At 73.8% G+C, this 56,877-nt stretch carries 54 protein-coding genes and 1 pseudogene (2 of these 55 running past the window's edge); 21 read left to right on the forward strand and 34 right to left on the reverse strand.

Translation table 11 applies throughout. The features are described from left to right. Nucleotides 1–291 carry the 3' end of an FAD-dependent oxidoreductase gene (locus tag AC156L_RS10685; protein WP_330874348.1) on the forward strand. The gene continues 1,236 nt to the left of window position 1, outside the view, so 291 of the gene's 1,527 nt are visible here — the last part of the coding sequence; the start codon falls outside the window, past its left edge; it ends in the stop codon at nt 289–291. A gap of 12 nt (nt 292–303) precedes the next feature. Here the strand turns inward: AC156L_RS10685 and AC156L_RS10690 are convergent, their stop codons facing one another. The 3 genes and pseudogenes from AC156L_RS10690 to AC156L_RS10700 form a co-directional block, all read right to left on the reverse strand. After that, nucleotides 304–678: a type 1 glutamine amidotransferase gene (locus tag AC156L_RS10690; protein ID WP_330874349.1), complete on the reverse strand. Its 375-nt coding sequence runs from the start codon at nt 676–678 to the stop codon at nt 304–306. A gap of 44 nt (nt 679–722) precedes the next feature. Continuing rightward, nucleotides 723–1,025: pseudogene (locus tag AC156L_RS10695) on the reverse strand (hypothetical protein); the annotation flags it as partial. A 79-nt stretch (nt 1,026–1,104) separates the two neighbouring features. Further along, the gene (locus AC156L_RS10700; protein ID WP_330874350.1) at nt 1,105–1,716 is read right to left on the reverse strand and encodes a MarR family winged helix-turn-helix transcriptional regulator; all 612 of its coding nucleotides are present in this window, start codon (nt 1,714–1,716) and stop codon (nt 1,105–1,107) included. 245 nt (nt 1,717–1,961) lie between these two features. On the opposite strand from AC156L_RS10700, the gene AC156L_RS10705 reads away from it, so the two are divergent. Next, nucleotides 1,962–2,504 (forward strand): carboxymuconolactone decarboxylase family protein, encoded by a 543-nt coding sequence (locus AC156L_RS10705; protein WP_330874351.1) that lies wholly within the window; start codon nt 1,962–1,964, stop codon nt 2,502–2,504. 73 nt (nt 2,505–2,577) lie between these two features. Beyond that, a complete protein-coding gene (locus AC156L_RS10710; protein ID WP_330874352.1) occupies nt 2,578–3,384 on the forward strand; it encodes a hypothetical protein in 807 nt (268 codons plus the stop codon). 6 nt (nt 3,385–3,390) lie between these two features. On the opposite strand, the gene AC156L_RS10715 is transcribed toward AC156L_RS10710, so the two are convergent. Further along, nucleotides 3,391–3,996, reverse strand: a complete 606-nt coding sequence (locus tag AC156L_RS10715) for a MarR family winged helix-turn-helix transcriptional regulator (RefSeq protein ID WP_330874353.1) — start codon at nt 3,994–3,996, stop codon at nt 3,391–3,393. Between the two features lie 465 nt (nt 3,997–4,461). Here AC156L_RS10715 and AC156L_RS10720 point away from each other — a divergent pair, with 465 nt between their 5' ends. Both AC156L_RS10720 and AC156L_RS10725 read left to right on the forward strand, forming a co-directional pair. Then, nucleotides 4,462–6,177 (forward strand): glycosyltransferase, encoded by a 1,716-nt coding sequence (locus AC156L_RS10720; protein ID WP_330874354.1) that lies wholly within the window; start codon nt 4,462–4,464, stop codon nt 6,175–6,177. A gap of 254 nt (nt 6,178–6,431) precedes the next feature. Then, complete coding sequence (locus AC156L_RS10725) at nt 6,432–7,187, forward strand: ZIP family metal transporter (RefSeq protein WP_330874355.1); 756 nt, start codon at nt 6,432–6,434, stop codon at nt 7,185–7,187. Between the two features lie 10 nt (nt 7,188–7,197). Here AC156L_RS10725 and AC156L_RS10730 read toward each other — a convergent pair whose 3' ends face one another. Next, nucleotides 7,198–8,610 (reverse strand): SpoIIE family protein phosphatase, encoded by a 1,413-nt coding sequence (locus tag AC156L_RS10730; RefSeq protein ID WP_484406781.1) that lies wholly within the window; start codon nt 8,608–8,610, stop codon nt 7,198–7,200. After that, nucleotides 8,597–9,346: a GAF and ANTAR domain-containing protein gene (locus AC156L_RS10735; RefSeq protein ID WP_330874357.1), complete on the reverse strand. Its 750-nt coding sequence runs from the start codon at nt 9,344–9,346 to the stop codon at nt 8,597–8,599. The genes AC156L_RS10730 and AC156L_RS10735 overlap by 14 nt, the downstream gene beginning before the upstream one ends. A gap of 393 nt (nt 9,347–9,739) precedes the next feature. On the opposite strand from AC156L_RS10735, the gene AC156L_RS10740 reads away from it, so the two are divergent. Next, nucleotides 9,740–10,552: a glycosyltransferase family 2 protein gene (locus AC156L_RS10740; RefSeq protein WP_330874358.1), complete on the forward strand. Its 813-nt coding sequence runs from the start codon at nt 9,740–9,742 to the stop codon at nt 10,550–10,552. Nucleotides 10,553–10,568: 16 nt separating this feature from the next. Then, entirely contained in the window at nt 10,569–11,693 is a 1,125-nt protein-coding gene (locus AC156L_RS10745) for a glycosyltransferase family 4 protein (RefSeq protein ID WP_330874359.1), read from the forward strand. A 12-nt stretch (nt 11,694–11,705) separates the two neighbouring features. Here AC156L_RS10745 and AC156L_RS10750 read toward each other — a convergent pair whose 3' ends face one another. Further along, the gene (locus AC156L_RS10750) at nt 11,706–12,293 is read right to left on the reverse strand and encodes a helix-turn-helix domain-containing protein (protein ID WP_414719806.1); all 588 of its coding nucleotides are present in this window, start codon (nt 12,291–12,293) and stop codon (nt 11,706–11,708) included. Between the two features lie 71 nt (nt 12,294–12,364). Here AC156L_RS10750 and AC156L_RS10755 point away from each other — a divergent pair, with 71 nt between their 5' ends. Beyond that, entirely contained in the window at nt 12,365–13,387 is a 1,023-nt protein-coding gene (locus AC156L_RS10755; RefSeq protein WP_330874361.1) for an alpha/beta fold hydrolase, read from the forward strand. Nucleotides 13,388–13,434: 47 nt separating this feature from the next. Then, nucleotides 13,435–14,337 carry a trypsin-like serine peptidase gene (locus AC156L_RS10760; protein WP_484406782.1) on the forward strand — a complete coding sequence of 301 codons (903 nt, stop codon included), beginning with the start codon at nt 13,435–13,437 and terminating at the stop codon, nt 14,335–14,337. Here AC156L_RS10760 and AC156L_RS10765 read toward each other — a convergent pair. Continuing rightward, nucleotides 14,291–15,547, reverse strand: a complete 1,257-nt coding sequence (locus tag AC156L_RS10765; RefSeq protein ID WP_330874363.1) for an MFS transporter — start codon at nt 15,545–15,547, stop codon at nt 14,291–14,293. The two genes, AC156L_RS10760 and AC156L_RS10765, sit on opposite strands and share 47 nt — an antisense overlap. Before the next feature lie 62 nt (nt 15,548–15,609). Here AC156L_RS10765 and AC156L_RS10770 point away from each other — a divergent pair, with 62 nt between their 5' ends. Beyond that, entirely contained in the window at nt 15,610–16,377 is a 768-nt protein-coding gene (locus AC156L_RS10770; RefSeq protein WP_330874364.1) for a DeoR/GlpR family DNA-binding transcription regulator, read from the forward strand. Between the two features lie 9 nt (nt 16,378–16,386). Here AC156L_RS10770 and AC156L_RS10775 read toward each other — a convergent pair whose 3' ends face one another. Next, entirely contained in the window at nt 16,387–17,370 is a 984-nt protein-coding gene (locus AC156L_RS10775; RefSeq protein WP_484406784.1) for a bacteriocin fulvocin C-related protein, read from the reverse strand. A 328-nt stretch (nt 17,371–17,698) separates the two neighbouring features. On the opposite strand from AC156L_RS10775, the gene AC156L_RS10780 reads away from it, so the two are divergent. Then, nucleotides 17,699–18,805, forward strand: a complete 1,107-nt coding sequence (locus AC156L_RS10780; protein ID WP_330874366.1) for an aldose epimerase family protein — start codon at nt 17,699–17,701, stop codon at nt 18,803–18,805. A 42-nt stretch (nt 18,806–18,847) separates the two neighbouring features. Here the strand turns inward: AC156L_RS10780 and AC156L_RS10785 are convergent, their stop codons facing one another. Continuing rightward, on the reverse strand, nt 18,848–19,795 hold the full coding sequence (locus AC156L_RS10785) for an EamA family transporter (RefSeq protein ID WP_330874367.1): 948 nt from the start codon (nt 19,793–19,795) through the stop codon (nt 18,848–18,850). Between the two features lie 82 nt (nt 19,796–19,877). Between AC156L_RS10785 and AC156L_RS10790 the strand changes: the two genes are divergently transcribed. Beyond that, nucleotides 19,878–20,432: a CGNR zinc finger domain-containing protein gene (locus AC156L_RS10790; protein ID WP_330874368.1), complete on the forward strand. Its 555-nt coding sequence runs from the start codon at nt 19,878–19,880 to the stop codon at nt 20,430–20,432. 60 nt (nt 20,433–20,492) lie between these two features. On the opposite strand, the gene AC156L_RS10795 is transcribed toward AC156L_RS10790, so the two are convergent. After that, entirely contained in the window at nt 20,493–22,502 is a 2,010-nt protein-coding gene (locus AC156L_RS10795; RefSeq protein WP_330874369.1) for an alpha/beta fold hydrolase, read from the reverse strand. 478 nt (nt 22,503–22,980) lie between these two features. On the opposite strand from AC156L_RS10795, the gene AC156L_RS10800 reads away from it, so the two are divergent. The 3 genes from AC156L_RS10800 to AC156L_RS10810 are packed head-to-tail and all read left to right on the forward strand — an operon-like array spanning nt 22,981 to nt 30,411. After that, nucleotides 22,981–29,010, forward strand: a complete 6,030-nt coding sequence (locus AC156L_RS10800) for a golvesin C-terminal-like domain-containing protein (protein WP_330874370.1) — start codon at nt 22,981–22,983, stop codon at nt 29,008–29,010. Beyond that, on the forward strand, nt 29,007–29,315 hold the full coding sequence (locus AC156L_RS10805) for a hypothetical protein (RefSeq protein ID WP_330874371.1): 309 nt from the start codon (nt 29,007–29,009) through the stop codon (nt 29,313–29,315). Before AC156L_RS10800 ends, AC156L_RS10805 begins: the two co-directional genes overlap by 4 nt. Nucleotides 29,316–29,367: 52 nt before the next feature. Further along, nucleotides 29,368–30,411, forward strand: a complete 1,044-nt coding sequence (locus AC156L_RS10810; RefSeq protein WP_330874372.1) for a hypothetical protein — start codon at nt 29,368–29,370, stop codon at nt 30,409–30,411. Between the two features lie 278 nt (nt 30,412–30,689). On the opposite strand, the gene AC156L_RS10815 is transcribed toward AC156L_RS10810, so the two are convergent. After that, nucleotides 30,690–31,670 carry an NAD(P)/FAD-dependent oxidoreductase gene (locus AC156L_RS10815; RefSeq protein ID WP_330874373.1) on the reverse strand — a complete coding sequence of 327 codons (981 nt, stop codon included), beginning with the start codon at nt 31,668–31,670 and terminating at the stop codon, nt 30,690–30,692. A gap of 88 nt (nt 31,671–31,758) precedes the next feature. Between AC156L_RS10815 and AC156L_RS10820 the strand changes: the two genes are divergently transcribed. Beyond that, nucleotides 31,759–32,328 (forward strand): helix-turn-helix domain-containing protein, encoded by a 570-nt coding sequence (locus AC156L_RS10820; protein WP_330874374.1) that lies wholly within the window; start codon nt 31,759–31,761, stop codon nt 32,326–32,328. Nucleotides 32,329–32,426: 98 nt separating this feature from the next. Further along, nucleotides 32,427–33,275, forward strand: coding sequence for a class I SAM-dependent methyltransferase (locus AC156L_RS10825; RefSeq protein ID WP_330874375.1), 849 nt, complete (start codon nt 32,427–32,429; stop codon nt 33,273–33,275). A gap of 15 nt (nt 33,276–33,290) precedes the next feature. Here the strand turns inward: AC156L_RS10825 and AC156L_RS10830 are convergent, their stop codons facing one another. Next, nucleotides 33,291–33,863 (reverse strand): TetR-like C-terminal domain-containing protein, encoded by a 573-nt coding sequence (locus tag AC156L_RS10830; protein WP_330874376.1) that lies wholly within the window; start codon nt 33,861–33,863, stop codon nt 33,291–33,293. Nucleotides 33,864–33,939: 76 nt separating this feature from the next. Here AC156L_RS10830 and AC156L_RS10835 point away from each other — a divergent pair, with 76 nt between their 5' ends. Next, nucleotides 33,940–35,328 (forward strand): amidohydrolase family protein, encoded by a 1,389-nt coding sequence (locus tag AC156L_RS10835; RefSeq protein WP_330874377.1) that lies wholly within the window; start codon nt 33,940–33,942, stop codon nt 35,326–35,328. 17 nt (nt 35,329–35,345) lie between these two features. Here AC156L_RS10835 and AC156L_RS10840 read toward each other — a convergent pair whose 3' ends face one another. Beyond that, entirely contained in the window at nt 35,346–36,539 is a 1,194-nt protein-coding gene (locus AC156L_RS10840; RefSeq protein ID WP_330874412.1) for an RNA polymerase sigma factor, read from the reverse strand. Nucleotides 36,540–36,544: 5 nt separating this feature from the next. After that, complete coding sequence (locus tag AC156L_RS10845; protein WP_330874378.1) at nt 36,545–36,952, reverse strand: YciI family protein; 408 nt, start codon at nt 36,950–36,952, stop codon at nt 36,545–36,547. Between the two features lie 169 nt (nt 36,953–37,121). Here AC156L_RS10845 and AC156L_RS10850 point away from each other — a divergent pair, with 169 nt between their 5' ends. From AC156L_RS10850 to AC156L_RS10860, 3 genes are all read left to right on the forward strand, one after another. Beyond that, a complete protein-coding gene (locus tag AC156L_RS10850) occupies nt 37,122–37,565 on the forward strand; it encodes a MarR family winged helix-turn-helix transcriptional regulator (RefSeq protein ID WP_330874379.1) in 444 nt (147 codons plus the stop codon). A gap of 509 nt (nt 37,566–38,074) precedes the next feature. Next, a complete protein-coding gene (locus AC156L_RS10855) occupies nt 38,075–38,548 on the forward strand; it encodes a DUF2269 family protein (protein ID WP_330874380.1) in 474 nt (157 codons plus the stop codon). Between the two features lie 2 nt (nt 38,549–38,550). Next, on the forward strand, nt 38,551–38,829 hold the full coding sequence (locus AC156L_RS10860) for a DUF3817 domain-containing protein (RefSeq protein WP_330874381.1): 279 nt from the start codon (nt 38,551–38,553) through the stop codon (nt 38,827–38,829). Nucleotides 38,830–38,859: 30 nt separating this feature from the next. On the opposite strand, the gene AC156L_RS10865 is transcribed toward AC156L_RS10860, so the two are convergent. The 19 genes from AC156L_RS10865 to AC156L_RS10955 form a co-directional block, all read right to left on the reverse strand. After that, nucleotides 38,860–40,452 carry an FAD-dependent monooxygenase gene (locus AC156L_RS10865; RefSeq protein ID WP_330874382.1) on the reverse strand — a complete coding sequence of 531 codons (1,593 nt, stop codon included), beginning with the start codon at nt 40,450–40,452 and terminating at the stop codon, nt 38,860–38,862. Further along, entirely contained in the window at nt 40,445–40,774 is a 330-nt protein-coding gene (locus AC156L_RS10870; RefSeq protein ID WP_330874383.1) for a TcmI family type II polyketide cyclase, read from the reverse strand. Before AC156L_RS10870 ends, AC156L_RS10865 begins: the two co-directional genes overlap by 8 nt. Beyond that, nucleotides 40,759–41,217, reverse strand: coding sequence for an SRPBCC family protein (locus AC156L_RS10875; RefSeq protein ID WP_330874384.1), 459 nt, complete (start codon nt 41,215–41,217; stop codon nt 40,759–40,761). Before AC156L_RS10875 ends, AC156L_RS10870 begins: the two co-directional genes overlap by 16 nt. A 1-nt stretch (nt 41,218) precedes the next feature. Beyond that, nucleotides 41,219–41,461 carry an acyl carrier protein gene (locus AC156L_RS10880; protein ID WP_330874385.1) on the reverse strand — a complete coding sequence of 81 codons (243 nt, stop codon included), beginning with the start codon at nt 41,459–41,461 and terminating at the stop codon, nt 41,219–41,221. A gap of 2 nt (nt 41,462–41,463) precedes the next feature. Beyond that, nucleotides 41,464–42,702 (reverse strand): beta-ketoacyl synthase N-terminal-like domain-containing protein, encoded by a 1,239-nt coding sequence (locus AC156L_RS10885; RefSeq protein WP_330874386.1) that lies wholly within the window; start codon nt 42,700–42,702, stop codon nt 41,464–41,466. Further along, a complete protein-coding gene (locus tag AC156L_RS10890; RefSeq protein WP_330874387.1) occupies nt 42,699–43,955 on the reverse strand; it encodes a beta-ketoacyl-[acyl-carrier-protein] synthase family protein in 1,257 nt (418 codons plus the stop codon). Before AC156L_RS10890 ends, AC156L_RS10885 begins: the two co-directional genes overlap by 4 nt. Beyond that, on the reverse strand, nt 43,952–44,341 hold the full coding sequence (locus AC156L_RS10895) for a cupin domain-containing protein (protein ID WP_330874388.1): 390 nt from the start codon (nt 44,339–44,341) through the stop codon (nt 43,952–43,954). The genes AC156L_RS10890 and AC156L_RS10895 overlap by 4 nt, the downstream gene beginning before the upstream one ends. Next, nucleotides 44,338–44,931, reverse strand: a complete 594-nt coding sequence (locus tag AC156L_RS10900; protein WP_330874389.1) for a SchA/CurD-like domain-containing protein — start codon at nt 44,929–44,931, stop codon at nt 44,338–44,340. Before AC156L_RS10900 ends, AC156L_RS10895 begins: the two co-directional genes overlap by 4 nt. Further along, nucleotides 44,928–45,320, reverse strand: coding sequence for an antibiotic biosynthesis monooxygenase family protein (locus tag AC156L_RS10905; RefSeq protein ID WP_330874390.1), 393 nt, complete (start codon nt 45,318–45,320; stop codon nt 44,928–44,930). The genes AC156L_RS10900 and AC156L_RS10905 overlap by 4 nt, the downstream gene beginning before the upstream one ends. A gap of 149 nt (nt 45,321–45,469) precedes the next feature. Then, entirely contained in the window at nt 45,470–45,766 is a 297-nt protein-coding gene (locus AC156L_RS10910) for a hypothetical protein (RefSeq protein ID WP_330874391.1), read from the reverse strand. Between the two features lie 280 nt (nt 45,767–46,046). After that, on the reverse strand, nt 46,047–46,898 hold the full coding sequence (locus AC156L_RS10915; protein WP_330874392.1) for a sugar phosphate isomerase/epimerase family protein: 852 nt from the start codon (nt 46,896–46,898) through the stop codon (nt 46,047–46,049). 14 nt (nt 46,899–46,912) lie between these two features. Beyond that, the gene (locus tag AC156L_RS10920) at nt 46,913–47,923 is read right to left on the reverse strand and encodes a sugar phosphate isomerase/epimerase family protein (protein ID WP_330874393.1); all 1,011 of its coding nucleotides are present in this window, start codon (nt 47,921–47,923) and stop codon (nt 46,913–46,915) included. Further along, nucleotides 47,923–49,317 (reverse strand): alkaline phosphatase family protein, encoded by a 1,395-nt coding sequence (locus tag AC156L_RS10925; RefSeq protein WP_330874394.1) that lies wholly within the window; start codon nt 49,315–49,317, stop codon nt 47,923–47,925. Before AC156L_RS10925 ends, AC156L_RS10920 begins: the two co-directional genes overlap by 1 nt. After that, nucleotides 49,314–50,486 carry a metabolite traffic protein EboE gene (eboE, locus tag AC156L_RS10930; RefSeq protein WP_330874395.1) on the reverse strand — a complete coding sequence of 391 codons (1,173 nt, stop codon included), beginning with the start codon at nt 50,484–50,486 and terminating at the stop codon, nt 49,314–49,316. Before eboE ends, AC156L_RS10925 begins: the two co-directional genes overlap by 4 nt. Further along, nucleotides 50,486–51,352: a TatD family hydrolase gene (locus tag AC156L_RS10935; RefSeq protein WP_330874396.1), complete on the reverse strand. Its 867-nt coding sequence runs from the start codon at nt 51,350–51,352 to the stop codon at nt 50,486–50,488. Before AC156L_RS10935 ends, eboE begins: the two co-directional genes overlap by 1 nt. A 2-nt stretch (nt 51,353–51,354) precedes the next feature. Further along, the gene (locus tag AC156L_RS10940) at nt 51,355–52,788 is read right to left on the reverse strand and encodes an EboA domain-containing protein (RefSeq protein ID WP_330874397.1); all 1,434 of its coding nucleotides are present in this window, start codon (nt 52,786–52,788) and stop codon (nt 51,355–51,357) included. Beyond that, complete coding sequence (locus tag AC156L_RS10945; RefSeq protein WP_330874398.1) at nt 52,785–53,639, reverse strand: SCO3242 family prenyltransferase; 855 nt, start codon at nt 53,637–53,639, stop codon at nt 52,785–52,787. The genes AC156L_RS10940 and AC156L_RS10945 overlap by 4 nt, the downstream gene beginning before the upstream one ends. Further along, the gene (locus tag AC156L_RS10950; RefSeq protein WP_330874399.1) at nt 53,636–54,805 is read right to left on the reverse strand and encodes an inositol-3-phosphate synthase; all 1,170 of its coding nucleotides are present in this window, start codon (nt 54,803–54,805) and stop codon (nt 53,636–53,638) included. The genes AC156L_RS10945 and AC156L_RS10950 overlap by 4 nt, the downstream gene beginning before the upstream one ends. Before the next feature lie 86 nt (nt 54,806–54,891). Further along, a protein-coding gene (locus tag AC156L_RS10955; RefSeq protein WP_414719807.1) for a ThuA domain-containing protein crosses the window boundary here: on the reverse strand, nt 54,892–56,877 show its 3' end. The gene runs 2,766 nt beyond the window's last position; the window shows 1,986 of its 4,752 coding nt (coding positions 2,767–4,752); the start codon falls outside the window, past its right edge; it ends in the stop codon at nt 54,892–54,894.

The raw sequence follows: 56,877 nt of genomic DNA on the forward strand, positions 1-56,877 counted from the left end.
CTCGCCACCCGGCTGTTCACCCTGTTCCGCGGACCGCACTGGACCCTCGTCGGCCACGACGTGGACGCCGCGTCGGCACCGGCTCCGCGCGCGGGCCTGCACGTCCACACGACGGGCCACCGCGGTGACGTCGTGGACACCGGAGGGCACCTGCGCACGGCGTACGGCCTCGTGGCCGGGCAGTGGGTCCTGGTCCGCCCGGACGGCTACGTGGCCGCGGTGGTCGACACCGCCGGGCTGGGTGCCGTCGAGACCTTCCTGGACGGCGTGGGGGTCCGCGCGCCGCGGTGACCGCGTCCGGGCTCAGCCGCGGGACACGGCCGCGACGTGCGCCGCCCAGCGCGCGAGCACCCGCGCCCCCTCGGCCGCCACCGAGTCGATCTCGTCGGGGGTGATGGTGGTGCCCGGTGGCAGGTGGGGCGCGGCCCCGCTGAGCACGTCGGCGTCGAACTCGACGTGGAACTGGAGGCCGTAGGAGTCGCCGAACCGGAACGCCTGGTGCTGGTACCGCTCGGACGCCGCCAGCCGCACACCGCGCTCCGGCAGGTCGAAGGTGTCGTGGTGCCAGTGCACGACGGGCAGCCGCGGCCCGGAGGGACCGAGGACCGGGTCAGCGAGCCCGGCGGGCGTGAGCGTGACGCCGCCAGCCCCGACCTCGAACTCCGGGCCGCGCCGCACCCGTGCCCCAGCGCCGCGGCGAGGAGCTGCGAGCCGAGGCAGACGCCGAGGACCGGTCGGCCGAGGCGGACGCACTCCGCGATGAGGTCCCGTTCGGCCGCCAGGTGCGGGTGGGCCTCGTCGTCCAGCGCCCCCATCGCCCCGCCCAGGACGACGAGCACGTCCACCGGTTCCGCGTCCGGCAGCGCCTCCTCCCGGTCGACGCGCACCACCCGCACGTCCGCCCCGACGGCGGACAGCGCGGGGGCGATCAGCCCTGGTCCTTCGAACGGGACGTGCTGCACCACCACCGCGCGCACACGGCCTCCTCTGCGGGCTCGGTCCGGGTTCCTCGTGCCCGGTCTCACCAGCGTGCCACAATTCAGGTAGGAGTCCTACCTACTTTTCGACGAGGAGGTTCACCGGGTGCGCACCGGGGCGCGAGGGCTAGCCCGCGGCCGGTTCGTGCTCGGGGCAGTCGGTCCGCAGGTCCGTGAGCGGCAGCGGCATCGCGAGCAGGTCGCAGTGGTGCGGCGCCACCGGGTCGACGTGGGCGTCCGGGTTGAAGAAGCGGCACGTGGTGCACATCCGCGCCACGCTCACCACGCCCCGGCGGTGCAGGTCCGCGATGACGTGGAGCAGCGAGTCCAACGTGGTCGCCCGGTCCACCACGGACAGCCGCGCGAACGCCGCCAGCAGCGGTTCGTCCCACGTGGACAGTTCCGCGGCGACCTCCTCGCCGCGGCCGGTCAGGGCGAGCAGGCGCCGACGGCCGTCGGCGCCCGGCGACCGCGTCAGCAACCCCTTGCGCTCCAACGCCCCGATCGCGTCGGACATGGTCGGCGTCGTCACGTCGAACTCGGCGGCCAGGGCGTTGACCTCCCGACGGCCCACCGGCCGGTGCACCAGCGCGAGCACGGCCCGCTGCTGCAACGGCGACAGGCCCTGCGCGCGGGCGGTCCGCTGGGCCAGCGAGCGCAGGCCTTGGCCGAGCCGTTCGACAGCGCTCGCCAGCCGCGCGTCCAGGTCGCCCGCGCCGCCGGCCCCGTTCCCCGTCATCCGAACCGCCTCGAAGGTAGGACTCCTCACCAGTAGCTGATGGTACGCACCGCCGACGCGGTCGCGGATCGTTCCCGCACACCGCGGCGCACGGCACGGGACACCCCGTTCGTGGTCGCGGGATTCGTTGTGCGCCAGGGAAGAACGCCCGGCGGGTGAACTCTGTGACCTACCGCACGAGGCCTTGCTTCCTCCCCGTCGCGCAATACAGTTGGCACTGCCAAACAAACGAGAGGACAGGTTCCATGCCCCGTTTCAGCACCGTCGACCCCGCCACCGCCGACCCCAGGGCCCGCGCGCTGCTCGGCAAGGTCGAACGCGCCCTCGGCGTGACGCCGAACATGATGCGCGCGATGGCCAACTCCCCCGCGGTCCTCGACGCGTACCTCTCGTTCAGCGGCGCGCTGTCGAAGGGACGGCTCCCCGCCGCCGTGCAGGAGCAGATCGCCCTCGTCGCCGCCACCGAGAACGAGTGCGGCTACTGCCTGGCGGCCCACACCGTCCTGGGCGCCAGGGCCGGGCTCAGCGAGACCGACCTCGTGTCGGGGCGGCACGCCCGCGCCTCCGACCCGAAGGTCGAGGCCGCGCTGCGGTTCGCCCGCGCCGTCATCACCACCAAGGGCTTCGTCAGCGACGACGACCTCGCCGAGGTCCGCGGCGCGGGCTACGACGACGGCGAGATCGGCGAGATCGTCGCCGCGGTCGCCCTCAACACCTTCACCAACTACTTCAACTCCGTCGGCGAGACCCAGCTCGACTTCCCGGCCGTCGACCTCGCGGTCGGCTGACCCCGAACCCCGATCCGCCGTCCTCCGCGCGGGCGGCTCGTCCGCGCGGAGGACGGCACGAGAGAGGAAGACCATGGCGCGATCCAGCACATCCGGTTCGACCCGCCGCCGAGCCGCGCTCACCGCGGTGGCCGTCTGCCTGGCCGCGGCGGTCGTGCCCGCCGTCGGCTCGGCGGCGGGCGGCGACCACGACCACGGGGCGGACCACCACGGCGGTGGGATCCCCTCGGCGGGCGGCGACGTCCACCCCGCCGCCTTCGACCTGGTGAGGACTACCGTGCGCCGCCAGGGCGACCGGCTGGTCTTCACCGAACAGGTCCGGGGCGCGGCGGGCTCGGTGAAGCCGAGGCCCACCGGGGCGTTCGCGGGCAGCTCGGTGCTCAGCTACGTGTGGCCCGTGTCGCTCAACCCGTCCACGATCGGCTTCACCAGGGACAGCGGCGTCCTCGCGCTGGCGGCGACCAGCCACCCGGACTTCGACGACACCCCGCTCTACGACGAGAACCACAACGGGGTGAAGAACGACGACGGGCACCTGTGGCACTCCCACTGGGTGGTGCTCGTGCCCGACACCACGCGTCCCGACGGGGCGCTCAAGGTGCGGGACGTCCTGCCCGGCGAGAAGCCGGACCTCCCGAGGACCTGGCCGGGGGTCCCGCTCTACCTCGACAGCCCGCCCTACCCCACGCGGTTCGCCGGGCGCACCGTCCGGATCGAGGTGCCCGCGCGCGACCTCGGGTTCCCGTCGACCTTCTCCTACGACGGGGTGACCGCGGCCCTCAGGGTCAACGGCGACCTGCACGACCCGCTGCTGCGGGTCGAGAACGTCTTCGACGTGGCCTCGGGGACCCTGTCCCTGCCCGGCACCGCGGGGCGCTGACCGGGATCAGGGTTCGAGCGGCTGGTGGTCGGGGCAGGTCACGCGCAGCTCCGCGTCGCCGAAGGGCGCGTCCACGAAGTGGCAGTGGTGGGGGCGGGCGGTGTCCTCCGGGTGGGCGTCCGGTCCGAAGAACCGGCACGTCAGGCACATGCGGGACACCGGGATCGCCTGGCGGTCCTGCAACGCCTTCATGACGGCGGCGGTGCCGCGGAGCATCGCGGCGAGGTCGGACTCCGACAGCACGGAGATCGCCTCGCTCATCGTCCGCGACACGGCGGCCAGCCTGCGGGCCTCCGCCTCCCCCTCGGCCGTCAGCCGCACGACGACCGCCCTCGCGTCCGCCGGGTCGCGGGCGCCGTCCAGGAGCTTCTTGGCCCTCAGCACCTTCACCGCGTCGGACACGGTGGGCGGGGTGGACGCGAGGGCCCCGACGATGTCGCCCTGGCGACGCGGACGGGCTTCCCCGTCCAGGAAGGTGATGATGTCGGCCTGCAACGGGGAGAGGTTGTGCGGACCGCTGTTGCGCCAGGCGTCGATCCGCACGGCCTGGCCGAGGCGCGCGAGCCCGGTCAGGAGTTGGTGCGTCGGCGGCAGACCCGGCACCTCCGGCATGGAGCCCCTCCCCGCGCGAATCCGTACCGCCCCATCCTACAAGCACCCCCCGACGACTCCGTTGTGGACGCGGAGGCGCGGTCGCGCGCCCACCGGACCGCTGACGTCCGTGCGCGTGCGCGCGGGGACCGTCCACAAGGGAGGGATGGTGGGGGCGAAGGCCGTCGCGAGCGCCGACCGGGACGTCGCGCACGCCCGTCGTCGGGCCGCGATCCGCGCCGGGATTCCGGGTGGACCGGTGGACCCGCGCCCGAGCCGGCTCCGACCGGGCGGACCGCCTCGGTCGGGGTGGCCCGCCCGCGGAGAAGAGGCCACGCGCATCCGAACGGGTGAAACATGCCCTCGCACGGAGTAGAACCGGTACCTACCGGGGTACCACGAGGAGAAGGAAGGGCGGTTGAGCAGACAGCCGTCGGAAGACCGCACGTGGTACCGAACCACGGGTCGTGACGACAGGATGTCCTGATGGAGCACTGGCTCGACGTCCGCGAATCGACCACCTCCGGTGCCGTGGTGGTCACCGTGACCGGCGAGGTCGACACGGCCACCGCCCCCCTCCTCGCCGACCGCGTCGCCCGCGTCCGCGACGCCCGCGCCGTGATCGTCGACCTCAGCGGGGTGAGGCTGCTGGCCGCCGCGGGGGTGACCGTCCTGGTGACCGCCCACCGGGCGTGCGGCGGGCGCGGCACCCCGATGTGGGTGGTGGCTCCGAACCGGAGCGCGCGGCGGGCCCTGGAGGCCTGCGACCTCGTCTCCGTGCTGCACGTCGTCGCCGAATCGCCCGCGACGACGGCCGCGAAGCTGACCGACGCGCTGGAGACCCGCGCGAGCGTGGACGCCGCGGTCGGGGTGCTGATCGCGCGGGACGGCCTCGACGAGTCCGGTGCCCGCGCGGCGCTGGTCGACCAGGCGCGCCGCGCCAAGGTCAGCGTGCGCCGCCACGCCGCGGCGATCGTGTCCAGGGTGTCCGGCCGGACGCCGGGCGGGGCGCGGGACCCCGCGCGCCGGGAGGCGTCGAGCCTCTACGTCGACCTGGTGTCGGCGGCGTGGGAGTCCGAGTCGCCGGAGCACAGGGCGCACATCGTCGACCTCGCGAGCGCGTTGCACCGCCTGGGCCACCGGGTCGTGCTCCACGTCCGCCGGACGTCCCCGGACGGTCCGGACTCCGAAACCGCACTGGCCGGGTTCGAGGTCGTCCGCGTGCCCGCCGGACCCGCGACCCCCCTGTCCAGGGCGGACCTGCTCCCCCACCTCGACGAGTTCGCGTCCGCGCTCGACCACGAGTGGACCGGACGCGCGCCCGACGTCGCGCACCTGCACTCCTGGCCGTCCGGACTGGGACTGGCCACGAGGGGGACCACCGTCCCGCTCGTGCAGTCGTTCCACGGGCTGGAGCCCTCCACCGGGTCGAGCAAGGTCGTGGAACTGGAGAGGCTGACCGCGCTCGCCGCGGACCGCGTCATCGCGGCGAGCAGCGACGAGGTGCTCCGACTGACGCGGATCGGGGTGCCGAGGGCGAGGACGTCCTTCGTGCCCCGGGGCGTGGACACCGACCTGTTCACCCCGGACGGTCCCGTCGCACCGCGCGGCACCCGACCCCTCGTGCTCGCGCTCGGGGACGTGGCGCCGCACAGCGGTGTCGACACCGCGATCGAGGCGATGGCCGCCGTCCCCGACGCCGAACTGCTGGTCGTGGGGCCGATCCGGTCCGCGGTCCCCCGCGAGGACCCCGAGGTGGCCAGGCTCGTCCGGCTGGCCCGCGGTCACGACGTCGCCCGCAGGCTGAAGTTCACCGGCCACGTGGCCCGCCGGAACCTGCCCGCGCTGCTGCGCTCCGCGGACGTCGTCGTCCGCGTGCCCTCGCACGACCCGTCCGGCACCGGTGCGGCGCAGGCCATGGCGTGCGGGGTCCCGGTGGTGACCACCGCCGTGGGCGCCCTCGCCGACCTCGGCCTCGACGACCTGACCGGCCTGCTGGTGCAGCCGGACGACCCCGCCGCGCTCGGCCAGGCGCTGCGCGAACTCCTCGCCGATCCCTTCCGGCGGCAGATCTGCGCGATCACGAGCGCCGACCGCGCCCGCACCCGCTACTCGTGGGACCGGGTGGCGGCGGAGGTCGAGACCGCCTACCGGAAGGTCGCCAGGACCGCGCACGCCGACACCACGGCCAAGCGGACCTGAGCGCGTGCCCGTGCCAGGACGGGCGTGCGCGGGCCGGCGCGCGGCGACCGGGAGGAAGGACGAGGATGATCGCCGTCGACACCGAGGACCCGTGACGACCGCTCGCCCCCGACCGACCCCGCACCGCGCCGGTGCCCGCGGAGGTCGTGGCGGCTGACGACCGCGGTCCGGTGTGGACGGACCGGGGCGGTCGTGGACGGCCGCCGGGTGCTCGACGGGAGGACGGCACCGCCGTCGTCGGAGGAGGTGCGGTGATGCCGCAGTGGCTGGAGGCCGGGCTGTGGGGCCTGGTCGGTGGTGGCGCGCTGCTGCTCGGCGCCGCCGTGGCGTGGCGGGTCCCGGTGTCGAGGGGCGTCGTGGCCGCGATCATGGCGTTCGGCGCGGGCGTGCTCATCTCGGCACTGGCGTTCGACCTGGTCGACGAGGCGGAGCGGTCGGGTGGCCTAGTGCCCGCGGTCGTGGGTTTCCTGGGCGGTGCCGGTGCGTACGTCCTGGCCAACGTCGTGCTCGCCCGCCGGGGCGCCCGGCACCGCAAGCGCTCCGGCGACCAGCAGTCGTCGGAGGCGGACGTGCGGGGCAGCGGTGCGGCCATCGCGATCGGAGCGCTGCTGGACGGCGTGCCGGAGTCCGTGGTCCTGGGCCTGTCCCTGCTGGGCGGCAACGGGATCGGCGTCTCGGTGCTGGTCGCGGTGTTCATCTCGAACGTCCCCGAGGGGCTGTCCAGCGTCGCGGGCATGAAGCGCGCGGGCCGCGGCGCGCGCTACGTGTTCGGCGTCTGGGGCGGTATCGCCCTCGCCAGCGGACTGGCGGCCCTGCTCGGGAACCTGCTGCTGCGCGACGCCCCGCCCGCGACCGTCGCGGTCATCACCGCCGTCGCCGCCGGAGCGATCCTCACCATGGTCGCCGACACCATGATCCCCGAGGCCTTCGAGCGCAGCGGCGTCTACACGGGCCTCATCGCCGCGATCGGGTTCCTCACCGCGTTCACCGTCGGGCACCTCGGCGGCTGAGGGAACCCGATCACGGCTCAAGGCGGACGCGAGGACCACCCGGACCCGACCACACCGCCAACAGCACCGTCACGTCACCACGCGGCTCACCACCGTCGTGGTCCAGCACGGCGCGCAGCAGCAGGCGGGCCGCCTCCGGCGGTGGCTCGACCTCGGTGCGCAACCGCCCCAGCAGGTCAGCGAGGCGGTCCGCCCCGACGCCCCCGCCCACCACACCGCCGGTGTGCAGCAGCAGCCAGTCACCCGGCTCGACGACCGCTTCGGCGGCCTCACCCCCGAAGCCCGCGCCGCGCCTCCCCGCGTCCAGGGCGGTCACCCCACCGTCCCGCACCACCAGGAGCCGCGCGGTGCCCGCCGTGAGGAAGCGCGTCCGCCCGGTGCGCAGGTCGAGTTCGGCGAGCGCACCGCCTGCGTGCCGACCCGACCCGAACGCCGTGGTCAGCTCCTGCTCGACGGCGTGCGCCTGCCCGGTCAGCGGCAGTCCCCCGCGCCGGGCCGTGCGGTAGGCGGCGAGCGCGGCGGCCGTGACGAGCGCCGGGTCCGGGGTCCCGCTGCCGGCGTCGAAGATCGCCAGGTGGGCCGTCGTCTCCGACAGGGCGTAGTCGAACGCGCCGGTGCCGGGCTCGCCCGAGCCCGCCACCGCGACGGTGTCGGTGCCCGCGGTCAACGGCGGGCGCACGTCCCGCAGCAGTTCGACCGCGGGGGTGCTCGACCGCCGCCGGGGCAGGTCCAGCCCGTCGCCGTACTTGCCCGTGGTGACGACCAGGTGCCCGAGCAGGCGGCACAGCCACCGGCACTGCTCGCGCAGGTTCGGGTCGCGCGCCTCGGCCGGGTCGGCGAAGGTCACCTCGACGACACCGAGGCGGTCGGTCCCGTCCAGCAGCACCGACCACAGCCGGGGCACCCCGTCGCGGGTCTCGACCACCTCGTCCACCGCTCGGAACGCCCGGCCCGCGGTGGTGCCGTCGACGGCCAGGGCGTCCCGCCCCTCCTCGGAGAGCACGGGGACCAGCAGGCGCTGCGCGTGGTCGACGAGGTAGACCTCCAGCCGCACGCCCAGTTCCCGGCCCGCGGCCAGCGCCACGGCGGGCAGGCGCTCCGGCGGGGCGCGGTGCGCGCCGTCGAGCAGGTCCACCAGCGCGGCCAGCGGCCCGGTGGCGGGTTTCGCCTGGCGGACCGCCCTGCTGTAGGGCACCCGGCGCAGCCAGTCCAGCTCGTCGAGCCGTTCGTTGATCGCGTGCGCGAGCACGTCGCGCTGGAAGGCGGGCAGCGGAAGCAGGCCGTACAGGTAGGCCTCGACCTCCACCGGGCCCGCGTCCCCGCCGAGGGCGAAGTACCGCAGCCACAGCTCGTCCGTGCTCAGGCCGGTCCGCTCGGCGCACGTCGCCAGCAGACGCCGCTGGTCACCCTCATCGGTCGACAACGTCGACTCCCCGGTCGTGGTGGTCGTCCCACGTCGACCGCACCACCGCGCGCGCGACGTCCCGCAGCGGCGCGCGGTCGCGGTGGGACAGGGACACCAGCTGCGCGAACGCGGTGTCCGGGTCGACGTGCCCGCGTTCGGCCAGGACGCCCTTGGCGGTGGCGACCGCGTCGCGGTCGCGCAGCGCGGCGGTCAGGCGGTCGCCGAACCACCGGGCGTCGTCGCGGGAGCTGACCTCGGCCAGCAGCACGGCGGCCTGCTCGGCGAACAGCCCGACCAGGTGCTCCTCCCGCTCGCCGAACGCGCCCGGCTCGACGGCGTAGACCTTGACGGCTCCCAGGCAGCGCCCCGCCGTCAGGAGCGGGACGCTCAGAGAGGCCCGCACCCCCAGGTGCGCCGCCCGCTCGCACCACCGCCGCCACCGCGGCTCGGTGGCGATGTCGTCGACCCGGCACACCACGCGGTCCAGCGCCGCGACCAGGCACGGCCCCTCGTCCAGGTCGTACTGGAGCTGGTCGGCCTCCCACACCAGCGGATCGGAGGCCGCGGCGGTGAGCCTGCGCCCCGAGTCGTCCACCAGGCTGACCCCGGCGCCCACCGAGTCGGGGACGATCCCGGCGGCCAGGGCGACGACGAGTTCCACCGCCGTGTCCACGGTCTGCCTCGTCATCAGGTGGCCGGACACCCTCGCGACCAGCACGGCAGGCTCGTCCGCCTGCGGCGACTCCCGTTCCACGACCACGTCCTCACCACGTCGACAGGACCTCGATGCGTGATCTACCCGTTTCTCGGGCCTTCACACCACCTCCCCGGACGACGTGAGCGAAATCCCAGGTCGCGGGAGTACGAACCTCCCGTGCGACCGTCGGCCGAACGGGACACCGGGGCAGCCCTCGACGTCGCCGCGCCACCTCCCCCACGACGGGGGGACCCTGGTGGACGCGGGTGCCGGGGCGTGACCGGCGGCGGCCCGGCCGACCCGTTCGCGGGCCTGCGCCCACCGCTGGGAACACCCGCGGCGGCGTGAGCAGGCGGGTTAGCGGGCGGGCACGGGCTGTGCCATCCTGGCCCGGACGTGGTGGCGGGCGAGGGCCCCACGGTCGGGCCCCGTGCGCGGGAAGGGTGGGCGTTGCCGACAGTCTCGATCATCACCGCCGCGTACGCACCGAAGGCGGACTTCCTTCGGGCCACCGCGGACAGCGTCTCGGCACAGGTCCTGCCCGCGGGCTGGGACGTCGAGTGGGTCGTCCAGGAGGACGGGGCCGACCCGTCGCTCGCGGGCTTCTTCGAGGGTGTTCCCGAGGCCCGGTACGGCGCCAACGGCGTGCGGCTCGGGATCAGCGCCACCCGGAACCTGGCGCTGTCACGCGCTTCCGGCGAACTGGTGCAGGTCCTCGACCACGACGACGTCCTGCTCCCCGGCGCCGTGGCGACGCTGCTGACCGCGTTCGAGCACCACGACGTCCACTGGGCCGTCGGCGCGGCGGACGACCTGCTCCCCGACGGCACGCGCAAGGCGTGGGACTCGGCGCTGCCCTTCGGGCTGGTCGAGGCGGGCGCGGTGAACGCGTGGGCCGAGGCCCACGGCGGCAACTGGCCCGTGCACTGCGCCGGGCTGCTCATGCGGACGGATTCCCTGCGGGCCGTGGGGGGCTGGGCGTCGAGCCCGGCGGACGACGACCTCATCGCCTTCGCCGCGCTGTCCGAACTGGGCGCGGGCTGGAACGAGGAGAGGGTCACCTGGCTGTACCGGCAGCACGCCGGGCAGACGACCCGGTCGGACGCCCTCGCCGCCCTGCGCGACGTGGGACGGCTCATGGCGCTGCAACGCGTCGCGGCCCTGCGCACCGCGGGCCTGACGCTCGCCCCGCCCGGTCCCGCGGCGCGGAGCGCGGACGTGCGGCTGCTGGCCAACAGCAAACCACCGGCGAGCCTGGGCTAGTCCACAGTGGACTGACGTGTCCGCGATCACGGTGGTGGCCGCGTGGAACACTGCGGTCATGCGGATCACGTTCATCCTCCCGGTCTTCTCCAGGCTGCCGAGCGGCGGCTTCCGGGTGGTCTACGAGTACGCGAACCGGCTCACCGCGCGCGGCCACCGGGTGACCGTGGTGCACGAGCAGTGGTACGAGGGCTGGCACCGTCCGCTGAAGCACCTGCGCGAGATCGCGCGGGACCGGTGGCACGACCGGCGGCCGGGTGGGCTCGCCGACTGGCTGCGCTGGATGCCGATCGACCCCGCCGTGCGGATGACCATGGTCACGAAGCTCGACGCCCGCGAACTGCCCGAGGGCGACGTCGTCGTGGCGACGTACTGGACGACCGCGCGCCTGCTCCCGCTGCTCGCCCCGGAGCAGGGCAGGCCGCTGCACCTCGTCCAGGGGTACGAGGTCTGGGGCGTCGACGACCCCACCGAGGTGGACGCCGTCCTGCGCTCCGACGTGCCGAAGGTCGCCGTGTCGGGCTACCTCGCGTGCCTGCTGGAGGACCTGGGGGTGCCGCGCGGGAGGGTGTCGGTCGTCCGCAACGGACTGGACCACTCGGTGTACCGGCCGCCGACGCCCGACGGGCCGCGCGGCACGAGCGTGAGCGTGCTGGCGGGTTCGGGGCCGCAGAAGGGGACGGCCACCGTCGTCGCCGCCCTCGAACGGGTGCGCGAGCAGCTCCCGGACCTCCGGGTGAACGCGTTCGGAGCCGAGAAGCGGCCCTCGGTGCTGCCCGGCTGGATGGGCTACTCCCGTGCGCGCAACGGCCGGGAGCAGGCGAGTCGGGCGTACCGGGCCAGCGCGGTCCACCTGTGCGGGTCCGTGCAGGAGGGGTGGGGGTTCCCGGTCGCCGAGGCGATGGCCTGCGGCACGGCGGTGGTGACCACGCGCAACGGTGGCGTGGAGGACTTCTGCGCGGACGGGCGGAACTCGCTGCTCGTGGACGTCGGCGACGCCGACGGCATGGCGGGGGCCGTGCTGCGGCTCCTGCGCGACGGGGAGTCGCGCCGTCGACTGGTCGAATCGGGTCTGCGCACCGCGGCGTCGATGGACTGGGAGGAGTCGGCGGACTCGTTCCTCGCGGCGCTGCGGCCCTGATCCGGCGGGACGTCACCCCGGCGCGACGGTCAGGTGCGCCTTCTCGCCCTGCGGGCCGATCAGGATGAGGAGTTCGGCCGACCGCTCGTCGGCGCTGCCGATCCAGTGGGGGACGCGCGCGTCGAACTCCGCCGCCTCGCCCGCCCGCAGCAGGAAGTCCCGTTCGCCCAGCAGGAACCGGACGCTCCCGTTCATCACGTAGAACCACTCGTAGCCCCCGTGGGTGCGCGGCGCGGGCTCGCCCCAGCGCGACGCGGGCGGGTACACGACCTTGAACGCCTGGATGCCGCCCGCGCGCCGGGTCAGGGGGACGAAGACCATGCCGTCCCGCGTCACCGGGGTCAGGTGGACGCGCGGGTCGCCCGTGCGGGTCGAGCCGACGAGGTCGTCGAGCGGGACGCCGTGCACCCGTGCGAGCGGCAGCAGCTGCACCAGCGTCGGGTGCAGCTTCCCGGTCTCCAGGCGGGACAGGGTGCCCGCCGTCAGCCCGGTCTGCTCGGCCAGCTCCGCCAGGGTCGAGCCGCGGGCCCGGCGCAGCGCGCGCAACCGGGGCCCGAAGGCCGCCACCACGGAGTCCTCGAAGTCGTCCACCCTCACCATTTTGCCGATCCGCAACAGAAGTTGCCAGCTCGAATTCCGACGGCGCAGGCTCGTCGCGGAGGTGAGACCTGATGGTCAGGTACACGACGTTCCGCTTGACGCTCGTCGGCGCGGTCGCCGTGCTGCTGTGCACGCTCGGCTGCACCGCGGCGGGGCAGTCCCCCGGTGCGGGCGACCCGACGTCGAGCGCACCGGCGTTCGACGCGGCGACCCGCGGGGACGAGGAGTTCAACCGGCTGTTCACGCACCGGTTCGCCGAGGTCGACGGGGTGCGCCTGCACTACGTCGCGGGCGGCACCGGTGACCCGCTCGTCCTGCTGCACGGCTGGCCGCAGACCTGGTACGCGTGGCGCGGCGTCATGCCCGCCCTGGCGGAGAGGTACACGGTCTACGCGCTGGACCTGCCCGGCCTCGGCGACAGCACCGGATCGCCCACCGGCTACGACAAGGCCACCCTGGCCCGCTACGTCCACGGGCTGCTCGCGGACGAACTCGGCCTGCGCGACGTCCGGCTCGTGGGGCACGACCTGGGCGCGGGCGTCGGGGCGCGGTACGCCTCGCAGTACCCCGACGAGGTGGTCAGGTACGCCCACCTCGACTACCCCCTGCCCGGACCGGCGCTCAGCGCTGCGACCTACCGGACGTTCAGCTGGCACATGGCGTTCCACGACCAGGAGGGGATCCCGGAGATGCTGGTCGACGACGACGTGCGCGAGTACCTGGCGTCGTTCTACCCGCTGGTCGCCCACGGGGGCGTGAGCTTCGGCGGCGCGGGAGCGGCGTCGCCGTTCAGCGAGGAGCAGGTCGACGAGTTCGCCAGGACCTACCGGCGCCCGGAGGTGCTCAGCGGCGGGTTCGACCTCTACCGGACCCTCGACCAGGACGAGCGGGACAACGCCGCGGCACGACCGGTCGCCGTCCCGACGATGGTCATGGCGGCCGAGGGCACCCTCGCGTCGGCCCGGCCCACCGTGGAGCCGCTGTTCTCGGCCGTCGAACGGGCCGTCGAGGTGCCGGGTTCGGGGCACTGGCTGCCCGAGGAGAACCCGGAGTTCGTGACGCGGGAACTCCTCGACTTCCTGGCGGGCCCGTGAACGGGGCGAGCGCGCAACCCGTCGGCGGGCCGGGACGTCCACCGTGCATGAGATCAACTGCCGCACGTCCCACCGCGACGCTCGCGATCCTCGGCCTCGCGCTGGCGGTGACGCCCGCGCCCGCCACGGCGGCCGACGGCGACGTGGTGACGAGGGTGGGCGAGGCGGACCGGGCCGCCGCCGTGTCCTACTGGACGCCGGAGAGGGTGGCGGCCCTCGGCGCGGACGACCGGCTGGCACCGGCCGAGACCACCGCACGCCCGTGGAACGGTCCCGCGCCCGGTGTCGGACGGCTGTTCTACACGCAGGTGCCCGGTGGTGACGGGTCGTGCAGCGCGACGGTGGTCCCCAGCTCCAGCGGGGACGTCGCGTTCACCGCCGGGCACTGCGTCAACGCGGGCCTCGACCGGCACGACCGGCCGATCCAGGTCGTCAACGTCGTGTTCGTGCCCGGTTACGACCGCGGCGCTCGGCCGCACGGGACGTTCCCGGTCCGGGCGTTCGCCTGGCCCGACACCTACCGGGGCCCGTCCAGCTCCCGCGACGACGACGCCGTGGTCGCCGTGGACCCGGTCGACGGCAGGCACGTCGCCGACGTGGCGGGGACGCAGGGCATCTCGTTCGACCCGGTGCCGTCCCCCGTGGACACCACGATCCTCGGCTACCCGGTGTCCCGGCTGGCCAGGGGTGAGGCCCTGGTGTCCTGCGTGCTGCCCTCGACCTCCAGGACGAACTCGGTCCACTCGGCCTGGGACTCGGACTGCGACATGGCGGGCGGGTCGAGCGGCGGTCCGTGGCTGCGGGACTTCGACCCGGCCACCGGCACGGGGACGATCTTCTCCGTCACCAGCAAGGGCACCGTGAACCTCGACGGCACCACCGAGGAGCTCAGCGGCGCGGCCTTCACCGACGAGGTGCGGGACCTGTACCAGCGGGCGGGCGACCTCTGACCGGTCGGTCCTCCGCGCCCCCGAGCCCGACCGCCACGCCTGCGGTCGGGCTCGGCCGTCCGGCCCGGAGCAGGCGGGTCGAGAACGCGACGGCGGCGGTCAGCAGCGCCAGTCCGCTGAGCGCCCACGGCACCGACCCGACACCGGTCTCGCGGGTGAGCAGGCCGATCAGCGGCGAGGCGACCAGCGGACCGGCCAGCGCGGCGGCGAAGAGGCGCGTCGCGCCGCGGCCGGTCGGCACCCGAGCGGCGTGCCACGCGACGACGGCGGGGAACACCGGCGCGATGGCCAGCCCGGTGAGGCCGTAGGCCACCACCGCCGCCGGGGCGTGCGCGGCGAGGGCCGCGGTGCCGATCGCGGCGGTGGCGCAGGCGACGACCACGGCGCCGGGGTCGTACCGCAGCAGCAGGGGCGCGGCGGCGAGCCGTCCGGCCGCCAGGCCAAGCCAGAACACCGCCACGGCCCCGGACGCCTGGCCGCCGGTCAGCGACGACGTGGCGACCAGGTGCGTGGTCGCCCAGCCCGCGGTCCCCGCCTCCAGGGCGACGTAGCAGAACAGGACGAGCGCGAGGGACAGCACGACGGCGAGGGTCCGGTCCGGTCGGGCCCGATCGGGCTCGGACGCGGCGGCTGGCGTGAGCCGGAGCCCCGCGGTGAGGCACAGCAGCGCCACCGCCACGGCGGCGCAGCCCCAGTAGGGCACGCGCGGGTCCGCGGGCGTCCACCCGACGACCAGGGGCGTGACGACGGCGCCGAGCCCGAAGGCCGCGCTGAGGGCGGTCAGCACCGCGCCACCGCGCGTGCCGAACGACCTGGCCAGCGTCAGGTTGAGGACGATGTCGACCACGCCGAAACCGATCCCGGCGACCAGCAGCGCTCCCCCGGCCGCCACCCCGTCCGGCACCAGTGGCAGCGCCGCGCACCCCGCGGCCATCAGCGCCGCGCCCGCGGTGAGCAGGGGCCCGGCCGCCGGGCGACGGCGGCGCAGCAGGCCCGCGGCGACGACGCCGAGCGCCGAGCCCGCCGAGAACGCGGCCAGCAGCCACCCGCCCTCGGAGGTGTCCAGGCCGAACCGGGCGCGCATCCCCGGCGTGGTCGGCCCGATGACGCTGGCGAGCGCGCCCAGCGCGAGGAACCCCACCACACCCGCGACCGCCAGCCGAAGGCGCGACGACTGACCGGCAATGCCGACTTCGGCAGCTTCTCGCATGTTTCGCATCTAATCGTGCATACTTCGGCATGGTCAAGCAGAAGTCGACAGGAGGTAGTGCGGTGCAGGTCTTCGCACCCGAGCGCCAGGCGCGGATCTTGAGCGAGTTGCGGCGGAACGGTCGGGTGGAGGTGGCCGCGCTGGCCGTCCTGTTCGAGGTCTCCGAGGACACCGTGCGCCGCGACCTGCGTGCGCTGTCCGCCGCGGGCCACCTGCACAAGACCCACGGCGGCGCGGTGCTGCTGGACACCGCCAGGATGGACTGGACGGCCAGGGCCGACGTGGCCGCGGCGACGAAGAGGGCCATCGGGGAGACGGCAGCGACCGTCGTGCGCCCCGGCGACGTGCTGCTGCTGGACGCCGGGTCGACGGTGCTGGCGTTCGCCAGGGCGCTGGCGGTCCGCCCGCTGACGGTGGTGACGAACTCCCTCGACGTCGCGCTGGTCTTCGACGCCGACCCGGAGGTCGACCTCGCGCTGACCGGGGGCCGGTGGGACCGCGGCTCCCGCGGCCTGACCGGCTCGGCCGCGGTCCTGTCCACCGCCCGCTACCGCGCCGACTGGGCCTTCCTCGGCGCGTGCGCCCTGCACCCGTCCGTGGGCGCCACCGCGGTCGACCCGGCCGACGCCGACGTCAAGATCGCCATGGCGGACGCCGCCCTGCGCACCGCGGTGCTGGCCGACGTCACCAAGCACGGCCACGTCGAGCCCCACCTCGTGCTGCCGCCCGACCGGATCTCCCTCATCGTCACCGACGCCGCCGAGGTGTCCGCCCCGTGGCTGGAGCGGCACGTGGAGGTGCTGACCCCACCAGCCGAACGCGACCGGTGACCCGTGCCGCTACCCGCACATCCCGTCGCAGTCGTACGCCCAGAGGGTTCCGCACGCCTCCCCGTAGTACACGCAGCGCTGCGGGCAGCAGAGGCCGTAGACGCACGGTCTGCCGTCGCACCACGGGTCCTCGCTGGCGCACTCGCAGCGCGGCGGGTAGGGCCCGGCCGCGTCGCGCTCGTGCCCCGGGAGGGCCAGCACGCCCACGAGCGCGTACGCGGTGTCCGCGCCGAAGGCGTCGGTGACGGCCTCCCGGAGGCCGTCGAGCTCCGGGACCTCACCCCGGCGCAGCCCCCGCTCGCGGGCGAAGAGCTCGTCGCGGGAGGCGATCTCCGCCGCGCGGTCCAGCGCCCCGGCCCGCGCCTCCGTGAGCCGATCGCCGAACACCGCGCGGTACCGGTCGAACTGGTCCCGCCAGAGGCGTGCGCGCACGGTGGGCGACGACGCGCGGTAGACCTCGCGCCGGTAGGCCATCGGCATCGCCGCCACGTCGTCGTACGCCTGCGGCAGGGTCCCCCTGTTGGCCTCGACCCACGCCCGCGCCTCGTCCGCCGACTCCTCCGCGACTGCGGGCGCGCCGCCCTTCCCGAGCACTCCCACCGCCACCACGGCTCCGGCCGCCAGCCGCAGGAGCTGGGCCCGGCTGAGCAGCCGCCCGGTCGGGGGCTCCTGCGGGGCGGTCCCCCGCCGCGCCTCGCCCAGGGCGCCGAGCACCCGTGCGGTCGACCGCGGTCCCAGGCGCAGGCACAGCGCGAGCCCCAGGCCGAGCCCCGTCCAGGTCCGGGCCGCGTCGCCGTCGACGCGCAGCAGCGCGGGACGGTCCGTCGCCGCCGACCCGGTGCCGCGAGCCCGCCACCGCCGCACGTCGGGATGGCTCAGCGGCATGATCTCCAGCTTCCCGCCCGCCGCCCGGTCGACGGAGGCCGACACCTCCCGGCACGTCCGGCACGACGCGTCGAAGGCGAGGATCCAGCGCGCTCCAGCACGTTCCACGTTCGACTCCTCCTGAGACGTCCGCCGTCCGACCGGCGGCCGTCTCCACTAGGTTGGAAGTCCGGCCACCCGGCCGGTGCGGTCCGTTCCTAGTGCGTTCGGGTTGTGCACGATCGGAGGGCGGACGGTGAACGAACAATTCGCGGACAACGGCGCGGTCCCGTCGGACCCGGTCACCACCCGCTATCGCCAAGGAATGCTGTGAGCGTTAACAGGCATTCATTTAGCTAATTCATTAGCCCTTGACGATCATCATGTTAGCGATAACAATCATTGTTCGTGACGCCTTGCTCCCCTCGGCGTCCGCTCCGCGACACCGAGGAGATCGATGCCCCAGCGCGCGCCCGAGGTCAGCCGGGAGTTGTTCGGCAGGCTCGGCGACACCGACGTCCACCGGTACGTCCTGGCCTGGCCGGGCGGGCTGACCGTGCGGGTGCTCGACTACGGCGGCGTGGTCCAGTCGCTGGAGGCGCCGGACCGCCGGGGTGAGCGGGCCAACGTGGTGCTCGGGTTCCGCACGCTCGACGACTACGCGGCGAACAGCGAGCCGGGAGCGTCGAGGGCGTTCTTCGGCGCCGCCGTCGGCCGCTACGCCAACCGGATCGCCCACGGCACGTTCACCCTCGACGGCGTCGTCCACCGGCTCCCGGTCAACGACCACGGGCACACCCTGCACGGCGGGCCCGCCGGGTTCGACACGAAGGTCTGGGCGGCCACCGAGGTGGAGGACGCCGACAGCGTGGGGGTGCGGCTCGACCTGGTGAGCCCGGAAGCCGACCAGGGCTTCCCGGCGACGGTGGCCGCCGAGGTGACCTACCGCCTCGACCGGCTCAACCGGCTGACCATCACCTACCGGGCGACCGCGGACGCGCCGACCGTGCTGAACCTGACCAACCACACCTACTGGAACCTGGCGGGTGAGGGCAGCGGCGACGTGCACGGGCAGTCGCTGCGCCTCAACGCGAGCCGCTTCTGCGCCGTGGACGAGACGCTGATCCCGGACGGCGACCCGGTCCCGGTCGAGGGCACGCCCTTCGACTTCCGGACGGCGACGCCGATCGGCGCTCGCGTCGACGGCGCCGACCCGCAGTTGCGCGCCGGGCACGGCTACGACCACAACTGGGTCCTCGACCGCACCGGCGGCTCGGCACCCTCGCCGGCCGCGCAGGCCCACGACCCGGTGTCCGGGCGGCGGCTGACGATGTGGACGACCGAGCCCGGTCTCCAGTTCTACTCGGGCAACCACCTCAGCTCGGACCTGATCGGCACCAGCGGTCGGCCGTACCACCGCCGAGCGGGCTTCGCGCTGGAGGCGCAGCACTTCCCGAACTCGCCGAACCGCCCGGACTTCCCCAGCACGGTGCTCCGGCCGGGGCAGGTCTACCACCAGGAGACGGTGTTCCAGCTGTCGGCGGAGGCCGGGGAGCCCGCCTGAGCGCCGGGGCGGGCGCCCACCCGTGCCCCCACGGCGGTCCCCTCAGGAGTGGGGCGCGCTGAGCACCGGCACGGCGGCCGGTTCGACCGGGCGCTCGGCCCGGACCGCGGCGATGCCGCCGAGGATCAGCGCGCCGCCTGCGAACTGGAGCGGGGTGAGGGCCTCGCCGAGCAGGAGCCAGGCGAAGAGGGACGCGGAGACGACCTCCAGCAGCGCGATGAACGACGCGAGCCTCGACCCGAGGATGCCCGACGCGGTGATGCCGGACGCGTAGGCCAGCGCCGTGCCGACGACCGCGACGACGAGCAGCGGGACCCACCAGGGAGCGGAGCCGCCGAACAGCGGGACGTCGCCGAACTCGGCCGTGAACGGCAGCAGGCCGGTCACCCCGACGAGCGCCAGCACGGGCGCGGCCAGCAGCAGCCCGGCGCCCGCGAGGGCGACCGGCGGCAGGCCGTCGTTGGGGCGGGCGGCGATCAGGAAGTACGCGGCGCACCCGATGGCGGCGCCGAACGCCGCGGCCAGGCCGATCGGGTCCACGGCGCGGATCGCGCCGGGGCCGATCACGAGCACCAGGCCCGCGACCGCGAGCACCGAGCCGACCAGGACGACGGGGGCAGGCGTCCGCCTGCTGACGGCCCAGGTGAAGCCGACCAGGATGAGGGGGGCGAGGAACTCGATGAGCAGCGCGGTCGCCACCGGGATGCGCTGGATGGCGGCGAAGTAGAGGACCTGGGTGATCGCCACGCCGACGACGCCCATGCCCACCACCGGCCACCTCGCCTGCCGGAGCACTCCCCACCGGCCGCGCAGCGAGACGACGACGAACGGGAGGAGCACGAGCCCGGCGGTGAGGGCGCGGACCGTGACGGCGGCGGCCGGGGACCAGCCCGCCTCCAGCAGCGGTTTGATGAACGCCCCGGACGTCCCGAAGGCGATGAACGAGACCGCTGCCGCGACCAGACCCGTTGACGTCGGCGGAACCCTCATGCCGTTACCCCGTTCCGTGCGCCGTCATGACCTAACCTGGTGGACGTCCCTGACGCTAGGCCGGTCTCGGTAAGGAGTCAATTTGCATTTCGCCCCTGACACGGAGGAGTCGCTCGGTGTCATCGTGGAGCTGTGCAACACCGACCCGTCGTCGTCGCGCAGCGGCACCGACGAACTGGCCACGGTGGAGCAGCTGGCGGCCCTGCTGGCCCGCTACCCCTACACCGGGCGAATCGACCACGACGAGGCCGAGCTGCGCGACGTCCAGCGCACCCGCGCCCTGCTCCGGCACGTGTGGACCCTCGACCGCGACGACGCCGTGGAGGCGGTCAACAAGATGCTGCGCGACGCCAGGGCGCTCCCCCACCTCGTGCGGCACGACTCGCTGGACTGGCACATGCACGCGACCGAGCCGGACGCCCCGCTCGCCGAACGGCTCCGGGTGGAGGCCGCGCTGGCGTTCATCGACGTGATCAGGATGAACGAGATGGGCCGCCTGCGGATCTGCGCGGCGGACGACTGCTCCGGGCTCCTGCTCGACCTGTCCCGCAACGGGCTCAAGCGGTTCTGCGGCGTGCGGTGCGGCAACCGGATGAACATGATCGCCTTCCGGGAGCGCAGGGCCGACGGCGGGTGACCCCGGTCCCGACGCGCCTCGACGCCCGGTCGCGGTGGACCGGGCGTCGGGACGGGGGCGCTAGGCCACGGCGACCGCGGGCTGAGCACCGGCACCGGTGACCGGTCCACCGCGGAACGCCGGGGAGGCGGCCAGCAGCACCAGCACCAGGTTGGCCGCCGCTGCCGCTCCGACGACGGCCACGAGCGGTGCCACGAGACCGGGGAGCGCCCAGGTGCCCAGGACCGCGCCGAGGAGCGCGGCCCCGATCGCCGCGGCCAGCGCCGTCCGCCGGGTCCGCGGCGGCAGGTCGCGCCGGACCCCGGCCAGGTAGGCACCGGTGCCGATCATCAGGCCCACGCCGGGCGCGACGGCCGTCGTGCTGACCACGAAGTCGTCCGGGTTGACCGTCCACACGAGCAGCACGCCCAGGAACCAGCCGCCCAGTCCCAGCGGGAGCACCGTCAGGACCCCCAGCCAGACGCCCGCCCTCGGGCTGAAGCCGCCGCGGCGGCGCCGGGCGCGGGCCATGCCGCCGAGGACCAGCAGGGCCAGGACCGCGCCGGTGGTGGTGACGCCGGCCAGGAGCCGGGCGATCGTGGACATGCTCAGCGGCACGGTGTCGAAGCCGACGGGCCGCGGGTCGAACCCCGACCGGTCGACCTCGCCGGTGGCGAAGAAGGTGTTCAGCAGGCGCTCGCTCGCCTCGGGGCGGTGCTCCCAGAAGTCGGCCGTGTGCCCGAGTCCGGACAGGACCACCTGCTGCCCCCGCGACAGCGACGGCAGGAGTTCCCCGGTGGCGAGCTGCGCCGGGGTGGAGAAGTCGACCTCGCCGCTGACGAGGAGGGTCTCCACGTCGCTCGGGCGCGTCGTGCGGTACTCGGCGTTGTCCGGGCTGTCCGGCCACACCGCGGACACGCCGGACGGCCCGCTCCAGAGGAAGTCGACCGACGCGCTGCCCAGGATCGAGCCGGGGTCGCCGCCCGCCTCGTAGTAGCTGCGCGCCGCCGGGGCGTCGAGCATCGCGAACGAGGCGAACTCGCCCCAGACGATCGACTCGGGCAGCACCACGTCACCGAGGACGGACATCGCCCACAGGGCACCGGTGTCGCCGCCGAGGTAGGCGTCCAGCAGGGTGGGCGCGTTGTTCGGCGCCGAGCCGGGACCGTTGTGGTGCATGGCGTACTGGCTCAGGACGCGGACGTTGGTGTCCTTGACGCGGAACGGGCCCCAGCGCTCGGGCAGGTCGGTGGCGACGTCCCGCACCGAGGCGGCGAGGTCCGGCGTGCGCGCGGCGCAGGAGGCGTTCGCCCGGCACAGCTCGGCGTACTGGCCGAACTGCGAGTCGGTGATGCGCGGGTCCCAGACGAAGTGGCCGGGCGGGTTGACCGAGATCATCGCGGACCGGTGCAGCGCGTCGGGGTGGCGCCAGGAGTAGACCATCGCGGTGCGGGTCCCGGCGCTGGAGCTGACCAGGTTGATCCGCGAGTAGCCCAGCGCGGTGCGGGCCGACTCCATGTCCTCCACCCGGTCGACCACCGAGTAGGCGGTGACGTCGACGCCGTCGCGCGCCAGCCGGTCCGCGCACAGCTCGAACGCCCGCGTGGTGGCGGGCAGCGCCTCGGCTCCGGCGAGGCCGTCCGACGCCCGCATCGCCCCGACGACCTCGGGGCAGTCCAGTCGGCGCGACCCGTCGACGCCCCGGTAGCCGACCAGGACCACGTCGTGGTCGTCGGTGAGCCTGCTCGCCTGGGGGAAGACCATGTTCGTACCACCCGGTCCGCCCGCCAGCCGGAAGACCGGCTCGCCCGCGCCCGCCGAGGTGGCGCGGATCCGGACGACGGGCAGCGCGATCAGCTCGGACGCCGGGTCGCGCCGGTTCTCCGGGACCACGAGCGTGCCGCAGTCGGCCGCGGCGGCCCCGGCCTCGGTGTCGTAGTCGCACGGTTCCAGGGCGAGCGATCCCGCGGCGGCGCCGTCGGGCACGGCGAGGGTGCTCCCCGGCCACGCGCCGAGGACCACGAGGGACAGCAGGAGACCGCCGGTGATCGCGAGTGCGACGACGCGGGAGCGGGGTTTGACCGGTGACATGGCTGGAACACTAGGAATCCCACCGGTTTCGATCTTCCCCTGGCGGGTTGAGGACGTCTCCCCCGCGGGGGTGATGCGCGGGCTCCCCCGCTCTGCCTCCGGGGTGGACGGCCGTCCCCCACCCCCGACCCTCCCATCCGGACGGCCACCTGATTCCACACTGGGACGAATCATTTCGATTCACCCTTTCGGTTCATACCGCGTCGATGATCGGCCGGTATGGTCACGACGACGGACAACCGAGGGGGTTGGGCAATCCTTCACAAGTCGTTGGGGAACGACTTGATCCAAGCGCGATGGGGAGAGCGCTTCGACGGCAGCTGATCGCGTTTGGTCGCGTCGTCACGGTTCCACGGTGTTGGGCGACCGCGAGTCGCCGCTCTCCCACGCGCGCAGACCACGCCGGTCGCGTTCCGCCGTGCGGCTTGACGCCATGCCCGCACAGCGGTGTCCGGTTCATTCGGAGGGGCACGGGGGAATGGCGAAGACGAGAACTCTGTTCAGCGCGCTCGCGATATCGGCGCTGGCGCTGGGCCTGGCCGAACCGGGGGTTGCCGCACCGCGGCACGCACCCGCGCTGCGGCAGGCCGCGGCACCGGAGTCCACGCGCTGCGACACCGCGGCGTGGCCCGCGGCGCCGAGGGCCACCGCGGGCAGGGCCGCACCGCCACCGAGGCAGGTCGCGCAGGCCCAGCAGGCCGCGGACCCGACGTACTCGGCACCGGGCACGCCGCTGCGGATGATCCCCGGCGACGAGCACCCGGTGAAGGTCGAGCTGCGCAACACCACGGCGGCGACGTGGCCGAAGGCGACGCACGTCCTGTCCTACCACTGGGTCCTGCCCAACGGGGACGACGAGACCGGCCCGTCGAACCGGCTGGAGACCGCGCTGCCCGCCGACCTCGCGCCGGGCCAGGTCGTGACGCTGGACGCGCGGGTGAAGGCCCCGCCCACGGCCGACGTCGGCAACAAGCGGGAGCAGTGGGTCCTGAAGTGGGACGTCCTCGACACCAGGACGCGCAAGTGGCTGTCGGAGACCGCGGGCGTGCCGACCCTGGACCAGGCCACGACGGTCGAGGACCCCACGTCCGACCAGCTCGGACTGGAGAAGTTCTACCAGTACCGCGGCATCCCGACCGGCGCGGGCACGAGCCTGGCGGTCAACCAGTTCTCCGGCAACGCGGTGTTCGGCCACAACGTGTTCACCAACCCCGGCCGGGGCCTGGCCACGTTCACCAGGCTCACCTACAACAGCCTCGACACCTCGAACTCCTACGCGGGTCGCGGCTGGTCGGTGTCCACGTCGAGCCTCGCGCGGCTGGGCACGCCGTTGCAGTTCGACGGTCTGCTGGGCTCCGTCCTCACCGGACACCCGGACCGGATCACGCTGGTCGACGGCGACGGCACCGGCCACGAGTTCGAGCTGAACAAGCACGACTCGAACGACACCGGCCGCTGGACCTACGACAGCCCGGCCGGTGTGCACCTGCTGCTGCGCCGCGATCCCGGCGGTGACGACGCGCGCCGCTGGGTGTTCACCGCCCCGGACCGCACCCGCACCTACTTCGACGCCGACGGCTACCAGACCGCGACCGTCGACAAGAACGGCAACGAGCTGCTCTTCGGCTACGAGCGCGGTGTCATCGGCAACCGCGCCACCAAGCTGCTGACCCACCTCACCGACGCCACCGGCCGCCGCACGCTGACCCTGGACTACTACCAGCCCGGTGACGACTACTCGGTCTTCCGCGGCAACACGAAGGTGCGGGAGAAGGGCCTGGCGATCTCCGCGATCGTCAACCAGCTCCGGTCGGTCACCGACGTCTCCGGCCGCACGGTCACCTTCACCTACGGCGACGACGGCCTGCTCCAGGAGGTCGTGGACGGCGCGGGCACACCGGACGCCAAGCCGTTCACGTTCTTCTACGAGGACTCGCTGCGCACGCAGAACCCGAAGCTCACCAGGGTCGTCGACCCCAACGGCGGCGCGAGCGAGGTCCAGTACTACACCGACGGCGCCGAGGAGCTGCGCGAGTGGCACGTCCGCACCCTGCTGGACCGGCAGGACGGCGGCACCGGCTTCGACTACGCCGACGCCGACGGCGACAGCGGCTCGAAGATCACCTCGAAGGTCACCGACGCCAACGGCAACGCCACCGACCACGTGGTCGACGGCTACGGCCGCGTGGAGAAGCTGACCAACGCCAAGGGCGAGACCACGGACCTGACGTGGGACGCGGACAACAACGTCGTGGCGCTGCGCGAGGACAACGGCGCCACCACGACGTGGTCCTACGACCAGAAGACCGGGTTCCCGCTGGAGGTCCGCGACGCCGAGGGCAACGCGCGGGGCTACCCCGGCACGCGGCTGGCCTACCGCACCGACCTGGACGGCCACGTCGCCGACCTGGTGGAGAAGACCTCCCCCGAGGGCCGGAAGTGGCGGTTCACCTACGACGACCGCGGCAACCTGGTGGCGGTCACCGACCCGAAGGGCACGGCGACCCCGGACGACTCGGACTACACGGCGCGCTACGTCTACGACGACCTGGGCCACCTGACGAGCACGACCGACGCCAACGGCCACACCACGACGTACGCCGACTACGACGTCAACGGCTACCCGCAGCGGATCACCGACCCGCTGAACTGCTCCAGCTTCTTCCGCTACGACGACGTCGGCAACGTCGTGTCCACGGTGGACGCCAAGGGCAGCACGAGCACGTTCACCTACGACGTCTTCAAGCGCCCGCTGGACTCCCGCGTCCCGAAGGACGCCGCGGCGAACGTCTTCATCACGACGCCGGGCCCGGTCTACGACCGCAACGACAACGTGGTGAAGGTGACCGCGGCCAACGGCGCGGTGACGACGACGGCGTACGACGAGCTGGACCGGCAGGTGGCGGTGACGTCGCCGAAGGACGACACGCCGGGCGCGCCGGAGAAGACGTCCACGTTCGCCTACGACCGCGTGGGCAACCTGCTCCGGCAGACGCTGCCGAAGGGCACGCTGACCCCGGAACCCGACGACTTCACCGTCACCTTCCGCTACGACGAACTCGGTCAGGCCGTCGAGGCCACGAACGCCGAGGGCAAGCGCGCGGTCATGACCTACGACCGGGTCGGCAACGTCCTCACCGAGGCCGATCCGCGCAAGACCGCGACGAGCGACCCGAACGACGTCACGGCTCGCTACCGCTACGACCTGAACCACCGCGTGGTCGAGACGTTCGACGCGTCGGGCGAGAGCGTGACGTCGACGTACGACCGGGACGGCAACGTCGTCGAGAAGACCGACGAGGACGGGAACGCCACGTCCACCACCTACGACGAGCGGTCCATGCCGGTGGAGGTCCGGTCGCCGCACGACGGCGGTGGCGGGTCGATCACCTACTTCACCACGCGCTACGAGTACGACCAGGTCGGCAACACGACGCGGACGATCACGCCGCGCGGTGTGCAGACCGGTGACGACCCGGACGACTTCGCGCGGGGCGCGGTCTACGACGAGCTGAACCGGGTGAAGGAGGAACTGCTCCCGTTCGACCGCGACGACTCCTCGGTCACCGCGGCGGACCGGATCTTCCACTCCTACGACGAGGTGGGGAACCCGAAGGAGATCAGCGCTCCCCCGTCGAACGGCCAGTCCGTCCGCAACACCACGAGGTACACCTACTTCGACAACGGCTGGACCAGGTCGAGCACCGACGCGTGGGGCATCAGCACCGAGTACGACTACAACGCGATCGGGCAGCAGACCAACCGCACGCACCTGAGCGAGGGCGGCGGGGCCAGCCGGGTGCAGACGTGGACCTACCACCCGGACGGCAAGAAGAAGACGCGCTCCGACGGCGGCGTCCCGGTCGGGCGGCACGTCGTGGTGGTCGACAACTCCGACCCGGACGACACGGAGGTCTCGGGCACCTGGGCCACGGTGTCCGACCGGGGCGAGTACGAGGGCTTCGACTACCGCACGCACCAGACCGGCGGCGGTGCCGACAGCTTCACCTGGAAGGCGGACATCCCGGCGGGCGGGCGCTACGAGGTGGCGGTCCGCTACACCGAGGCGACCGCGACCGACGCGAGCTACACCGTCGAGCACGACGGCGGCGTGGCCACCGTGAAGGTCGACCAGACCACCCGCCAGGGCGAGTGGGTGCCGCTGGGCACGTGGGACTTCACCGAGGACACCGAGCGGAAGGTCGTGCTGTCCGGCGCGGCGGGCGGTTCCGTCACCGCGGACGCCGTGCGCCTGGCCCGCGACAACAGCGGTGACGTCGACACCGAGGAGAAGAGGTTCGAGTACGTCTACGACGCGAACGACAACCAGACGCTGCTGAAGGACCTCAGCTCCGGTGCGCTCGTCGACGAGTACTCGATCACCTACGACGGGCTCGACCGCGCGGACGTCGTGGAGGAGCGCGAGTCCGGTGCCGTGAAGAAGCGCACGTCGTTCGACTACGACGAGAACGGCAACGTGCTGGACTGGGAGCACGACGACCAGTCGGCGTCCTACTCCTACGACGTGCGCGACCTCGTCTCGAAGGTCGTGAACCGCGGGACCGGCGGCGAGAAGGTCACGACCTTCGAGTACACCTCCCGCGCTCACCTGGCGAAGCAGACCAAGCACAACGGCAACACCGTCGAGTTCGAGTACTACCTGGACGGTCTGTCGAAGCGCCAGGTCGAGCGCAAGTCGTCCGGCGCGGTGATCAACGAGCACCGCCTGGAGTACGACCACAACGGCAACCGCACCCGCGACCAGGCGACCAAGCAGAACGCCGACGACAAGGGCGACACCCAGGACAACGTCTTCGCCTACACCTTCGACCCGCGCGACCGGGTCAGGAAGGTGGAGAAGACCGGCGACGACACGGCGACCGAGACCTACGACCACGACGCCAACAACAACGTCGTGAAGCAGACGATCGACGACACCACGACGACGTTCTCGCACGACCGCAACCGCCTGGTGTCGGCCACCGCGAACGACGTCACGTCGTCCTACGCCTACGACCCGTGGGGTCGGCTCAGCCGGGTCACCGCGGCGGGCCAGCAGGTGGAGAAGTACGTCTACGACGGCTTCGACCACACCGCCGAGCACCGCGCCGGTTCCGGCGAGGCCACGCGCACCACGAAGTACGTCTACGACCCGCTGGACCGCACGGTCTCCCAGAACTCCACCGGCGGTGGCGCGGAGGCCAAGAAGGTCGAGATGTTCTACCTCGGCCTGTCCGAGCAGGTGCTGACGGAGAACCTGAACGGGGAGCTGAACAAGTCCTACCAGTACTCCCCGCACGGCGAGCTGCTGTCGCAGGTGTCGGTGGAGGACGACGGGACCGAGAAGGACTCGTACTTCGCGTTCAACCCGCACTCCGACGTCGAGTCGGTGACCGACGAGTCGGGCGACGCGACGTCGACCTACGGCTACACCGCCTACGGGCAGGACGACGAGGCGTCGTTCACCGGCGAGGACAAGCCGGGGCAGCAGCAGCCCGCCGAGGAACCGCTGAACTCCTACCGCTTCAACACCAAGCGGTTCGACTCGGCGTCCGGCAACTACGACATGGGCTTCCGCGACTACAACCCGTCGCAGAACCGGTTCCTGTCGCTGGACCTCTACAACGGCGCGCTGTCGGACCTCGGTCTCGCGACGAACCCGTTCACCATGAACCGCTACGCCTTCGGCGGCGGCAACCCGATCACGGCCGTGGAGATCGACGGCCACCTGTTCGGGCTGTCGTGGAGCGACATCGGCCACGCCGCGCTCGACGTGGTCGGCCTGGTCCCCGTCGTCGGCGAGGCGGCCGACCTGGCGAACGCGGCCTGGTACGCCGCGGAGGGCAACTACGTCGACGCGGCGCTGTCGGCGGCGTCCGCGATCCCGTTCGCCGGGTACGGGGCGACGGCGGTCAAGGCAGGCAAGTACGCGGACAAGGCCGTGGACGCCGTGCAGACGGCGGACAACGTCGGCGACGCGGCGAAGACGGCGGCCAAGGTGGACCCGCCCGCGGCACCGAAGGCGGACCCCGCCCCGGCACCGGCCCCGAAGGCCGACCCGGCCCCGGCTCCCAAGGCCGAGGCTCCTGCCCCGAAGGCCGACGCGCCCGCGCCGAAGCGAGACCCGATCTTCGCGGACACCGACCTCATGGTGAAGGCGAACAAGGGCCACGCGGGCGCGCTGGCCGAGATCCGCGGGGGCAAGACCTACGTGACGCCCAACCAGCACCGCGAGTTCCTGGCAGGCGGCGCCGGTCGACGGGAGTTCATGGAACGCGAGGGCATCGAGCTGTTCGGCGGTCCCCAGGCCGGGCAGGTCGCGGGCACGGAGCGGTTCCAGTCGACGTTCGCCTCGGTCAACCCGGCGCAGGGACGGGGTGACGCGGCGCTGTGCGCCTTCGCCTGCGCCACCGGCTACCAGGCCGTGACGATGGAGAGGAGGCTGTTCAACTTCGTGACGAAGACGCTGAAGAACTCGCCCATCCCGATCCGTAGGGTCATGCCGTGAGCATCTACAACCACCTGGAGATCGAGGCCCGCTGCCCCCGGTGCGGCGTCGTCTCGACCTCGGACGCGGAGTTCAGGTTCGGGCTCCGGGAACTGGTCCGCTACCGCCGGGGGGACGTCCTGCGCTGGGAGGGCAAGGGCGTTCGCACACCCGCTCACCGCCCGGAGGGCGGCGACTACCGGGGCGAGGCGTACGCGGAGTGCCCCGCGTGCGGCCGCGACTTCTGGTTGGTGGTCCACGTGGAGCACGACGTGATCACGTCGTACGAGGTGGACGCGGAACGTCCGGGCTACGTGAACCCGTGACGGCCGGGAACCGCAGACCGCGGCCCGGAACACACGAGTGGAGAGGCTGAGGATGAAGTTCACCAGGGGGACGGCCGCGGGGGCGGTCGGGTTGGCGGTGGCGGCGGTGCTGGTCGGTGCGACCGGCGCGGCGGCCTCGGAGGACGCGTTGCCGCTGCCGAACTACGGGGACGTCGCGGTGGACCAGGTCCACCAGCGGGTGTTCGTCAGCGGCGGGCCGACGGCGAACGGGATCGTGGTCACCGACTTCCGGGGGCGGGTGACCAAGCGGATCGACGGGCAGCCCGGTGCCACGGGGCTGGAGTTGAGCGCGGACGGGAGCAGCCTGTACGTGGCGCTGGCGGCCGGGGACGCGGTGTCGGTGATCAGCACCGAGACGCTGACCGAGACCGCGCGGCACGCCACGGGCGCGCAGACGTGCCCGACGCACCTGGCGCGCACGGGGTCGCTGGTGTGGTTCGGGTACGGGTGCGCGGCGGACTGGAACGCGAAGATCGGCAAGCTCGACCCGGCCGCGGCGGCTCCGGTCGACGTGAGCAGGCCGTTCGGCGGGGCGACGTTCCAGCGGGCCCCGCTGCTCGCCTCCAGCGGCGCCGAGGCCGGGCCGGTGGTGGCGGGGCAGCTGTCGCTGAGCCAGTCCACGGTGCGGGTGTTCAGCCAGGCGGGCGGGGACCTCGCCGCCGGGGCGTCGGGCGACGTGGTGGGGGCGTCGCTCAACGACCTGTCGGTGAGCCCGGACGGGGCGACGCTCTACAGCGCGTCCGGTTCACGCGGCAACGTGGAGGCGTTCGCACCGGCCGACCTGGCGCGGCGCGGCTCGTACGCGACCGGTGTGCGGCCCAACTCCGTCGCCTCGTCGCCGAACAACGCGTTCGTCGCCACCGCGATCACCACGAGCGGCGCGGACGACGTGAAGGTCTACGCGGTCGGCGGCACGCTGCCGGTGCGCACGGTGCAGGTCGACCGCACCGAGACCGCCGCGACGCGCGGGCTGGCGTGGAGCGCTGACCTCAAGCGCCTGTTCGTGATCACCCAGCAGGCGAACGACCCGGCGCCGCGGCTGTCGGTGGTCACCTCACCCACCGACGACGACTGAGGCCCGTCCTCGGCATCCGCCGTGGACGCGCGGTGGCAGCGCCCGCGCCACCACCGCGGCGGTGGCAGGTGGGATCGTGCCGGAGCCCCCGTCCGAACGGGATCGTCGGTGTCGACGCGGCGTCGGCACCGACGATCCGAGGGGAACCACGTCCCTGCGCGGGACCGCGCTTCCGCCGGCGTCGAGCGTCGGCACCGGACGGCCTCCGACGTCCGGTGCCGGGAACGACGTGGTCCTACGGCGGCACCGCCGGGACCCGTGCCCGCGGGGTGTTCCCGTCAGACGCCGACGAGGCCGTGCCGCGCGGCGGCCAGGGCCGCCTCGGTGTCGGCGGTGACGAGGTCGGCGTTCAGCCGTGCGCCCGCCAGCGCGCCCGCCGCCGCGGAGGCGCCGACCTGGGCGCTGGGGTCGGTGGCGTTGCCCGCCACGCACACCCCCGGCACGTCGGTGGTGCCCGCCGCGCCCGCGACGAAGCGGCGACCCATCCCGCCCGGCAGGTCCTCCAGCGGCAGTCCCAGGCCCTCCAGCCCCTCGGTGCGGGCCCACATCGACGTGGCGACGGCCAGAGCGCGCCGGGGCACGAACGTCCCGTCGGTCAGGCGCACGCCCGCGACGCCACCGCCGTCGGCGGCCACGACCTCGGCCACGTCGGTGTCGACGACGCGGATGCCGCGCGCCGCGAAGCGGGCACGGGTGTCGTCGTCGAGGTCGGTGCCGCGGGTGAAGTAGACGAGGTCGTCGCTCAGCTGGCGGAACAGCAGCGCGTGGTGGACGGAGGCCTGCCCCGTGGCGAGGACGCCGATGGGCTCGTCGCGCACCTCCCAGCCGTGGCAGTACGGGCAGTGCACCACGCCGCGCCCCCAGTGCTCGGCCAGCCCGCGGACGTCGGGCAGCACGTCACGCAGCCCGGTGGCCACGAGCAGCCTGCGGGCCGACAGGACGCGGCCGTCGGCGAGGGTCACCGTGAAGCGCACCTCGTCCCCGGCGGCGGGCACGGCGGAGGCCACCTCGCCGGTCACGACCAGGCCGCCGTAGCGGCGCACCTCCTCGCGCCCCGTGCGCAGCAGGTCCGCGGGCGGGACGCCGTCCAGGCCGAGCAGGCCGTGCACGCCGTCGGCGGGCGCGTTGCGCGGCGTGCCGCTGTCGACCACGACGACCGAGCGGCGGGACCGGGCGAGCATCAGCGCACCGTTCAGCCCGGCCGCTCCTCCCCCGATCACCACGGCGTCAACGGTTCCCACCGGGAGTCGGTCGGACATGGCGTCACCCCTCTCGTCACGCGGCCCCGAGTGGAGCCGACACCACGACGATAGGCACGCCTTGCACTAATGGCATAAGATTATGCGCATGACGCAAGAAAATGGCGAGATGGACAGCCTCGTGCGCAAGCGGATCAGGGCACTGCGGGTGGCCCAGGGCTGGTCGCTGGAGGAGCTGGCGACCCGCGCCAACCTCAGCCAGTCCACGCTCAGCCGCATCGAGAACGGCCAGCGGCGCCTGGCCCTCGACCAGCTCGTCACCCTGGCCCGAGCCCTGGACACCTCCCTGGACCAGCTCGTCGAGACCGCGACCGAGGACGTCGTCACCAGCCCGGTGATCGACCGCGCGCACGGGCTGATGCGCTGGCCGATCAGGGCCTACCCCGACATGAGCATCGTGCGCCAGCGGATGACGAACCCGCCACCGGACAACCCGGCGCGCATGCGCGCCCACCCCGGCCACGAGTGGCTCGTCGTCCTGTCCGGCACGGCGATCCTGCAACTGGGCAACCGGCGCATCCGCGTGGAGAAGAACCAGGCGGCGGAGTTCCCCACGATGCTGCCGCACGACATCGGGGCGGAGGGCGGGCCGTGCGAGATCCTGGGCATCTTCGACCGCGACGCCCGCCGCGGCCACCAGCGCGGCGACGACGGCTGACGCGGCGGTTTGCGCGTTCGGCACCGCGATCGACCATCGTCTTGCGCACTCCGGGATTCGTCCGGTCGCCGCGGTGCGGTCGTCCTAGCGTGGCGGCCATGAACCACACCGCACACGCCGCCACCACCCCGCACACCCACGACTCCGGGGGCCAGGCGGAGATCCTCGACCTGGACGAGGAGGTGCTCGCCGAGCACACCGCGTCCATCACCGCCTGGCTGCCCGTCACGGAGGACCCGCGGCACGTCGTCGACCTCGGGTGCGGCACCGGCGCCGGCACCTTCGCCCTGCTCGCGCGCTTCCCCGAGGCCGAGGTGACGGCCGTCGACGCGTCGGAGGGCCACCTGCACCGCCTGCGGGCGAGGGCCGAGGCGCTCGGGCTGGCCGACCGGGTGCGCACGGTCCTGACCGACCTCGACGCGGAGTGGCCCGACCTCGGTCGTCCCGACCTGGTGTGGGCGTCGGCGTCGATGCACCACCTGGCGGACCCCGACCGCGCCCTGCGCGCGGTCCACGAGCGGCTCGCGCCCGGCGGCCTGTTCGCCGTGGTCGAACTGGCGGGCTTCCCGCGCTTCCTGCCGCCCGACGCCCCGGCGGAACGTCCCGGTGTCGAGGAGCGCTGCCACGACGCCCTCGCCCACCTCTACGCCCAGCACGTGCCGCACCGCGGTGCCGACTGGGGCCCCAAGCTGACCTCGGCCGGGTTCACCGTCGAGGGCGAGCGCACGATCACCGTGAACGTCGAGGGCGCCCGCGGCGAGACCGTCGGCCGCTACGCGGTCAGCGGCCTGAGCCGCCTGCGCGACAAGGCGGCCCCCTCGCTCGCAGCCGAGGACCTCGCTGCCCTGGACCGGCTGCTCGACACCGACGGCCCGTTCAGCATCCTGCGCCGCGACGACCTCGCCGTGCGCACGGAGCGCACCGTCTGGGCCGCGCGCCGCGCCTGACCCGGTGCGGCCTGGTCACACCGACAGCAGCGGCACCAGGACCTCGTCGACCACGGCGGCCACCTCGTCCTCGCCGACGGCGTCGGAGCGCCACACCTCCACCAGCAGCATCCGGGGCCCGACCTCGGCGCTGCGCCCGGTGACCCGCGCCGGGTCGGCCTCGCCACGGTCGGCCGCCTCGCCCATCACCCCGAGCAGCACCTCCCGTGCGGGGCGGATCACCGATTCCCACACCTGGTCGAACAGCTCGGGGTGGTGGTGGCGGTGGGCGAGCAGCGGTCGCAGCGCCCGCCCGCGCGGCTCGCCGAGGACGTGCACGAAGTGGCTGAGCAGCAGGACGAGGTCGGAGCGCAGGGAGCCCGTGCGCGGCGGGGTCGGGGGGTGCCCGAAGCCGGTGGCGGGGTCGGTGAGCGCGGCGATCACCAGTTCGCCGGGGCTGGACCAGCGGCGGTACAGCGCCGCCTTGCCGGTGCCCGCCGCCGTGGCGACCTTGTCGAAGGACAGCTCGGCGAAGCTGGTGCGGGCCAGCTCCTCCAGGGTGGCGAGGTAGATCGCCTCGGTCAGCGCGCTGCCTCGGCGACGGGTCACGGGTCGCGGGGTCACCACCCCATCATGACGGCACCCGTATAGTGAACAAAACTGTTCACTAAAATCGGAGGCCACGATGTACCGCATCGCCGACGTCCAGGTCGTCGACCCACGGGACGGCTCGGTCACCGCCCACCAGGACGTCCGGGTCGCCGACGGGCGGATCGCCGGGATCAGCGCCACGACCGGGCCGGACGGGGACCCGACGACCGCCGACGGGCGGGGCCGCTTCGCCGTGCCCGGATTCGTGGACATGCACGCCCACCCGCTCAACCTCGGCGACCCCGGCCCCGAGCTGGGGCTCATGCTCGCCTTCGGCATCACCGGGTACCGGCAGATGAGCGGCACCGCCGACCTGCTGCGCCGCCGCGGGGGCAGCGCGTCCACCGACCGGGTGCCCGCGCTGCTCGCCACGCCCGGCGCGGTGCTCACGCCGCTCAACGCGGGCAAGCCGGACACGGCCGTCGCGGAGGTGCGGCGGCAGGCCCGCGACGGCGCGGACTTCATCAAGGCGGCCCTCATCACCCCCGAGGTCTACTTCGCCGTCCAGGCCGAGGCCGACCGGCTGGGCATCCCGGTCGTGGGCCACCTGCCCGCGGGCGTGGACGTGCGCGCCGCGTCCGACGCGGGCTTCCGGTCGATCGAGCACGTCGGCCCCGGACTCGGCGTGCTGACGGGCTGCTCGTGCCACGAGGAGCACCTGCGCGCCGCGACCCCGTCCAGCCCGATCAAGGCACCTCCGTTCCGGATCCCGTTCGCGGACAGGGTCGCCGAGAAGGTGCTCGCGAAGATCGTCGTCAACCCGGCCCAGCTGACCGGCCCCGCCACCCTGCGCGCCGTCCGGGACGCGATCGACAGCTTCGACGAGGACAAGGCCCGCGAGCTGGCCCGGCGGTTCGCCGCGAACGGCACGTGGAACTGCCCGACGCTGATCCGGGTGAAGGCCCAGCAGCTCTGCGACGCCCCGGAGTTCGCGGCCGACCCCGACCTGCGCTACGCCACCGCGAAGGAGCGAGCGGCCTGGACCGCCGCGGCCACCGCGTTCCGCCGCAAGTTCGACGGGAGCGAACGGGCCGTCTTCGCCGAGCAGTTCGCGCTCCAGTCGCGGGTGGTGAGGATCCTCGACGAGGAGGGCGCGCCGCTGCTGGCGGGCAGCGACGCGGTCGGCGCGGCCTGGGTCGTCGCGGGCGCCTCGCTGCACGACGAGTTCGACCTGCTCGCCGACGCGGGCCTGAGCCCGCTGCGGGTGCTCCAGACCGCCACCACCAACCCGGCCCGCTTCCTCGGCCGCGAGGACGACGCGGGCACCGTCGAGGCGGGCAAGGAGGCCGACCTCGTGCTGCTCGACGACGACCCCACGGCGTCGGTGGCCAACCTGCGCGCGGTCAGCGCCGTCGTCCGCGGCGGCCGGTTCCACGACACCGCGGCGCTGACCGCGCTGAAGGAGCGGGCCACCGGCCGCTAGTGCGGTGACCGCACTCCTCACCGGGTTTCGCGCGGCTCAGCGGCAAGGGCCACCGCGCCAGGCTCCCGCCCGCGCAGCAGCGCGTTGAGCCGAGCGGCCTGCCTGGTGAGGTGCTCGCGTTCGGGGAGGTTGGGCGCCGACCGGGCGGCGTCGGCGTAGAGCCGGGCCGCGGTCGCCGGGTCGCCGTCGCGTTCGTGCAGGTACGCCGCCACGGCGGTGTGGCGGGGCAGGGCGGGGTCGAGCCGCGCCAGTGCCGCGAGGCCCGCGCGGGGGCCGTCCGCCTCGCCTACCGCGACCGCCCGGTTGAGCCGGGCCACCGGGCTGTCGGTGACGCGCACCAGTTCGTCGTACCACTCGACGATCTGCACCCAGTCGGTCTCCTCGGCCGTCGGGGCGTCGGCGTGCAGCGCGGCGACGGCGGCCTGGGCCTGGAACTCACCGAGGCGGTCGCGGGCGAGGGCCGCCTGGAGGACGTCGACCCCCTCGGCGATCAGACGGGTGTCCCACAGCCCGCGGTCCTGTTCGGCCAGCGGCACGAGCCTCCCGTCGGGGGCGGTGCGCGCCGGGCGCCGGGCGTGGTGGAGCAGCATGAGCGCGAGCAGGCCCGCGACCTCCTCGTGGTCGATCCCCGCCGCGAGCTGGCGGGTGAGCCGGATCGCCTCCGCCGCGAGGTCGACGTCACCGGAGTAGCCCTCGTTGAACACCAGGTAGAGCACGCGCAGCACCGTGGCGACGTCACCGGGCCGGGTGAACCGGACGCCCGAGACGGTCCGCTTGGCGCGGCTGATCCGCTGGGCGATGGTCGCCTCGGGCACCAGGTAGGCCTGCGCGATCTGCCGCGTGGTCAGGCCGCCGACCGCGCGCAGCGTGAGCGCGACCGCCGACGCCGGGGTCAGGGACGGGTGCGCGCACAGGAAGTAGAGCTGGAGCGTGTCGTCGGCGACCTCACCGGGGCCCGGCACGGGCTCGTTCTCGACGAGTTCCTCGCGGCGCCGCCGGGAGGTGTCGGCACGGGTGACGTCGAGGAACTTGCGCCAGGCCACCGTGACCAGCCAGCCCTTGGGGTCGCGCGGCGGGTCGGCCCGCCACGCGCGCACCGACTCGACCAGCGCGTCCTGGACGGCGTCCTCGGCCGCCGCGAAGTCGGCTCCGCGGCGGACGAGGATCGCGATCACGGCGGGGGTGAGGTCCCTCAGCAGGGTCTCGTCCACCGTCGTCACTCGGTGATGGTCGGGGGCTCCGACAGGAACGGACGCAGCTCGATCCACTCGTGGATCGGCTTGCCGCCCGCGCCGGGAGCCGCGGACAGCTCGCCCGCCAGGTCGAGCGCCCGCTGGTGGGACTCGACGTCGATCACCATCCACCCGGCGATCAGGTCCTTGGTCTCGGCGAACGGGCCGTCGGTCACCGGCGGGCGGCCCTCGCCGTCGTAGCGGACGAACGTGCCCTCCGGCGAGAGCGCCTGGGCGTCGACGAACTCCCCCGTGGTCTCCAGCCGGGCGGCGAAGTCCTGCATGTACCGCACGTGCGCGGTGACCTCCTCCGGTGCCCACTGGTCCATCGACACGTCGTTGGCCGGTGCGGGCGCGCCCCGGTAGTGCTTGAGCAACAGGTACTTGGCCATCGTGAACTCCTCGGTGCGGTCCGGCCCATTGTGGCCGTGTTCGACGCTGGGACGGAGCCCGCCACGGCTTCTCGACATCCGCCGACAAGATTTTTTCGGCGACGTGGGTTACAGTCTGCCTGAAACTCAGTTTCAGGCAGACTGCAACTCGATCGGAGGGAGCACGAACGTGACCGGGAACGAGGACGGCGCCCCACCGCCGGCGAGCGTGGCGTTCCTGGCGATGGCGCTCGGCCGCCGGATCAGGGAGCACGTCGAGGGCCGACTGCGCGAGCACGGCATCGGCCTGCGCCACCTCTCGGCGCTCGGGCACCTGCACCGGCAGCCCGGCATCTCCTACAGCGAACTCGCCCGCCGGGCGGGCGTGACGCCGCAGAGCATGCAGGACACGCTGCGGCTGCTGGAGAAGCTCGGGGCGGTCGAGCGCTCGACGGTGCCGGGGCGGGGACGCACGGCGGTGCTGCGCGTGACCGACGAGGGCCACCGGCTCCGGCTGGAGGGGCAGTCCGCGATCACCGCCGCCGACGCCGTGATCGGGGAGACGAGCGCCGAGTTCGCCGCCGCGCTGGGCGCGGCACTGGCGCGGTTCAGCGAGGCGGAGGACGAGGGGTGATGCCCACGCACGACCCGCTCACGGTCCCGCTCACCACGAGGCTGCCCCAGCGCCCGCGCGGCTGGCGTGGCGGCGTGGCGGCGTGGTGGCGGACGAGGAGTAACGCCCGTCCACGCTCCCACCCAACCCGCTGCCAACCAGACCTGGCGGAGGCCAGGTAGGTGCGCCACTCCACCGACACAGCCACAGCCACCACCGCCACCAGCGCCACGGCCACGGCCACGGCCAGCTACCACGGGCCGCTCACCGCGCGCCCGCCGCGGCCACCCGCACGACCCAGCGACGTGACGCACGAACCGTGACACCCCACCCGCGACCTACGACGACCCAGCCACCGCACCACCACGAACCCACCCACCACGAACCCACCCGCCACGAGCCCACCGCGGCGACCCACGCGGTCGGCGAACCGGAGACCGGGCCGTGACGCACTGCCCGCACAACCACCTACGACCGAATCCCGAGGAGAAGCACGTGCACCACCCACGTCGCGGCGAGCGAGTCGTCGCATGACCAAGTTCCTGCTCGCCGTCCACGTGCTGGCGGCGATCATCGCGATCGGGCCGGTGACGGTCGCCGCCAGCATGTTCCCCGCCGCCGTCCGCCGGGCCCAGGCCGAGCCCGGCGACGGGCACCACGTCGCCACCGTGCGGACCCTGCACCGGATCTGCCGGGTCTACGCGGCGGTCGGGGTCGTGGTGCCGGTCTTCGGGCTGGCCACCGCGAGCAGTCTCGGGGTGCTGGGCGACGCGTGGCTGATCGTGTCGATCGTGCTGACCGGGATCGCGGCCGGGGTGCTGGGGCTGCTGGTGCTGCCCCAGCAGGATCGTGTGCTCGCCGATCTCGCACGCACCGAGTCCGCGGGTGTGCGGACCCGTGCCGTGGGCGCGCGGTTGGCGATGCACACGGGTGTGTTCAACCTGCTGTGGGCCACGGTCACCGTGCTGATGATCATCCGGCCCGGCTCGACGACGGGGGTGTGAGGGTGCGACCGCCCTGGCAGCCGCTCCCGGTCGCGGCGGGCGTCGAGCTGATCAGCCTGACCGTCCTGCTGCTCAACCTCGCGACCGTGCACTGGCCCGCCGTGGCGTCGCTCATGGGCCCCACGCACGGCTGCGCCTACCTGTTCGTCGTCATCGCCACCGCCCGCCACCCTCGGCGCACCGGGCGACTGGTCCTCACCGCGCTGGTGCCCGCCATCGGCGGCCTGCTCGTCCTGCGCCACCTCTCCCCCGCGCACGACGCCCAGCCGGGGAGGCGGTGACCGGGCGCCCGCACCCGGCCACCGCGAGGCTCAGCGGAACAGCACCCGGTCGACCACCTCCGCCAGGGTCGCCACCCGGTCGGCGGCCGCCCCCGTGGTGCGCCACGCGACGAAACCGTCCGGACGCACCAGAACCGCGCCGTCCTCGGCGATCCCGTACACCTCGGTGAACCGGCCCGTCACGTCCACCACGTCACGACCGACGTGGTGGCACCGGACCGGCACGCCCGACGCGCGGGCGACCTCGGCCGCCGCCTCGGCCCACCCGGCGCCCGCCGGACCGGCGAACAGCACGGGGACCACGTCCAGCAGGTCCACCGTGGACAGCGGGGTGCCGTCGCGTTCCAGCGGCACGTGCGGCGCGCGGCTCCCCGGTGCGCCCGACGGGTGGTCGGGGTCCTCCAGGGCTCCCGGCACGACGGCGGCCTCGGGCACGAACGCGCCCTCGGGGTAGGTGTGGCCGAACATCATCATCCGCTGCCGCGCCGCGCTCTCGCGGGGGTTGCCGGGTTTGCCGTTCACCAGCTCGTACCGGTCGACGGTCAGCCGCGTGGTCTCCTGGGCCACGGGCAGCCGCTCGGTCTCGTAGGTGTCGAGCAGTCCGGGACCGGCCAGCCCGCCGTGGTGCAGGCCGATCTTCCACGCGAGGTTGAACGCGTCCTGCACGCCCGTGGCCACGCCGAAGGTCCCCACGGGCGGCATGGTGTGCGCCGCGTCGCCCGCGACGAGCACCCGGCCGACCCTCATGCGCCGGGCCGACTGGCCGCGGATCTCCCACGGCGACCCGGAGATCCGGTCGACCACCACCGGCACGTCGACGCCGATGGCGGCCTTGAGCAGCTCGACGCACCGCGCCTCGGTGAACTCGGCCGCGCCCTCCTCGGGGCGCAGCGAGATCGCGAACCGCCAGCGCCGCACACCGTCGATCGAGGTGAGGAACCCGTGCACGGCGGCGTTGCGCAGGGTCAGGGCGACGATCTTGCGGCCTGCCAGCGGTTCGTCGAGGTCGGCCTCGAAGTAGACGTTGATCTTGCGGGCGATCGTGCCGGGCCCGTCGTGCGGGATGCCGAGCATCGCCCGGACCGGGCTGTGCGCGCCGTCCGCGGCGACGAGGTGCTCGGCGACCACCCGGTGCTCGGTGCCGGTGTCGTGGTCGCGCACCGTCACCTCGACCCCGGCGGGCCCGTCGACCACGGCGACGACCTCGGTGTGGTCGCGCACGTCCGCGCCCGCCGCGACGGCGTCGGCGCGGAGCAGCGGTTCCAGCTGGTTCTGGTCGATGGCCGCCCAGCCGCACGGGCTGAGGCCCTCGGTGTCCGGCCCCAGCCGGTTCGGCAGGCGCATCAGCTCCGGTCCGACCAGGGTCTCGGCGTGCGCGACCACGGTGTGCTCGGCCACCGGCGACCGGGTGGCCAGGACCGCCTCCTCCAGGCCCACCATCCGGTACAGCTCGACGGTGCGCGGGTTGAGCGCCCGCGCCCTGGGGTCGGTGGCGGGCACGGCGCGCCGCTCCACCACCAGCGGGGGAACGCCGAACCGGGCCAGGAACACCGCGGCGGACAGGCCGGTCACACCGCCGCCCGCGACCAGGACCGGAACGGTGGCCGGGAAGTGGTCAGTCATGTCGCTCCCAGCGGTAGAACTCGTGTGCCATGGCGTCCTGGGGTCCGCGCCACGTCTCGGGGTCGTACGGCAAGACGTGCGGACGCAGCTCGTCGCTGATCCGGCGGAACTGCGGGTGGTCGTGGTGCTCGGCGACCGCCTGCCCGATCGGCCGCTCCCCCTCGATCAGGTGCAGGTACAGGCCGCCGAACCGGAACAGGCTGCGCCCGCGCACCCCGATCACGGCGGGCAGGTCGGTGGTGCGGTCGGACTCGCCGAACACCTGGGCGATGTCCTCCATGGAATCGGGCGCCATCCGGGCCACGATCAGGGAGCGGTGCACGCGAACTCCTCCACCTTCCGCTTGATCAACGCCATCTGCGTGCGGCTGTTGGCGTTGATGCGCCTGGTCATCGCGGCGTCGTCGACCGGGGCGGTCGGCTTCATCGCGAAGTCCTGCACCCACCGCATCCGCACGCCGCCCTCGACCTCCTCGTAGGTCCACCGGATGTCCATGTGCTCGAACGGACCCGTCTCGACGCGGCGGGCGATGACCGTGCGGGTCGCGGGATCGGCGACGCGCTCGGAGACCCAGCTCCACACCGTGCCGTTGTCGTCGGGGTGCATGGTGAGCCGGAACAGCACCCGGTCGCCGTCGCGCTCCAGCACCTGCGCCGACGCGTACTCGCTGAACAGGTCAGGCCAGCTCTCGACGTCGTTCGTGCGCTCCCACAGCAGGTCCATCGGCGCGTCGACGACGATCTCGTTCTCCGTGTGGCCGGTCACCTCACGCCCTCCCGGTGAGCAGGGACAGCAGTTCGCGCGGCGACTGGTCGGGCGCCACGTCGACCTCGCGGGACATGCCGTGGTTGCGCTGCAACTCGGCCACGACGCCCATCAGGCCGAGGGAGTCGACGCCGAGTTCGTCGAAGCTCTGCTGGGAGAAGCAGACCTGGTCGCCGGTCACCGCGACCCCGGTGCACCGGTTGATCAACGCCGCCAGGTCGGTCGGGGAAAGTGTGGTGTCCATGGTCAGCTGCCTCCTCTGTTGGCTTCCGGACGTTGCAGGACCAGCGCCGAGTTCCCGCCGTACAGGCCTCGCGAGAGGACGAGCGCGGTGCGGAGGTCGGCTTCGCGGGCGGGCCCGGTGACGAGGTCGAGGTCGAACCGGCACTCGTCGACACCGGGGGTGGGCGGGATGACGCCGTGGTCGAGGGCCAGGACCGCCGCCGCCACGTCGAGGGCGGCGGCCCCCGCGTAGCAGCGCCCGTACCCGGTCTTCGGCGCCGTGACGGGCACCCGGTCGGCCGCGGGCCCGAACAGCGACCGCAGCGCCTCGAACTCGGCGCGGTCGGCCAGGGGGTCGCCCAGCGCGTCGAGGAAGACGACGTCGACCTCCGAGACGTCGAGCCCGGCCTCGGCCAGCGCGCACCGAGCCGCCCGCGCCAGCCCTTCGGCGGACCGCTCGAACCGCTGGGGGCCGGTGAAGGTGGCGCCGTACCCGGCGACGACGGCACGGGCCCGCGCGCCCCGGTCGCGCGCCGCGTCGGCGTCCTCCACCACGAGCATCGCGCCTCCCTCGCCCGGCGCGAAACCGGCGGCGCGGGAGGTGAAGGGCAGGTACGCGGTGGCCGGGTCGGTGCCCGTGCTGAGCAGCCCGTTGCCGAGCTGGCAGCAGATCGCGTACGGGCAGAACGGGGCCTCGGTGCCGCCGACCAGCATGGCCGTGGCCCCCCGCCGGAGTTCGGAGCACGCCCCCGCCACGGCGTCCAGCCCGCCCGCCTCGTCGGCGACCAGCACGCCGGACGGGCCGCGCAGGCCGTTGCCGATCGAGATCTGGCCGGTGCAGGCCGCGTAGAACCAGGCGATCGACTGGTACGGGCCGACGTGCTCGGGACCGCTGTGCCACAGCCGTTCGATCTCCCGCTGGCCGAACTCGACCCCGCCCGAGTAGCCCGCGGTGATCACGCCGAACTCGAACGAGGGCACCTCGGCCGGGACGAGGGCGGCCTCCCGCAGCGCCATCGTGGCCGCCGCGAGCGCGAAGTGGGTGAACCGGTCGGTCTGCACCGCGATGCGCCCGTCGACCCACTCCTCCTGCTCGAACCCCCGCACCTCACCGCCGACGACCACCGGGTACGGGTTGGGCTCGAACCGGCTCAGCGTGCCGAGCGCGCGGTGCCCGTCGCGGATCGAGGGCCAGAACCGCTCGACCCCGAGCCCGCCCGGCGCCACCACGCCGAGCCCGGTGACGACGGCCGCCGGGCTCACGACCGCTCCGGGTGGGTGAGCACCACGGCGGACTGGAACCCGCCGAACCCGCTGCCCACCGACAGCACCGCCCGCAGGTCGCACTCCCGCGCGGTGTGCGGCACGTAGTCCAGGTCGCACTCGGGGTCGGGGGTGTCGAGGTTCGCCGTCGGCGGGACGACGCCGTGGGTGAGGGCCAGCACGCACGCCGCCAGTTCGATGGCGCCGATCGCGCCCAGCGAGTGGCCGATCATCGACTTGATGGAGCTGATCGGCACGGTGTGTGCCCGCTGCCCGAGCACCCGCTTGAACGCCGCCGTCTCGTGCCGGTCGTTCTGCCGGGTGCCCGAGCCGTGGGCGTTGACGTAGTCGACGTCGGCGGGCGCCACCCCGGCCTGGTGCAGGGCGAGGCGCGCGGCCTCGGCCATCTCCACGCCCTCGGTGGTCAGCCCGGTCATGTGGTGGGCGTTGCTGCGGGTGGCGAACCCCGGCACCTCGGCCAGCACGAGCGCGCCGCGCCTGCGGGCGTGCTCCCGGTCCTCCAGCACCAGCACGGCCGCGCCCTCGCCGAGCACGAACCCGTCCCGGTCGCGGTCGAACGGGCGCGCGGCGCGCCCGGCGTCGTCGTTGCGCACCGAGGTGGCCCGGATGGCGTCGAAGCAGGCCACCGTGATCGGCGAGATCGGCGACTCGGCCCCGCCCGCGACCACCACGTCGGCCCGGCCCTCCTCGATCAGGCGGGCGCCGTGGCCCACCGCGTCCAGCCCCGCCGTGCAGCCGGTGGACACCGTGCGCACCGGCCCTCGGGCGCCCACGGCGTCGGCCACCTCCGCGGCCAGACCCGCCGGCGACAGGGCGCGGTGCAGGAACCGGGAGGCGAGGCCCGCGTCGACCAGCCACCGCTCACCGGAGCCCGAGGTGGTCACGTAGTCGTGCTCCAGCAGCGTCGTGCCGCCGACCGCGGACCCCATGCTCACCCCGACCCGCCACGGGTCCGCCGCGTCGATCTCGGCCTGGGCCCACGCCTCGCGCGCGGCGACCACGGCGAACTGGACGTAGCGGTCCATCCGGTCGACCTCGGCCGCCACCAGCCCGGCGGCCTCCGGGTCGAAGTCGCACTCCGCCGCGATCCTGGACCGGAAGCCCCGCGCGGGGAACAGGGTGATCGGCCGGGTGGCGGTGCGCCCGGAGGTCATCAGCTCCCAGAAGGCCTTCACCCCGAGGCCTCCCGGTGCGACGACCCCCAGGCCGGTGACGGCCACCCGGCGCGTCACGGCGACCGCTCCGTGTCCACGTGGCCCAGGTCGGGCCGGGGCGCGAGCGGGCTGAGGTGGAACACCAGCCGCGCCGGGACCGCCCCGGTGTTGCGGACCCGGTGCCGCACCCCGATGGGCACCATCAGCGCCTGGTCCACCCCCAGCGGGTGCGGCGCGCCGTCGAGGTCGACCACCACCTCGCCCTCGATCCCGAACAGGAACTCCTCGGAGTACGGGTGGTAGTGCTCGTTGACCTGCTCCCCCGGCTCCAGCGCGACGACGCCGAGGAACCCGCTGGTCGCGCCGACGGTCGCCGGGCCGAGCAGCACCCGGATGTCGCCGCCCCTCGCCCGCATGGCCCCCACGTCCTCCGGGCGGACGATCCGGTGCAGCTGGCTGGTCATGCGACCGGCTCCACGACGCGGTCGGTCACCAGCGTCATCGGCCGTGCCAGCCGGACCAGCCCCGGTGGCGGGGCGGGCCAGTCGGCGGCGCCCTCCACCAGGTGCACGACCAGGTCGCGGCGGCGGAACACGGTGGCGCCGTGCGCGTCCGCCCTGCCCTGCTCGGCGAGCGCCCGCGCCACGTCGGCCCCCGTGCCGGGGGAGGCCCGGTACAGCACCGCGGACCTGGTCGCGTGCCGGGCGGGACCGCCGTGCGCGGCCACGACCCGCATCACCGACGTGGCGAGGAAGCGCCGCCTGCTGTCCTCATCGGACAGATCGCGGTCCTCGACGAGGTGCGGGCGCAGCCGCTCCTCCACCGCGCGGATCTGCGGCTGGCCCGCGAGGTGCCGGATCGCCTCGTGCGGCGGGCAGGTGATGTCGACGACCCGCACCACCGTGGGCCCCACCATGAACACCGAGGTGCGGTCCAGCAGCGGCCTGGCGGACCGGGGACGCCCCGGCGGCGGGCCGCTGTAGCCGCCCAGGATCTCGGCCACCGCGGCCTCGGAACCCGGTCGCACGGCGAACGTCAACGCGTAGCGGTTCACGACTCTCCTCCCACGAGCACCTGGTCGGCGTCCGGGCGGCATCCCGCCTGCGTGGTGAACCGGACGTGGTAGCGCAGCGATTCCCGCGCGGTCACGCACTCCATCAGCGGCGCGGCGAGGGCGCGGTGGTCCGCGCCGGCCTCCCACCGCAGGAAGTGCGCGTGGCTCGCCCACTCGCTGGTGATGACCCAGTCGCGGGGATCGGTGGCCGACTGGCACAGCTGGTCGCCCAGGTAACCGTCCACTTCGGCCACGTCGTGCCGGATTTTGGCGTAGGAGTCCAGGAATCGGGCCTCGGAACCGTCCCGGATCCGCAGCTTGAAGATCACTCGCAGGTGGCGTGGACCTCGCTCGACCCGAGTCGTGCGGTGCTCGTCCATCACTGCCATGGCGCCTCCTCGGTGGTCACGGGAACCAGGGCCGGACATCAGCTCAAGCACCGATGGTCGAGTCGCGGCAGCGGATCCGCAACCGGTGGAGGGCACGACGGCCGTTGTTCACCTGAAGGAGAGACCCTTGGGGCGAGCCGACCCGCGGGCTAGTCCGGGTAGGACGCGATCCGGCACGCCTTCCTGGCGACCGCGTGGGCCACGCCCTCGGCCACGAGGGAGTCGCGGCACGCGCGGGCGTCCGCGGCGGTGCCCGTCTTGGCGACCTTGCACGCCTTGAGCACCGCGGCGGTCGCGGGGTAGCCGTTCTCCATGACGTGGTCGATGCAGATGCCGGGATCCGCGTGCGCGGGGGTGGCGGTGAGCGAGGAGAGCGCTGCGGTGGCGAACACGGCGCTGGTCAGCACGGCGGCGCGCGACAGGGCGCGGAGGACCTCACGAGACATCGGATCGTCCCTTCCTGGACGCGCCGGGCGCGGTGCCGGTCGTCCGGCACGCCCCACCCCCGGCGCCGGTCCAGTGGACTCCCCGCGCCGCCACCGTCGCGCCGTTCCGGGACGTGAATCCTCCGACGGGGACGAAAACCACCCGACCGGGAGATGCTGATCACTGCGCTCCGTGGCGCCCGGATCTCCATCACTCCACAGTGGAGGAGAGATCCGCGGCCGACCGCCGACGCGCGTTCGCGCGCCCCGCGACCGGGGCGCGCGAACGGGTCGAACCGGGTCAGAACCTCAGGTCTCGCAGGTACTTGTAGCCGACCTCGGCCGTCACCAGGGCGTCCGCGGGCTGGTCGTTCTCCACGATGTACTCGTCAACGCGGTGGTGCCAGGTCTCGCGGAAGACGCGGGCGAAGTCGATCGTGCCCTTGCCGAGGTCGGCGAAACCACCGTCCGGCTTGCGGTCCTTCACGTGGTACTGGCGCACGCGCGGGAAGTTCTGCCGGAACACCTCCACCGGGTCGACCCCCGCCGTCACGACCCAGTACAGGTCGACCTCCAGGTGCACGTCCCTGCGCGACGTGCCCTTCGCGATCACGTCGATCGGGCGCCTGCCCTCCAGCACCTGGAACTCGTGCGCGTGGTTGTGGTAGCCCATCTTGAGCCCGGCCTTGCGCAGCACCTTCGACGCCGCGTCCAGGCGCTCGGTGAACGACACCCACTCGGCCAGCGTCGGGTAGTTCACGTACGGCACGTTGACGTAGGTGTTGCGCAGCGCCTTGGCGTCCGCCACCACCTTGTCCAGGTCGCCGTCGATGCCCACGTGCGCGGACGTCGCGGAGAGGCGGTACTTGCGCAGCAGCTTCGCGAACTCCTCCGCGGTGCGGCCGTACGTGCCCGCCAGCTCGACCTTGCGGTAGCCGATGTCGGCCAGCGCCTCCAGCACGGGCGCGGGGTCGTCGCCGATCACGCCGCGCAGCGTGTAGAGCTGGATGCTGATCGACTCGCGGGGCACGCGGCGGCCGTGCCACGCCCCGCCGGTGGCGGACGCGGTACCGGGCAGCGCCGCGGCGGCACCCACGGCCGCGGCCGCGCCGAGGGCGCCGAGAACTGCTCTTCTGGACGGGCTGTGCGTCATGGCGCGCTGTCCTCTCAGGATTCTTCTCGGGTGGAGAACGCGGCGTCGAAGGCCGCGGCGGGCGGGTCGAACACGAGCCCCCTGATGAACTTCACGGCCTCCTCGGCGCCGCGCAGCCGGTCCATCCCGGCGTCCTCCCACTCGACGGAGATGGGCCCGGTGTAGCCGATGGCGTTGAGCGCGCGGAACGACTGCTCCCACGGCACGTCGCCGTGGCCGGTGGACACGAAGTCCCAGCCGCGCCGGGGGTCGGCCCAGGCGAGGTGGGATCCGAGGCGGCCGTTGCGGCCGTCGAACCGCTTCTTCGTGTCCTTGCAGTCGACGTGGTAGATCCGGTCGGCGAAGTCGAGGATGAAGCCGACCGGGTCGAGGTCCTGCCACACGAAGTGCGACGGGTCCCAGTTCAGGCCGAACGCCGGGCGGTTGTCCAGCGCGTCGAGGGTCTTGCGGGTGGTCCAGTAGTCGTAGGCGATCTCGGACGGGTGGACCTCGTGGGCGAAGCGCACGCCGACCTCGTCGAACACGTCGAGGATCGGGTTCCACCGGTTCGCGAAGTCGGTGTAGCCGTCGTCGATGACGGCCTGCGACACCGGCGGGAACATCGCCACGTACTTCCAGATCTTCGACCCGGTGAAGCCGACGACGGTGTCCACGCCCAGCTTCGCCGCCGCGCGCGCGGTGTCGGCGATCTCGGCGGCGGCGCGCTGCCGCACGCCCTCGGGTTCGCCGTCGCCCCAGATGCGGGCGGGCAGGATGTTGCGGTGCCGCTCGTCGATCGGGTCGTCGCACACGGCCTGGCCGACGAGGTGGTTGGAGATCGCGAACACCGCGAGCCCGTGCGACTCCAGCTGCGCGAGCTTCGCGGGGACGTAGTCCGGTTCGGCCAGTGCCCGGTCGACCTCGAAGTGGTCGCCGGAGCAGGCGATCTCCAGCCCGTCGTAGCCCCACCCGGCGGCGAGCTTGCAGACCTCCTCGAACGGCAGGTCGGCCCACTGGCCCGTGAACAGGGTGACGGGTCGGCTCATCACAGCTCTCCTCTCGTGTGCGCCGCGGGTGTCCGCAGCCCCTGCAGTTCCAGCAGGAAGTCCTTGACCTCGGTCGCGGCGATCCGCTCGCGCGGTGCGACGCTCGTGTCCGAGCACAGCAGCACAGGTCCGTCCTCGGCGCTGTCCGGGAGGCGGCCGTGGCTGCCGCGCACGGGGGACGGGTCGAGCGGCACGACGCTCATCGCGTACCGCAGGCCCGCCTTCTTGCGCACGAGGTTCAGCCCGGCCTTGGCCTTCGCGAGCGGGTCGGCGGGGTTGAAGAACAGCTCGGCCGGGTCGTAGCCGGGTTTGCGGTGGATCTCCACGCCGCGCGCGAAGTCCGGCGCGCGGTCGTCGTCGAGCCAGTAGTAGTAGGTGAACCACGCGTCGGGCTCGGCGACGGCGACGAGTTCGCCGGAGCGCTCGTGGTCGAGGCCGAACCCGGCCTGCTCGGCGCGGTCCAGGACGCGGTCCACGCCGGGCAGCGCCTCGACGACGGCCCGCGCGCGCTCCAGGTCGGCGGGGTCGTCGACGTAGACGTGGGCGACCTGGTGGTCCGCGACGGCGAACGCCCGCGACGTCCACGGGTCCAGGTACTCCATGCCCGCCTGGGTGTAGACCTCCAGCAGGCCCTCGGCGCGCAGCGCCCGGTTCACGTCGACCGCGCGGCGGGCCTCGGTGATGCCGTACTCCGACAGGGCCACGACGGTGGCGCCCGCGCCGAGCGCGTCGACCAGCAGCGGCGCGATCTCCGCGTCCACCGCCCGCGCCGCTTCCCGCGCCTGCGGCGAGTTCGGGCCGAAGCGCTGGAGGTCGTAGTCCAGGTGCGGCACGTAGACCAGGAGCAGGTCCGGGCGCTGCTCGACCAGGATCTTGCGTGCGGCGCCGACGATCCAGCGGCTGGACGCGATGGACGCCGTGGGCCCCCAGTACTGGAAGAGCGGGAACTCCCCCAGCGCGGCCACGAGGTCGTCGTGCAGCTCGGGCGGCCGGACGTAGGCGTCGGGCGACTTGCGTCCGTCGGCGTGGTAGATCGGCCGGGGTGTGATCGTCACGTCGGTGGTCGCGCCCATCGCGTACCACCAGCAGACGTTGGCCGCGGTGTAGCCGGGGTGGGCGCGGCGCGCGGTCTCCCACAGCTTCTCCCCGCCCACCAGGCGGTTGTGCTGCCGCCACAGGTGGACCTCGCCGAGGTCGCGGAAGTACCAGCCGTTGCCGACGACCCCGTGCTCCGCCGGGGTGAGGCCGGTGAGGAACGTGGACTGGGCGCTGCACGTGACGGCGGGCAGCACGGTGCCCAGCTCCGCCCGCCACCCCAGGCGCGCGAGGTTCGGCATGTGGGGCAGCAGCGCCGGGGTCATCCCGACGACGTCGATCACGACGAGCGGCTTCACGGGCGGGCTCCTTCCTCGACGGCCAGGTCCCGAGGCGCGCTCTGCTCCGGGACCGCGGTGTCCAGCACCCCCAGGTGTTCGCGCGCCCAGCGCAGCTCGGCGGCGATGCCGCGCACCAGCCCGGTGTCGTCCTGGCCGACGGCGCCGGGCAGCACGCTCCACGTGTAGGTCTCGACCTCCACGTGCGGCAGCGGGCCGTGCGCGGCGAGCGCCCCCACGGCGTCGCGCAGCACCTCGGTGGTCGCCGACAGCGGCGCGGCGGGCCGCGCGTGCAGCGGGACGTGGAAGTGCACGCGCCACGGGTCGCGGCCGGGCAGCTCGTGGTGGGCCTGCGGCAGGTCGTCGGAGGCGAGCACCACTCCCCCGCTCAGCTCGCGGACCTGGTGCAGGTAGCGGGGTTCGGTGAACGCGGCCAGCGCGCGGCGGCCCTCGGGCGTGCCGGGGGCGGTGACCTCCAGCGCCGCCGACGCCTGCACCTTGACCACGCGCAGACCGGCGGCGTGGACCTCGGCGACGGCGGCGGCCGGGTCGGCGAAGGACACCGCGAGGTGGCAGGTGTCCAGGCAGATCCCGACGTGGTCGGGGTCGACCCGCCCGGCGAGCCGGGTCACCGCGTCGTGCACGGTGTCCAGGACGCAGCCGGGTTCGGGTTCGACGGCCAGCGCGATCGGCTTGCCGGTCCACGCGGCCTGCGCGCGCAGCACCCGCGCCAGGTCGTCGAGGGCGGCGAACGCGGCGGAGTCGTCGTCGGGCGTCCACGGGGTGCGCCAGCCCAGCGGCAGCGTGGAGATGGAGCCGCTCGCGGCGGCGTCGGGCAGCAGGTCGGCCAGCACGGTGGCGCAGTCGGTGGTGTAGCGCAGCCGCTCCGGGTCGGTCCAGCGCGGCCGGTACACCGAGTGCTTCACCACGGCGTCGTGGAAACCGCCGTAGGGGAAGGCGTTGAGGGTGCGGACCTCCAGGCCGCGCGCGTCGAGCTCGGCGCGCAGCCGCCGCCGGGACGCCTCGTCCTCGGCGAGGCCGCGGGCGACGTCGGCGGACAGCCACAGGCCGAGGCCGAGGTGGTCGGTGCCGAGCAGGCGGCGCACGGGCAGGGCGAAGCGGTCGAGCTGGGCCAGCACGCCGCGCAGGTCCTCGGCGGGGTGGACGTTGGTGCAGTAGGACAGGTCCATCACCGGTCACCGCCGCCGCGCAGCACGGAGTTGCCGGAGAACGTGTCCGGCGCGGCGCTGAAGCCGGGCAGGTCGTCGAGCAGCAGGCGTCCGCTCTGGCCGTAGAACTCGACCGGGTTGCGCCACAGCACGGTGTCCACGTCGGACTCGCTGAAGCCCGCCTCCAGCATCGCCAGGCCGGTCTTGTGCGTCTTGAGCGGGTCGGAGCGGCCCCAGTCGGCCGCGGAGTTCACCAGCACCCGCGCGGTGCCGTACTCCTTGAGGATCGCGACCATCCGGTGCTCGTCCATCTTGGTGTCCGGGTAGATGGAGAAGCCCATCCACGCGCCGGAGTCGGCGACCGCGCGCACGGTCGTCTCGTTCAGGTGGTCCACGGCGACCCGCTCCACCGGGAGGCCGGACTCCTTGACCAGGTCGAGGGTGCGGCGCGTGCCCGCGGCCTTGTCGCGGTGCGGGGTGTGCACCAGCGCGGGCAGCTCGTGCTCGACCGCGAGCTGGAGCTGGCGGGCGAACGCCTCGTCCTCCTCCGGCGTCATCGAGTCGAAGCCGATCTCGCCGACCGCGACGACGCCGTCCTTCTCCAGGTAGCGCGGCAGCACGTCCAGCACGGCCGTGCAGCGGGGGTCGTTGGCCTCCTTGGGGTTCAGCGCGATCGTGCAGTGGTGGCGGATGCCGAACTGGGCGGCGCGGAAGCGCTCCCAGCCGATGAGCGCGTCGAAGTAGTCGGTGAACGAGCCGACCGACGTGCGGGGCTGGCCCAGCCAGAACGCCGGTTCGACCAGCGCGCGCACCCCGGCGGCGTGCATGGCCTCGTAGTCGTCGGTCGTGCGGGACGTCATGTGGACGTGCGGGTCGAAGATGCGCACCCTCACTCACCCTTCCCGAGCAGTCGTGCGGCGTCGGCGGGCACGTCGCGGCCCGCGGCGGTGCGTTCGGCGGCGTAGTCGGCGACCATGCGCAGCAGCTCGTCGTCGGTGCGCCGCTCCAGCCCCGCCACCGCGGCCAGCGGCACGCCGGTGAACAGGCACTTGAGGACGCCGTGCCGCCACCCGTGGTCGTCGAGGTGGTCGGCGGCGAAAGGGCCGAGCGCGGCGGCGACGAGCCGGACGTCGTTGGTGCGCAACGCGTCGCGGACGATCTCCAGGCCCGCCGCGGGCGCCCGGTCGCCGACCAGGGCGAGGCCGCGCAGCACGCCGCGCCTCTCCGCGTCGTCGCCGTGCCGGTAGAGCGCGAGCAGTTCGGCGGACAGGGCGTCGTCGTCCAGGACGGTCGCGAGCGCGCCGAGGAGTTCGGCGCGGGCGGCGTCGTCGACGCCGCCGTGCACCAGTCCCCGCGGATCGTCGTCCGGCCGGGCTAGGTCGCGGCCGACCCGGCGGCCCACGGCCGGGAACAGCCTGCCCACCGCGGCGGGGTCGCGGCGCACCGCGCGCTGGGCGTCGGCGAGCCACGGGTGCCGGGGCTTCGCGGGCTCGTCCGGCATGGCCGCCGTGAGCGCCTCCAGCGCCCGGCGGGCCACGTCCGGGGCGGCGTGGCCGTGCCGCGGCAGTTCGACGGCCGCGACGCCGACGTAGCCGACCGCGGCCAGCGCGGCGAGGGTGCCGCGCAGGTCCAGGTCGCCCTCGCCGAACTCCAGGTGCTCGTGCACGCCGGGGAGCATGTCGTCGAGCTGCACGTTGACCAGCAGCGAACCCGCGCGGCGCACGCACGTGGCGGCGTCGTCGGGTTCCACGGCCACGCAGTGCCCCACGTCGAGCGTGACGCCGAACAGCGGCGGCGAGCCCAGTTCCTCGCGCAGCCGCAGCGCCTGGGTGAGGTGCTGCACGAACATCCCCGGCTCGGGTTCGAGGCCGAGGGTGACGCCCAGCGGTTCGGCGCCCTCCAGGACGGCGGCGACACCGGAGCGCATCCGCGCCCACGCCTGCTCCGCGGGCACGTCGTCCGGCTTGATGCCGGACCAGAACGACACGCAGTCGGCGTTCAGCTCCGCGGCGACGCGCACCGCCCGGAGCAGGAAGTCGACCCGGACCTCCTGCGACTCGCTGACCAGCGTCGGGTGGTGCTTGCGCCGCGGGTCGAGCAGGAACCGGGCGCCGGTCTCCACGACGCAGCGCAGACCCAGCCGGTCGAGCTTCGCGGCGACCTGGGAGACCCGCGCGGGCAGGTCGTCGGCGAACGGGTCGAGGTGGTGGTGGTCCAGGGTCAGCGCAACGGACGTGTACCCGAGGTCGGCGATGACGTCGAGCGCGTCGTCGAGGCGGTGGTTGGCGAAGCCGTTGGTGCCGTAGCCGAGGTGGAAGGTCATGTCGGGCTCACCCTCCGGCTCAGCAGGCGGGCCAGCGGCAGCGCCAGCGCGACGGCGGCGGCGCCCGCGACCGACCCGGCCCGCGCGGCGAGAGCCGACTGGAGCGGGACCATGCCGTGGATGCCCGCCTTGGTCGCGGTCCGCACGGACGCCGCGTCGGGCGTCCTCACGGCGTTGAGCTGGGCTCGGCCGACGGTGGCGGCGTAGCCCGCCGCGGCGGCGAGCCCGGCGAGGCGGTGCCGCCAGGACGCCGACGGTCCGGCGACGGCGGCCAGGGCGCTGAGCGCCGTGCCGCCGAGGACCGCGCGGGCCACCGGGGCCGACGTGCCGTGCACCTCGCCGCGCGACAGCGCCGTCACGCCGAGGGTGTGCCCGGCCACGGCCGCCGCGGCGGGCAGCGCGCCCCTCGCCCCGGCGGCACCGGCGCCGAGCAGGACGTCCAGCGCCCGGCAGGCGGCCATGCCGACCGGGCCGGCCGGGGTCGACTTCAGCACGGTGTCGTAGGACCAGACGGCCAGCGCGAGCGGCACGGCGACGCGCAGCGAGTCCCGGCCGCCCGCCCACGCCGCGATCCCGAGACCGGTGGCGCTGAGCCCGGCGGCGACGGCGAGCGCGCGGTTCGGCGAGATCCGGCCCGACGGCACCGGCCGCTCCGGGCGTTCCACGGCGTCGAGGTCGCGGTCGGCCCAGTCGTTGAGCGCCATGCCGGACCAGTACAGCGCCACCGACGCGAGCGGCAGCAGCGCGCGACGGCCGCGCAGCGGGTTCCCGGACGCCGCCGCCCCGGCGACCGCGTCCCCCAGGACGGTGAGCGCGGCGGGCGCGCGCACGAGTTCGACGTAGGCCCTCACGCGCCGTGCCTCCCCAGCTCGCGGGCCCACGCGTGGAGTTCGCGGGTCTGCTCGGCGAAGCGGTGCTCGTCGTGGCCGAGCGGGTCCTTGAAGAAGAACGCCAGCGCTCCCAGCGCACCCGACTGGCCGTCCGCGTGCGCGGCGGCCACGAGGCGGGCCAGGTCGAGCACGAGCGGCGCGGCCAGCGAGGAGTCCAGGCCGGTCCAGGTGAACTGGAGGCTCATCCGCGCGCCGAGGAAGCCCTCGAACGACACGTGGTCCCACGCGGTCTTCTGCTCCCCCAGGTCGGGGACGTTGTCGATGTGCAGCGGCGAGGTCACGGGCTCGCCGAGCAGCGCGGCCAGGCCGCGGGCCTTGGTCTCCAGCTTGCTGGCGGCGTGCTCGGCGTCCTCCAGGGTCGCCCCGTCGCCGCCGCCGAGCAGGTTGGTGCCCGACCAGGAGCGCACGCGCAGGCCCCGCGCGGTGAACATCGGCGCGAGGACGGTGCGCAGCAGCGTCTCGCCGGTCTTGCCGTCGCGGCCCGCGTAGGGCAGGCCGAGGTCCACGGCGAGCTGGTGCAGCGCGGGCAGCGCGACGCCCGCGGACGGGGTGAAGTCGACGAACGGGCAGCCCGCGCGCAGCGCCGCGTACGCGGCCAGCGAGCTGGGCGGCAGGACGGCGCGCTCCGGGTCGGCCAGCGCGGCCTCCAGCAGCGCGAGGTCGTCGTGCTCGGGCAGGTGCGGCACGGGCGGTTCGGTGGAGGACACGTTGACCACGACGACGCGCGCCAGGTCGTGCCGCTCCCGGAACGACACCAGGTCCGCGGTGAGGCGCTCGGCCGCGTCGGCCTGCGCGCCGCGGTGGGTGGCCGGGTGGTAGCCCTCGCGGACCTCCGCGTCGGTCGCGCGCAGGCCGTCGGCCAGCGACGGCAGCAGGTGGTGCGGCAGCACGCCCGCGTGGGCGAGCTGCTCGGCGCGCTTCTCCAGGGACGTCGTCACCACGTCGTGGCCGCCGACGACCAGGTCGTCCCACGACGGCAGGTCGACCTCCGCCAGTTCCGGTCTCGCGGTGACGCACCCGGTGGGCGGCGCGAGTCCGGCCCGCAGCGCGAGCAGCCCGCTCACGGCGGTGGTCGCCACCGATCCGCGTGCCCCGATCAGCCACAGCCCGGTCCGCTGGTCCGTCATCACGACCGCCCTTCTCGCAGGGGAAAGCTGGGTGGTGCCGGGTCGGGCGGGCGCGGGTCACCGCGCCCGCCCGACCCGTGTGGGAACTACTCCCGGCGCAGCGGCGCCGGAGCGCCGTCGAGCTGGGCGATCACCGCGTCGGTGTCGCGGACGAGCACGGCGCGCACGCCCGCGTCCGGGACACCGGCGGCCAGGGTGCGGAACGCCTTCAGCTCCTTGACCGCCTTGGCGTCCTTGCCCTCCGCCTCCAACTTGCGCGCCTTGGCCAGCTGCTTGGTCAGCTGGTCGTAGGACGCCTTCGAGAGCCGGTTGGTCGCCTTGAACCGGTCGAGGAGCTGGGACACGTCCCGCAGCGACGTGCTGACCGCGAACGGCACCGTCCTGGTGGTGGCGTTGCCCGCGACGTCGGTCGCGACGACCTTCAGCTCGTGCACGCCGAGCGCCAGCTCGTGCAGCGGCAGCGCCGTGCCCGAGGTCAGCGCCCGCTGGCCGACGGTCGCGGAGACCGCGCGGACGCCGGAGGTGGCGTCACCGGCCTCCCACGACACGACCACGTCGGTCGCGTCGCCGTAGACCCGGCCGTTCGCCACGCCCGCGACGAGCAGCGTGGGTGCCGTGCCGTCGATCTCGATCGTCGCCGCGCGGTCGACCTCGGTGTTGCCCGCGGTGTCGACCGACCGGTGCAGCAGGGTGTGGGTGCCGTCGCCGGACACCGCCACCGGCCGCAGGTAGGCCGTCCACGGCCCGCCGTCGAGGCTCCACTCGGTGCGGGCCACCCCGGAGGCCGGGTCGGCCGCGGTCAGGACCACGGACACGGCTCCGCTGTGCCAGCCGCTCTCGCCGGGTGCGGCGAAGGTGGCGGTGGTGACCGGGGCGGTGCCGTCGATCTTGACGTCCAGCGCCTTGACCTGCTCGACGTTGCCCGAGGTGTCGGTGGAGCGGTACTCCACCCGGTGGGCGCCGTCGCCGGTCACGACGATCGGCTCGGTGTAGGCGGTCCAGTCACCGCCGTCGAGCCGGTACTCGGTGCGCGCGACACCACCCGCGTCGGTGGCCGCCAGCTCCACCGACACCGGGGCCGCCGTGTACCAACCCGACTCGCCGGGAGCGGTGCTGGTGCTGGCGGTGGTCTCCGGCGCCACCACGTCGAGGTCCTTGACGCGCACGTTGCGGAACCGCACGTCGTCGGAGTCGCCGTGGTTCTGGAGGCCGATGTAGCCGCGGGTGAGGTCGCGGGCGGGGTCGGTGCTGGTGTAGTCGTTGATCAGCACCCCGTTCAGCAGCACCTGGATGCGCTGGCCGGTGACCACGATCTCGTAGGCGTTCCACTGGCCCGCGGGCTTGAGCGCCGCGTCGCGCGCCGCGATGTCGGCCGCCTTGAAGGTGTAGATCGCACCGGTCGTGCGGTCCACGGCGTCGGTCGGGTCGATCTGGATCTCGTAGCCCTGGTTCACCGCGACCCACGGGTCGTTGCCGGGATCGGGGAACCCGATGAAGACACCGGAGTTGTCGTCACCGGCGAGCTTCCAGTCGAGCTTGAGGCTGTAGGAGCCCAGCTCGGCCTCGTGCCACAGCAGACCCATGCCGCCCTCGGAGCGGATGGAGCAGTCGGGCTGGTGCGCGAAGCGACCCGGACCCGCCTGGTTCCACGACTCCAGGCTGGCGGCCGTGCCGTCGTAGAGGCTGCGGTAGCCCTCCTCGGGCGCGACCGGCGTGCACGAGGCGGCCTGGTCCGTGCTGAAGGTGAACGAGTCCACGTCGAACAGCGAACCCGCGCCGCCCTTGAACACGAAGTACATCTCGTGCGTGCCACCGGGGTCGGTGATCGGGGTCGGGTCGAGGTCGACGTAGTTGTCCCAGCCGCCGGTGTTGGCCACGTACACCGACTGCACCAGCGGGCCGTCCGGCGCGTCGAGCCGGACCTCCAGCGTGCCGCCGGAGCCGCCCGACGAGACGCGGTAGCCGATCCCGGTCACCCCGACGAGGTTCACCGGGTTGAACTTGATCCAGTCGCCGTTCTCGATCTCGCCGACCCTCTTCTTGCCCTCGGCGGTGTCGCGTTCCAGCGCCCG

This window comes from Umezawaea sp. (genome assembly GCF_057122925.1).

Coding starts and splice junctions, on each gene's coding strand:
- AC156L_RS10700 (WP_330874350.1), bottom strand. CDS start 1,716: ATGACGGGGAACGGGGCCGGCGGCGCGGGCGACCTGGACGCGCGGCTG.
- AC156L_RS10705 (WP_330874351.1), top strand. CDS start 1,962: ATGCCCCGTTTCAGCACCGTCGACCCCGCCACCGCCGACCCCAGGGCC.
- AC156L_RS10710 (WP_330874352.1), top strand. CDS start 2,578: ATGGCGCGATCCAGCACATCCGGTTCGACCCGCCGCCGAGCCGCGCTC.
- AC156L_RS10715 (WP_330874353.1), bottom strand. CDS start 3,996: ATGCCGGAGGTGCCGGGTCTGCCGCCGACGCACCAACTCCTGACCGGG.
- AC156L_RS10720 (WP_330874354.1), top strand. CDS start 4,462: ATGGAGCACTGGCTCGACGTCCGCGAATCGACCACCTCCGGTGCCGTG.
- AC156L_RS10725 (WP_330874355.1), top strand. CDS start 6,432: ATGCCGCAGTGGCTGGAGGCCGGGCTGTGGGGCCTGGTCGGTGGTGGC.
- AC156L_RS10750 (WP_414719806.1), bottom strand. CDS start 12,293: ATGGTGAGGGTGGACGACTTCGAGGACTCCGTGGTGGCGGCCTTCGGG.
- AC156L_RS10755 (WP_330874361.1), top strand. CDS start 12,365: ATGGTCAGGTACACGACGTTCCGCTTGACGCTCGTCGGCGCGGTCGCC.
- AC156L_RS10760 (WP_484406782.1), top strand. CDS start 13,435: ATGAGATCAACTGCCGCACGTCCCACCGCGACGCTCGCGATCCTCGGC.
- AC156L_RS10765 (WP_330874363.1), bottom strand. CDS start 15,547: ATGCGAGAAGCTGCCGAAGTCGGCATTGCCGGTCAGTCGTCGCGCCTT.
- AC156L_RS10780 (WP_330874366.1), top strand. CDS start 17,699: ATGCCCCAGCGCGCGCCCGAGGTCAGCCGGGAGTTGTTCGGCAGGCTC.
- AC156L_RS10785 (WP_330874367.1), bottom strand. CDS start 19,795: ATGAGGGTTCCGCCGACGTCAACGGGTCTGGTCGCGGCAGCGGTCTCG.
- AC156L_RS10795 (WP_330874369.1), bottom strand. CDS start 22,502: ATGTCACCGGTCAAACCCCGCTCCCGCGTCGTCGCACTCGCGATCACC.
- AC156L_RS10800 (WP_330874370.1), top strand. CDS start 22,981: ATGGCGAAGACGAGAACTCTGTTCAGCGCGCTCGCGATATCGGCGCTG.
- AC156L_RS10810 (WP_330874372.1), top strand. CDS start 29,368: ATGAAGTTCACCAGGGGGACGGCCGCGGGGGCGGTCGGGTTGGCGGTG.
- AC156L_RS10815 (WP_330874373.1), bottom strand. CDS start 31,670: ATGTCCGACCGACTCCCGGTGGGAACCGTTGACGCCGTGGTGATCGGG.
- AC156L_RS10820 (WP_330874374.1), top strand. CDS start 31,759: ATGACGCAAGAAAATGGCGAGATGGACAGCCTCGTGCGCAAGCGGATC.
- AC156L_RS10825 (WP_330874375.1), top strand. CDS start 32,427: ATGAACCACACCGCACACGCCGCCACCACCCCGCACACCCACGACTCC.
- AC156L_RS10835 (WP_330874377.1), top strand. CDS start 33,940: ATGTACCGCATCGCCGACGTCCAGGTCGTCGACCCACGGGACGGCTCG.
- AC156L_RS10845 (WP_330874378.1), bottom strand. CDS start 36,952: ATGGCCAAGTACCTGTTGCTCAAGCACTACCGGGGCGCGCCCGCACCG.
- AC156L_RS10855 (WP_330874380.1), top strand. CDS start 38,075: ATGACCAAGTTCCTGCTCGCCGTCCACGTGCTGGCGGCGATCATCGCG.
- AC156L_RS10865 (WP_330874382.1), bottom strand. CDS start 40,452: ATGACTGACCACTTCCCGGCCACCGTTCCGGTCCTGGTCGCGGGCGGC.
- AC156L_RS10880 (WP_330874385.1), bottom strand. CDS start 41,461: ATGGACACCACACTTTCCCCGACCGACCTGGCGGCGTTGATCAACCGG.
- AC156L_RS10895 (WP_330874388.1), bottom strand. CDS start 44,341: ATGACCAGCCAGCTGCACCGGATCGTCCGCCCGGAGGACGTGGGGGCC.
- AC156L_RS10905 (WP_330874390.1), bottom strand. CDS start 45,320: ATGGCAGTGATGGACGAGCACCGCACGACTCGGGTCGAGCGAGGTCCA.
- AC156L_RS10910 (WP_330874391.1), bottom strand. CDS start 45,766: ATGTCTCGTGAGGTCCTCCGCGCCCTGTCGCGCGCCGCCGTGCTGACC.
- AC156L_RS10915 (WP_330874392.1), bottom strand. CDS start 46,898: ATGACGCACAGCCCGTCCAGAAGAGCAGTTCTCGGCGCCCTCGGCGCG.
- AC156L_RS10920 (WP_330874393.1), bottom strand. CDS start 47,923: ATGAGCCGACCCGTCACCCTGTTCACGGGCCAGTGGGCCGACCTGCCG.
- eboE (WP_330874395.1), bottom strand. CDS start 50,486: ATGGACCTGTCCTACTGCACCAACGTCCACCCCGCCGAGGACCTGCGC.
- AC156L_RS10940 (WP_330874397.1), bottom strand. CDS start 52,788: ATGACCTTCCACCTCGGCTACGGCACCAACGGCTTCGCCAACCACCGC.
- AC156L_RS10950 (WP_330874399.1), bottom strand. CDS start 54,805: ATGACGGACCAGCGGACCGGGCTGTGGCTGATCGGGGCACGCGGATCG.